Source organism: Amycolatopsis bullii (assembly GCF_014654205.1).
GTDB lineage: Bacteria > Actinomycetota > Actinomycetes > Mycobacteriales > Pseudonocardiaceae > Amycolatopsis > Amycolatopsis plumensis.
Genome location: NZ_BNAW01000053.1, coordinates 1 through 57209 on the forward strand (window position 1 = coordinate 1; position 57209 = coordinate 57209).

Consider the following 57209-nt stretch of genomic DNA (forward strand, 5'->3'; position numbering starts at 1 on the left):
GACGCCGTCGTCGGCCGCGCCACCGCCGTCCCCGCCGCCGCAGCGGCGGGGCACCGTCCGGCTGCCCGGCGGCGGCACGGCGACGCTGGTGCGCAAGGACCTCGGCCCGGGTGGCGAGCTGCCGGTGCCCACCGACCTGGGGCAGGCGACGTGGTGGGGCGCGTCACTCGAGGCGGCCGGCGGGGCGAGCGTGTTCGCCGGCCACGTGAACTGGCGGGGCGCGACCGGGCCGTTCGCCGAGCTGTGGACGGCCAGGATCGGCACCGAAGTGACCATTGTGGACAGCGCGGGAAAGACGTGGCGGTACCGGATATCGCAGCTGGTCACGGTACACAAGAGCGATCTGCCCGCCCGCGCCGACACCCTGTTCGGCCCGTCCGGCCCGCACCGCGTGGTGCTGGTGACGTGCGGCGGCCGCTGGGTCGGCGGCTCGGACGGCTACGAGGAGAACCGCGTCGTCATCGCGGACCCCGCCTAAGTTACTGGTGGGTAACATCACGTTTCGAAACGGTGGTCGCGGGCCAGGGGCATGCAGCAGAATGCCCAGGGTCAGGGCTACGGGAGCGAGAGGTGTGAAGACGATGGCGACGTTCTTGGTGACCGGGGCGACCGGACTGATCGGGCGTCACTTCACCCGGCTGCTGCTCTCCCGCCCCGACGACGACCGCGTCGCCCTCGTGGTGCGCGCCTCCTCGCGGGCCAAGCTGGCCGCGCTGGTCGACCAGTGGCCGCACGCCGACCGCGTCACCCTCGTCACCGGCGACCTCGGCGAGCCGCTGCTCGGTGTGTCCGAAGCGGACCGCGAGCAGCTGCGCGGGCACGTCGACCACATCGTCCACCTCGCCGCGCTTTACGACCTCACCGCCGACGACGAAGCCAGCATCAAGGCCAATGTGGACGGCACGCGGGCCGTCGTCGACCTCGCCGCGGACCTGCGCGCGGGCTGCCTGCACCACGTGTCGTCGGTGGCGGTCGCGGGCGACCACGAAGGCGTGTTCACCGAGGAGATGTTCGACGCCGGGCAGCGGCTCGTCACGCCGTACCACCGGACCAAGTTCGAGGCCGAGAAGATCGTCCGCGAGCAGGACCGGGTGCCGTGGCGGGTGTACCGGCCGGCCGTCGTCGTCGGGCACTCCGAGACCGGCGAAATGGACAAGATCGACGGCCCGTACTACCTCTTCCCCGCGATCAACCGGCTCGCCGGGCTGCCCGACGTGCTGCCGGTCGTCGGCCCCGACCTCGGCGACACCAACATCGTGCCGGTCGACTACGTCGCCGAGGCGCTGCTGGAGCTGGTGGTCAAGCCGGGGCTCGACGGTCACGCCTTCCACCTGGTCAACCCCGAGCCGCAGCCGGTCGTCTCGGTGTACAACGCCTTCGCGCGGGCCGCGGGCGCGCCGACGATCACCGTGCAGCTGCCCGAAGGGCTCTCGAAGCGGATCGTCGGGCTGGTCAAGCTGACCGAGCACATCCCGGGCGTCACCATCGCGCGCGACGCCGTCATGGAGCGCTTCGGCATCCCGCCGGTGCTGCTGGACACGATGGCCTTCCCGTCGGTGTTCTCCTCGGCCGAGACGCGCAAGGCGCTGGCCGGCACCGTCGAGGTCCCCCGGCTGGAGGAGTACGCGCCGACGCTGTGGCGCTACTGGCGCGAGCACCTCGACCCGTTCCGCGCCCGCAAGCACGGCCCGCGCGGCGAGCTCGACGGCCGCCGCGTGATCATCACCGGCGCGTCTTCGGGCATCGGGCGGGCGACGGCGCTCAAAGTCGCCGCGGCAGGCGGTGTCCCGCTGCTCGTCGCGCGCCGCCAGCACGAGCTGGAAGAGGTCCGCGACGAGATCGTCGCCGCCGGCGGCACCGCCTCGGTGTACCCGGCCGACCTGACCGACGAGGACTCGGTGCGCAAGGCCGTCGACGCGATGCTGGCCGAGCACGGCCGGATCGACATGCTGGTGAACAACGCCGGCCGGTCGATCCGCCGCTCGATCAAGCTGTCGTACGACCGGATGCACGACTACGAGCGCGCGATGGCCATCAACTACTTCGGCGCGGTGCGGCTGATCCTCGCGGTGCTGCCGCACATGTCGGAGCGCAAGTTCGGGCACATCGTGAACGTGTCCTCGATCGGCGTCCAGGGCATCGCGCCGCGCTTCTCGGCGTACGCGGCGTCGAAGGCGGCGCTGGACTACTTCTCGCGCATCGCGGCCACCGAGACGCACGGCGACGGGATCACCTTCACCACCATCCACATGCCGCTGGTGCGCACGCCGATGATCCGGCCGACGAAGATCTACGACGCGTTCCCGACGAAGTCGCCGGAGCAGGCCGCGGACATGGTGATGAAGGCGCTCGTCGAGCGGCCCAAGCACATCGGCACCCCGGCGGGGCAGGCGATCGGGCTGGCCTACACGCTCACGCCGGGCCTCACCGACGCGATCGCGTACCAGGGTTTCCGGATCTTCCCGGATTCGGCCGCGGCGGGCGGTTCGGGCGAACTCAAGATCGGACGTGGCGAGAAACACCTCTCGCGCGCGGCGATGGCGCTGGCCCGGCTTTCGCGCGGGTTCCACTGGTGACCGGGGCCGTTCCGGCCCGCTGGTCAGCACGGACATCCCGGCAGCGGCCTCACTCTGCGTTCGCGGGTGAGGCCATTCCGGCGACACGGCGACACGTGTCGGTGATTCGTCAAGCCGGAAGGCGGAGGCGGCGGGTGCCCGGGTACGGTCGGGCCCATGGTTCCTGAGCGCGACCCCGCCGCAACCGCCCTCAACGGCCTTCTCCCCCTCCGTCGTGAGTACACCCAGGCCTGGCACGGCTTCGACCGCAACGAGGTGCGCCAGTACCTCGACCACGTCGAAGCCCAGCTGCGCCGGGTGCTCAGCGAACGCGACGCCGCCGCCGCGCAGGCCGCCGCCGCGACCCGCGAGGTCGAAATGGTGCGGCAGCAGGTCGCGGCGCTCGAGGCGCGCGTCGAGGAGCTGAAGAAGCCGCCGGAGCGGCTCGAGGACCTCGACGAGCGGATGCAGCGCACGGTGACGCTCGCGCAGGCGCGCGCGGACGAGATCATCAAGCGCGCCGAGGTGGCCGCGGAGAAGACGTGGGCGTCCTCGACCGAAGCGTCGACGAAGCTGCGCGAGCGGTACACCAAGCTGGTCGCCGAGCTGGACAAGCAGGCCGACCTGCTGCACTCGGAGCACGAGAGCGCGCTGGCGGAGACGCGCGCCGAGGTCCAGCGGCTGACGGTCGAGGCGGCCCAGCGGCGCGAGCTGCTGGACAACGAGGCCGAGCGGAAGCGCCGGAAGCTCGAGCGCGAGTTCGAGGCCTCCCAGGCGGCGCAGAAGGCGGCGCTGGAGAAGCACATCGCGGACCAGCGCACGGCGAGCAAGAACCAGGCGGAGCGCCGCATCGCGGAGGCGACGGCGGAGGCGAAGCGGCGGCTCGACGAGGCGACGGCCGAAGCCAAGCGGCGCCTGGACGAGGCGACCACCCAGGCGGCCCAGCGCACCACGGCGGCGAACCGGAAGGTCGAGCGGCTGGCGGAGATCCGCGAGCAGGCGCGCAAGAGCCTGGCGCTGGCGGAGGACATCCTCAACCGGAGCGAGACGCAGCTGGCGACGCTGCCGGAGGAGGCGGTGATCCCGCAGGCGTCGAAGCTGGTCGGGGGCGACGCGGAGTCGGCGACCACGCCGGCGGCGCCGGTCGTGCCGGTGGTGCAGCCGTCGATCCCGAAGGCGGCAGCGCCCAAGCCGGCGCCGAAGCCCGCCCCGGCCCCGAAGCCGGCGCCCCAGGCGGCCAAGCCGGCGAACTCGAACGGCCCGGCGACGAAACCGGCGAACGGCAACGGTTCGAAGCCGCTTTCCCCGACCGGGAGCAAGCCGGGCAACTGAGCCACGCGAACACCTGTGAAGGCCGCGTTGCGGGACTCCTGGGTCCCCGGCGCGGCCTTCATCGCGTGAGCAGCCCCAGCCGAGCGCGCGGTGCGAAGCCCGCAACCCGCGCGCGTGGAGGGGCCCCCGGTTTTTACGCTACCGGCAGGCACCGACAGTTTCCGGCGCCCTGCGGCAGCGCGCTTTCAAGCGCCCCAAGGCGGCCTTGGTTGCGTTGAATGACGCAGCGGCGCGAAGCGCTTCCGCGCCGCAGTGCCGATTCAGCGCACCGAAAACCTCATTGGGGCGCTCTCAGTCGCGCGCTGTCCGGGGCCAGGGGTTCGCCGCCTCCAGCTGGGCCGCCAAGCCCAGCAGGAGCGACTCGCCGCCCGGGCGGGCCACCAGCTGCACCGACGTCGGCAACCCCGACACCACCGACCTCCCCACCGGGACCGTGATCGCCGGGTAGCCCGCGAAGTTCCACTGGCCCGTGAAGCCCGCCAAGCGCGTCGACGGCAGCACGTTCGCCAGCCACCCGCGCTCGTGCCAGCGGCCCGCCTTCACCGGCCAGTGCGACAGCGTGGGCGTCAGCAGCACCTCGTGCGAGGCGAAGAACTCCTCCGCCCGGGCGACCCACCGGTCACGCGTCCGCGAGCGGATCAGGCCCGCCCGCTCGACCAGGCGGCCCGCGCGGACGTGGGCCCGGGTCCGGCGCTGCAGCCGCGAGACGTCGAAGTCGCGGGCCTGGGCCGCCGGGCCCGCCAGCCAGCGGGCCGTCATGCCGAGGACCATCGTCGCCGGGTAGCGCGGTGCGGCCGGCTCGATCGCGTGCCCCGCCGCCGCCAGGTGGCCCGCCGCCGTCGAAACCGCCGCCACCAATTCGCGAGGGACCGGGGTGTGCAGCACCGGCACCGTCGTCGACATGCCGATCCGGACCGGAGACGGCGAAGGCACCGACGCCAGCTCAGGCGAATCCGCCAGCACCGACACCAGCAGCGCCGTGTCGGCGACCGTCGTGGCCAGCGGGCCGTGCACCGACATGCCGAACCAGCCGCCCTCCGCCAGCAGGTCCGCGCCCGGCTTCAAGCCCACCAGGCCGCACATCGCCGCCGGGAGGCGGACCGAGCCCATGCCGTCCGAACCGTGGGCCAGCGGGACCAGGCCGGCCGCCACCGCCGCCGCGCTGCCACCCGACGAGCCGCCCGCCGCGTACATCGGGTTCCAGGGGTTGCGGGCGATGCCGTCCGGGGTGTCGCTCATCGGCCAGATGCACAGCTCCGGCACCCGCGTCAGCCCGACGACCACCGCGCCCGCCGCGCGCAGCCGCGCCACGATCACGCCGTCCGCGTCCACCCGCGAGGACGACCCCGCCAGCGAACCGTGCGACGCGAATTCGCCGGTCATTTCCGTGACGTCCTTGACGGCGACGGGCACCCCGGCCAGCGGCAGCGACGCGAGGTCCGGCCGCGCGGCGACCTCCGCGGCTTCCTTCACCGCCTCCTCGGCGCGCACCCGGCGGAACGCGCCGACGACGCCGTCCGCCGCGGCGATCCGCTCCAAGGCCTCCTCGGTGACCTGCACCGGATCGAGCTGCCCGGCCCGGACGGAGGCCGCGATCTCCACTGCCGTGAGCACCATGATCGGACCCTAGCCCCGAAAAGGTGACAGCAGCAAAGAAAACGTCTCAGATTGCGCCCGCTCGCAGCGCGTAGGCGACGGCGTGGGCCCGGTTGTTCAGGCCGCACCGCGTCATCAGGCCGTACAGCACGTTCTTCACGGTCCGCTCCGAGTAGCACAGCTTCGCCGCGATCTCCTCGGTGCCGAACCCCTCGGCGACCAGCCGCAGCACGTCGCACTCGCGGGCCGCGAGCCCCGACAGCGTGAGCCCGTTCGGTTCCAGGACGTCCTTGCGCATCCGCTGCACCTGCGCGAGCAGCGCGCCCTGCAGCCGCGGCGGCAGGTTGGCCGTGCCGTCACCCGCGGCGAGCACCGCCGTCACCAGCTCGGCCCCGCCCGTCTCGCGGCGCGGCAGGATCGCCACCACGCCGCACTCCAGCGCCGCCATCAGGTCGCTTTCGCGGAAGTGCTCGACGACCAGCACGACGTGCGACGCCTTGGCCGCCCGGATCTCGCCCAGGACGGCCTCGGTGACGTGGTCCTCCATCACCAGCAGCACGTCCGGCACGAGGTCGGTCAGCCGGACGTCGGGATGGTTGTCCAGCAGGCTCACCGCGCCGGCGTGCGTGATCGGGTCCGAGGCGAGGACGCTCACTTCGACGGGCTTCATGGGGGCAGTGTGGACGGCGTGTCTTCACGCCTTCCCTATTCCGTCTTCACGCCCGTGAAGACAGCTCCCCGAACGCCGCCCGGGCCCGCTCCAGGCACCCCGGCATCCGCCCGGCCGCGCGGGTCCAGTCGCGCTGGGCGCGCCGGTACGCCTCCCGCGCCTCCGGGGTCCAGCCGGCCAGCTCCGGCTCGACCCGGGCCTCCAGGTCGGCCAGCAGTTCGCCGAGCTCGCCGGTGATCGCGCCCATCCGGTCCAGCACCAGATCGGCGAAGCTGAAGTCGAGCCGCGTCACGGCAGGCGCGGCCGCGGCATCGGGCCGCCGGTCGCCTCCAGCAGTTCGGCCAGCCGCGACAGGATCACGTCGAATTCCTGCTCCCAGTCGCTCATCGCCTGCCCGAACCGCACCGACGCCTCACCGCGCCAGGACGCCTGCACCATCGCCATCTCGCTGTTGACGTCGCGAAGGCGGGACCGGGCCCCGTCGAGGGCGGCCGCGAAGCAGGCGGCGGCCTGTTGCATGTCTTCGGTCGGCGCTGTCGCCATTCGGGGCTCCTCTCCGGCTCCCCGAGCGTGGCGCAGGCTCCCGCGCCGCGGAACCCCGCCCGGGGGCCGTTGCCCGAATGTCCGCCATCCTTGCCTGCCGGTTCACGGCGTCCGCGTATGCTCACGGCAGGCATCCGGCGCGTGACGATTCGTTCACGCACGAAGGGAGACCGATGTCGGCCGCGGACGGCTCGGCCTTGAGACTCCAGCTGCTGGGCCCGCTCAAGGCGTGGCAGGGCGAAGCAGAGCTGGACCTCGGCTCCGCGCACCGCCGCACGGTCCTCGCCGCGCTGGCGATGCACCCGGACCGCACGGTCTCGCGCGAGGAGCTGATCGACGCCGTCTGGGGCGAGACGCCGCCGCAGAGCGCGCAGGGCTCCATCTACACCTACGTCTCCGGCCTGCGGCGCGCGCTCGAACCCGGCCGGGCCAAGGGCGAGGGCCCGCAGCTGCTCGCCTCGATCGGCTCCGGCTATTCGCTGCGCCTGCCCGCCGAGGCGATCGACGTCCACCGGTTCGAAGCCCTGCGCGAGCAGGCACAACGCCGGCACGCGGCCGGTGACCTCCGCGGGGCGCGCGAGGCCTTCGACGAAGCTTTGGCGCTGTGGCACGGCGTCCCGCTGTCCGGCCTGCCCGGGCCGTTCGCCGCCGCCCAGCGCGCCCGGCTCACCGAGCTGCGGCTGGCGACCATCGAACGGCGCGCCGAAGTCCTGCTGGAGTCCGGCGGGCACACCGAACTCGTCGCCGAACTGACCGCGCTGACCCGCGAACACCCGTTTCGCGAAACGTTGCGCGGGTTGCTCATGCGCGCCCTGGTCCGCGCCGGGCGGCGGACCGAGGCGATCGCGGTCTACGCCGACGTCCGCGACCGGCTCGTCGAGTCCTCGGGCACCGAACCGGGCCCGGCCCTGCGGCGGCTGCACGACGAGCTGCTGGAGAAGCCCGCCCCGGCGCCGGAACCGACGCCGGTGGCGGCCGTTTCGCGGATGCCGGCCGCGTCACTGCCGGAACGGGCGGAGATCTTCGTCGGCCGGGAGGCGGAACTCGACCGGCTGCACGAAGCCGTCGTCGAGCTCGGCGCCGGGGCAGGGCGGTCGGTGTGGCTGGAAGGCGAGCCCGGCAGCGGCCGGACCGCGCTGCTCGCCGAAGTCCTCGCCGCGGCGCAGGATTTCCACCCGGCCTTCGCCGCCGCGGACGCGCTGGACCAGCGGTTCGCGCTGCGGCCGCTGCTCGACGCGCTCGGCGTGCACCCGCGCGCCACCGACCCGCGCCGGGCCGCACTGGCCGCGCGGCTCGCCGGACAGCCCGGCGAAGATCCCGTGGACGACGTCCTCGGGCTGGTCCGCGAGCTGTGCGCCGAGGCCCCGCTCGTACTCGTGCTCGACGACCTGCAGTGGGCCGACGACACGACCCTGCGCGTCTGGCGCTACCTGAGCCGGGAGACGCGGCAGCTGCCGCTGCTGCTCGTCGGCGCCTGCCGTCCGGTGCCCCGGCCCGCCGCGCTGGACGACCTGCTTGACAACGATGACATCGCCGTCCTGACCCTGCCGCCGCTCACCGAGGAGGCCACGCACGAGCTGGCCACCGAGCTGGCCGGCGCGCCACCCGGGCCCGGCTTGCAGCGGCTCGTGTCCTACGCGGCGGGAAATCCGCGGTACGTCCGGGAAATCGTCGAGACGCTGCTCGAACAGTCGATGATCGTGCTCGACGGCGTCCACGCGCACCTGGACGGCAACTCGTGCCAGACGATCCCGCCGCCGCTGGGCTCGCGGACCACGGCGTACCTGAGCTTCCTCTCCAGCGGAACCCGCGACACGCTGCGCTGGGCCGCGCTGCTGGGCCACGAGTTCTCGCCGGCGGACATCGCCGTCGCCACCGAGCGGCCGCCGACGGCGCTGGTGGGCGCGGTCGACGAGGCGATCACGTCCGGCGTGCTCGTCGAATCGGGCGACCGGCTGGCGTTCCGGCACCCGCTGGTGCGCCGCGTGCTCTACGAGAAGACGCCGGCCGCGATGCGGGTCGCGCTGCACCGGCAGCTGGCCGAGGCCTTCGCCGCCGCGGGCGCGCCCGCCGAACGCGTCGCCGAGCAGCTCGCCGCCGCGCCCGCGCAGGTGGACCCGTGGGTCACCGGGTGGCTGCTGGAGCACATCGGGACGGTCGCCACCGAGACCCCGCGAGTCGCGGTCGACCTGCTGCGCCACGCCGTCACCCAGGGCACGCTGCCGCCGGACGCGCGGGAGACGCTGACCGCGACCCTGGCCCGGCTGCTGTTCTGGCTCGGCCGGGAACCCGAAGCCGAGGCGCGCTCGGTCGTCGCGCGGACGTCCGACAGCAGGCGCGCGGCCGAGATGCGCTGGATCCTGGCCTACGTCTACTACCGCCGCGGCGACTTCTCCGAGGCGACCGCCGAGCTGAAGCGGACGCTCGACGACACCGACGTCCCGGAGATGTGGCGCGGGCGGCACGAAGCGCTGCTGGCCACGCTGGAGAAACTGGGCGAAGCGACGGCGCTGGCCCCGGCGGGGCTGCACCCCCTGGACGACGCGGCACTGGCCGTGCCGAACCTCGACAGCCTCGACGACGCCGCCGAGCCGCTCGACGCCGCCCGGCGGATCGCCGCGACCCGAGCGGTACCGGGCGAGATGCACCTGGCCGGCGCGGTGCACTACTACTGGCTGGGCCGCTGGCCGGCGGCACTGGCCGAGCTGGACGCGGTGATCCGCGACGGTGCCGAGACGGCGTCCTACGTCCTGCGCAGCCCGGGATCGGCCCTGCTGGTCCACGGGGTCGGCGCGCTGATCGCCGGGCACCGCGGAGAACCGGGCCAGGTCAGGACGCACCTGAACGCCGCCGACCGCAGGCAGTGGCCACCGGGCCTGGAGCCCGACGGCGGCGACTTCCTGCTTGCGGCCCGGGCGCTGCTGGCCGAGCAGGAGGGCCGTCCCGAGGCGGCGCTGACGGCGTTGCTGCCGCTGCTGGAGGACCACTACCCCCCGGCGGCGCGCTACCAGTGGCTCCCCGACCTGATCCGGCTCGCCCTGCTGCTCGGCGACCGGCCGCGGGTGCAGGAGGCCGTGCGCCTGCTCGAGCCCGAGGGAGAGATCCCGCCCGCGCACGCGGCGGCGGCCGCACACTGCCGCGGCCTGGCCGCCGGCGACCCCCGGCCGGTGTTGACGGCGGCCGGGCACTACCGCGCGGCCGGCCGGCTGCTGAAGCAGGCGAAGGCGACCGAGGACGCGGCGATCCTGCTGGCGGAGTCGGGCGAGCTGGCGGAGGCACGCACGGCGTTCCGCGGCGCGCTGACGGCGTACACGGAGATGGGCGCGGCGTGGGACGTACGGCGCACGGAGGCCCGGATGGGCCCGTTCGGCATCCGGCGCGCCCCCGCGGCCCGGTCCCGGGCGGCCGCCGAAAGCTGACCGCGCGCGCAACCTGGGGAGGGGTTGCCACGTCGGTAAGGTCAGCTGAGATGTCCCTGGGGGATGGGGTCTGGGGCGCAAGTCCCAGAGGGGACGGCAACGACATGCCAGGGGATGCGGATCCCGGCCTGCGGGTCGGCGTGCTCGGCCCGCTGCGGGCCTGGCGCGGGGCGGCCGAAATCGGCCTCGGCCCCGCCCGTCAGCGCGCCATCTTCGCGGTGCTCGCGGTCAACGCCGGCCGTCCCGTTCCGCGGGCCGAACTGATCGCCGGCGTCTGGGGCGACTCCGCGCCCGCGAGCGTCGAAGGCAGTGTCCACACCTACGTCTCCGGGTTGCGCCGGGCCCTCGAACCGGACCGGTCGCGCTGGTCGGCGGCCAGCGTCCTCGTCTCCGATCCCGCCGGGTACTCCCTGCTCCTCGGCGAGGACGCGCTCGACGCCGCCCTGTTCGAACGGCACCGCGACCGGGCGCAGCGGCACCTCGCGCAGGGCGATCCCCGCGCGGCGGTCGCCGAGCTGGACGACGCTCTCGCGCTCTGGCAGGGCGAGGCCCTCTCCGGGGTGCCCGGCGGGTTCGCCGAGCGGCACCGCGAATACCTCGCCGAACTCCGGCTGAACACCCTCGAACGGCGTGCCGAAGCCGTGCTCGCCCTCGGCGGCCACCTCGACCTCGCGCCGGAGCTGGCGGTCCTGGCCGGCGAACACCCGCTGCGGGAGTCGCTGCGGGAGTCGCTCATGCTCGCCCTCTACCGCAGCGGCCGGCCCGCCGACGCCCTCGACGTCTTCCGCGAAGCCCGCGCCACGCTCGTCGCGGAACTCGGCGTCGAACCCGGGCCGGCCCTGCAACGGCTCCAGCGGCAGATCCTCGCGCAGGACCCGGCCCTCGACGCGCCCGCGGCGCCGGTCGTGGTCACCGGGCACCGGCTGTTCGGCCGCGAAGCCGAACTGGCCACGCTGGCCGCGCTCGTCGCCGACGTCCGGGCCGGGCGCGGGCGGGCCGTCTGGATCGAAGGGGACGCCGGGATCGGCAAGTCCGAGCTGCTCACCACCTCCCTCCCGGACGGGCCCGGCTTCCAGCGGCTCTGGGCGGCCGCCGACGAGCTGAGCACCCGGTTCCCCCTGCAGGTCGTGCTGGAGTGCCTGGCGATCGACGCGCACTCGCCCGACCCGCGGCGCGCGCGGGTGGCGAAGGAACTCGCCGGCGAGGGCCCGGCGCGGCGCAGCTGGGGGCCGGCCGATCCCGTGCTCGGCGCCGTCGACCGGCTGCTCGCGCTGGTCGACGAGCTCTGCGCGCAGTCGCCGCAGGTGCTGGTGCTCGACGACCTGCAGTGGGCCGACGAAGCTTCCGTGCTCGTCTGGCACCGGCTCTGCGCGGCGACCCGGCAGCTGCCGCTGCTGCTGGTGGCCGCCACCCGGCCGGCGCCCGACCGCGCCGAACTCGCCCAGCTGCGCCGGGGCGTCCAGGCGCGGGACGGGGTCGTCCTCGACCTCGGGCCGCTGACCGGCGAAGACGTCGGCAGGATGATCGAGGACCAGCTCGGGGCGCCACCCGGGCCGGGCCTGCGCGAGCTGACCGCCCGTAGTGCCGGCAACCCCTTGTACGTCAAGGAGATGGTCGACGTCCTGCGGCGGGCCGGTGCGGTCGCGGTGAGCGACGGCCAAGCCGACGTCGACGACCCGGCGGAGTTCGAGGCACCGCGGTCGCTGGTGGCCGCGGTCGACCGGCGGCTGGACTTCCTCACGGCGCGGACGCAGGAAGTGCTGCGCTGGGGAGCGTTGCTGGGCATGGAGTTCGCCGTCGGCGACGTCGCCGCGGTGCTCGGCACCCGGCCGTCGGACCTGCTGGCGCCGCTCGAAGAAGCCGTCGCGGCGAACGTGCTCATCGACACCGGGACGCAGCTGGCGTTCCGGCACCCGTTGCTGCGCCAGGCGTTGTACGACCGGCTGCTGGCCGGGACGCGGGCGGCGCTGCACCGGCAGGCCGCCGAGGCGCTCGCCGGGATCGGCGCGCCGGTGAAGCGCGTCGCCGAACAGCTGGTCGCCGCACCGGCCACAGTGGACGAGTGGGTGCTGGACTGGCTCGCCGCGCACCACGCCGCCGTGTCGACCAGGGCCCCGCTGATCGCCGTCGAGCTGCTGGAACGCGCGCTGGCCGCGTGCGGCGGGAGCGACCCGCGCCGGGAGACGCTGCTGGTCGCACTGGTCAAGGTGCTCTTCCGGCTGGAACGCGCCCCGGAAACCCTGGCGCGGCAGGCACTCGACGTCGCCACCGAGCCGGACGCGGTCGAGGAGATGCGGCACGTCCTCGCGGCACTGCGGCACCGTCGCGGCGACACCGAAGGGGCCGTCGCGACGCTCGCCGCGTGGGTCGACGACCCGGCCGTGCCGGAGCTCTGGCGGGTCAAGCACCGCCAGCTGCTGGCGAACTTCCGCCGCGGCAGTCTGTCCGATTTGGACGCCGCGGAGCAGACGGCGCACGAGACCAAGGCGCTCGCCGGTGGTGACCGCTACCTGACCGCCCACGCGCTGCAGTCGTTGTGGCTGGTGGATTCGGTGCGCCGCGAGCACGACCGCGCGCTCGCCCACATCGACGCGGCGATCGAAGCCGTCGGCGACGAGCACGAGCTGGCCGACCTGCACCTCGACCTGCTGGACAACCGCGTGTTCACGCTGCAGAACCTCGACCGGCTGGCCGAGGCGGGCGATGCCCTGCGCGCGGCGGGTGAAGTCGCGGCGCGGCACGCGCTGCCGGTCGGGCTGCAGGTGTCCGCCGCGGTGCACCGGTACTGGGAAGGCCGCTGGGACGAGGCACTGGTCGAGCTGGACACGGTCATCGAGGACGGCCCGGCCATCACGTTCTACGGCCTGCGCGAGCCCGGTCCGGCGGCGCTGCTGCTGCACGGCGTCGCGGCGCTGATCGCGGGCCGCCGCGACGACCGGGCCCAGGCGGCGGCCCACCTCGACGCGGCGGAGGAGTACGCCCCGGCGACCGGCGCCGAGCGGGAGAGCTTCGACTTCCTGCTGGTCGCCGACGCCCTGGCGGCCGAGCAGCGCGGCGACCGGGTCCGCGCGCTGACCGTACTCGAGCCGATCCTGAACCCGACGTACGCGGCGATGATGCTGCGGCACCAGTGGCTGCCGGCGTTCGTACGGCTGGCGATGGAGCAGGACGACGTCGGCCGCGCGCGCCGGGCGCTGGCGGTGTGCGAGGAGGAAGCGGCGAAGGAGCGGCGTCCGGCGCGGGCGCACGCGGCGGTGTCGTGGTGCCGCGGCCTGATCGAGGAGGACCCGGCCCCGGTGCTGGCCACGGCCGAGCACTTCCGCGCGGTCGGCCGTCGCCCGGAACTGGCCTCGGCGCTGGAAGACGCGGCCGTGCTGCTGGCCCGCGCGGGGCGGCTGGACGCGGCGCACGCGGCCTTCGAGGAGGCCGCCGAGCTGTACACGGCCCTGGCGGCCCGCTGGGACCTGCGGCGCGCGGAGACCCGGCTGCGCCGCCTCGGCGTCCGCCGGGGCGCGCTGTTCTCCCCGATCCGGCCGGGCCACGGCTGGGAGTCGCTGACGCCGATCGAGGTCCGCATCGCCGGCCTGGTCGCGGAGGGCCGGTCCAACCCGGAGATCGCGGCCGAGCTGTCGCTGCCGCGGCGCACGGTCCAGGCGCACGTGGCCCGCCTGCTGGGCAAGCTGGAGACGCCGTCACGCTCGGGTGTCGCCGACGCCGTCCGCCGGCGCACCTAGCGCGTTGGCCCTGGCGACCCGGCCGAGGAAGCGGCCCGATTCCTTGACCGTCCGCCGCTGCGTCTCGAAGTCGACGTGCACCAGGCCGAACCGTTGCGTGTAGCCCATCGCCCACTCGAAGTTGTCCAGCAGCGACCAGGCGAAGTACCCGCGGACGTCGACGCCGGCCCGGAGGGCGTCGTGGACCGCCCGCAGGTGCTCCATGAAGTAGTTCACCCGCGCCGCGTCGTACACCCGGCCGTCCACCACCGTGTCTGCAAAGGACGCTCCGTTCTCGGCCACCACCAGCGGCAGGCCACCGGACCGGGCGGAAATCCACTCCAGCAGCGAAGTGAGCGTCGACGGTGACTGCTCCCAGCCGAACGCCGTCAACGGCGGCCGGGCCGGCAGCACGTCCATCCCCCGCAGCGTCGGCAGCGGGCAGTTGCTCGGCGCCTGCGGGTCCTCGAGCGGTGTGACGCGGGCCGGTGCGTAGTAGTTCACGCCCAGCCAGTCGATCGGCGCCGCGATGGTGTCCGTGTCGCCGTCGCGGACGCACTCCGGGAACCGGCCCGCGGCCGCCACCACGTCTTCGGGGTAGCCCCGGCCGAGCACCGGGTCGAGGAAGAACCGGTTGTGGATGCCGTCGAACTTCCGGGCCGCTTCGAGGTGGGCCGGGGTGTCGCCGTCCGGGATCGCCGGGGCGAAGTTCAGCGCCAGCGAGAACTCCTGACCCGGCCCGGCCAGCGCGCGGGCCGCCAGCCCGTGGGCCAGCAGGAGGTGGTGGGCCGCGATCAGCGCCGTGTCGTGGTCCTGGACACCCGGCGCGTGCACCCCGCTGCCGTAGCCGAGGAAGGCCGCGCAGAACGGTTCGTTGACCGTCGTCCACTGGTGCACGCGGTCGCCGAGCGCCGCGTGCACCACCGCGGCGTAGTCGGCGAACCGCGAAGCCGTGTCACGCGAGGGCCAGCCGCCCGCGTCTTCGAGCGCCTGCGGGAGGTCCCAGTGGTAGAGCGTCAGCACCGGGACGACGTCACGGCCGAGGAGTTCGTCGACCAGCCGGTCGTAGAAGGCGAGCCCGGCCGCGGACGTCGTCACGCCGTCGGGCATCACGCGCGGCCAGGCGACCGAGAACCGGTAGGCGTTGAGGCCCAGGTCGGCCAGCAGGCCGATGTCCTCGGGGTAGCGGTGGTAGTGGTCGCAGGCGACGGCGCCGGTCGCGCCGCCGAGCACCTTGCCTTCGGTGGCCGCGAACGTGTCCCAGACGGACGGTCCGCGGCCGCCTTCGGTGACGCCGCCCTCGACCTGGTAGGACGCGGTCGCCGCGCCCCACAGGAAGCCCGTCGGGAAGGTCATGCCGGTACCCCTTTCAGAATGCCCCGCACGAGGTGGCGGCCCAGCAGCAGGAACAACGCGATGACGGGCACGACGGCGACGGTCGCGCCGGTGAGCATCAGCGCGTAGTCGGTGTAGTAGCCGCTGGCCAGCTGCGACAGCGCGACCTGCACGGTGGGTGTCTCGGTGGGGTCGAGGACGACCAGCGGCCAGAAGTAGTCGTTCCACGTGGCCATGAACGTCAGCATCGCGAGCACCGCGACCGGCGCGCGCAGCGCGGGCACGGCCACGTGCCAGTAGGTGCGCAGGATCGAGCAGCCGTCGACGGTCGCGGCGTCGACGAGGTCCGGGCTGATGGCGTTTTCGCAGGCCTGGCGCATCCAGAACACGCTGAAGGCGCTGACCAGCGCCGGCACGATCACCGCTTCGAGCCGCCCGTACCAGCCGAGGTCGCCGACGACGAGGTAGAGCGGGATGACGCCGAGCTGCGCCGGCACCATCGCCGAGCCGACGACCAGCAGGAACAACGTGTTGCGGCCGCGGAACTCCAGCCGCGCGAAGGCGAACCCGGCGAGGCTCGCCAGCACGACGTTGGACACCATGACGGTGCTCGCGACGATCAGCGAGTTCCCGATGGCCAGCCAAAAGTCGACGGTGTCGAAGACACGCCGCACGTTCCCGGCCAGGTTCCCGCCCGGCAGCAGCAGCGGCGACGTCTCCCCGATCGCCGCGTTGTCGCGCGTGGCCACGACGAACGACCAGTACAGCGGGAAGATCGACGCGCCGAGCACCCCGGTCAGCACGGCGTACACCCAGCCGCCCGGCCGCCGCCGCGCTGTCACGCCGACCTCACGAACCGGCGCACCAGCCGGTGGTTGACCAGCGCGAACACCGCGCAGATCACGAACATCACCCAGGTCAACGCGGCCGCGTAACCGGCGTCGAGGTGCGTGAAGCCCTTCTCGTACAGGTACATGACCAGCGTCTGGAACTGGCGGTCGTTGCCGCCGGTGCCGGCCGAGCCACCGGCGTCGAACAGCTGCGGCTCGGCGAACAGCTGCAGGCCGTTGACCGTGCCGGCGATCGCGGTGAAGGCCAGCGCGGGCCGGATGCCGGGCACGGTGATCGACCAGAACGTCCGCCACCGCGAGGCCCCGTCGAGCTCGGCGGCCTCGTACAGGTCGTCGGGGACGGCCTGCATGGCGGCCAGGTAGATCAGGGCGTTGTAGCCGGTCCAGCGCCAGAGCACCATGCTCGCCACGGCCAAGTGCGAGGTCCAGGTGGTCGCCCGCCAGTTGACCGGGGCGATGCCGAACCAGCCGAGGACCTCGTTGACGACGCCGTAGTCGCGGCTGAACAGCTGCCCGAAGACCAGCCCGACGGCGACGACGGACACGACGTTCGGCAGCAGCACCCCGGTGCGCCACCAGGTCGCGGCCCGCAGCGGCCGGTCGAGCAGGGCCGCGATGCCCAGGGCCAGCAGGAATTCCGGCACGGCGGCGAGCAGGAAGATGGAGACCGTGTTGGCGAGCGCGTTGTAGAAGTGCGGATCGGTGAGCAGGTCGCCGTAGTTGGCGAGGCCGAAGCCGCCCTGGTCGCCTTCGAGCAGGTTCCAGTCGTGCAGCGAAACCCAGGCCGTGTAGAGCAGCGGGAAGGCGCCGAAGACGACGAACAGGACGAAGAAGGGCGCGATGAACAGCAGCGGCGTGACCTTGCGGTCGAGGCGGTGCTGCACGCGCGGCTACTTCAGGGCGGCTTGGGCCTGCTGGACGGCTTTCGCCCAGGCCTGTTCGACGGTGTCGGTCCGTTCCTCGATCCGCCCGAGGGCCCGGCCGAACTCCGGCCGGACGTCGGCGTCGCGCAGGCCGCGGTAGTTCGGGCGCAGCTGGTCGGCCGAAGCGGCGAAGATCCGCCCGGTCGGCGCGTCGCCGAAGTACGGGTCGGTGTGCGCGACGACCTCCGGATCCTCGTACACGACGGGCTCGCTGGGCAGGATGCCGTCGGAGAGGAAGAGCTTCTTCTGCTGCTCCGGGGCGGTCAGCCAGCGGGCGAGCTCGTACGCCTCCTTCTGGTGCGCGCCCTGCTTCGGCACGGTGAGGAACGACCCGCCCTGGTTGCCGCTGCGGCCGGGAACGGTGGTGACGTCCCACTTGCCGCGGTTGGCGTCGCCACCGGCTTCCTTGATCTGGCTGAGCATCCACGCGGGACAGGCGACGGTGGCGAAGGAGCCCTGCTTGATCGCCACGTTCCACGCCTGGGTGAACGTGGTCGCCGCCGCGGTCTGCCCCTTCGCGGCGAGGCCGCCGGAGAGGAAGAAAGCGGTGCGCACGCTCGGGTTGCGGTCGGCGATGAAGGAGTCGTCGCGCTGGGAGAAGTAGTTCTCCGGCGACTGGTTGAGCATCGCCGTGTAGACGGTGCCGGCGGAGTCGGCGAACTTGACGTTCGGCGTCTTGCTCGTGAACCGTTCGGCGGTGGCCGCGTAGGCGTCCCAGTCGGGCATCAGCTTCGCGACCTCGTCGCGGTCGGCCGGCAGGCCCGCGGCCTGGAACAGGTCGCGCCGGTAGCAGAGGGCGAGGCTGCCCATGTCCGTGCCGAGGCCCAGCACGAAGGTGCCGTCGGTGCCCTGTGCCCACTTCCACGGCACCCACTGCTTTTCGAGCTCGCGGGCGCCGTAGCCGGCCAGGTCGGCGAACTTGTCCTTCGCCTTCCGGTACTGCGGCATGTACTGCTCTTCGATCGCGACGACGTCGGCGGCGCCGTGCCCGGTGGCGAGCTGCGTCGCGAGGCCCTTGTGGTGGGTGTCGAAGTCGGTGACGCGGTTCTGCACCGTGATGTCCGGGTGCAGCTTCTCGTACTCGGCGATCAGGGGCGCGTAACCGAACTCGCCGAAGGTCGCGATGGTGAGCTTGGTCTTGCCGTCGGCGTCACCCGGAGTGCAGGCGGCGAGCGGGATCAACGCGGCGACCACAAGGGCGGTCCGGCGGACGATCGTTCGCAACAGGCTTCCTCAGATCACACCGGCCCGCACGGCGTAGGCGACCGCGTGCGGCCGGTTGCGCAGGTTGAGCCGGTTGGTCATGGCGTAGATGACGTTCTTCACGGTCCGCTCCGAGTAGCAGAGCTTGCCCGCGATCTCGGCAGTGTCCCAGCCTTCGGCCATCAGGCGAAGCACATCCACCTCGCGCGGCGTGAGTGCCGTCCCGGAAGTTTCGCCGGCGAGGGCCTCGACCTGCTCGCGCAGCGAGGAGGAGCGGCCCCGCGCCGCGGCGAGCACGTTCGCGGTGAGCCGGTCCAGCCCGGTCCGCGGCAGCACGGCCGAGACGTGACAGTCGGCGAGCAGGCCGACGTGCGCCGGATCGACGTGCCCGGCGACCAGCACGATCGCGGCCGGCGACTCGGCGGCCGCGGCCCGCAGCGCGGCCACGGCCTCCCGGTCGACCTCTCCGACGGCGAACACCAGCACCGCCGCCTCACCCCGGCGGGCACGCGGCAGGACCAGCAGCTCGGGGCGGGACTTCAGGTGGTTGATCAGCCCGGTCAGGGCAATCGGGTCCGACGCCCACGCCGCCACTCGCACCTGGTCCATCGAACCCTCCTCCGCCCACGACGAAACCTGACTCCGGCCAGTCTGCTGAGGGCGCCTTCACGAATTCTCTAGCGGCGGCCGGACCCTTCTTCACGCCGTGAAGTTCGGGCGTCGACTACGGTCGGGGGCAGACACGAACGAGTGAAGGGACCGATGAACCGCCGATTTCTCGCCGCCTTCGGGGTGGTGTTCGCCGTCGTAGCCGGATGTTCGCTGGTCGCGGGGCTGCCACCGCGGACCGTGGCCGGGCTGGCGGTCCCCCGGACATCCGATCGGCCGGTTCCCGTTCCGGTGACTCCCCCGCCCGCCGCTCCGGCGCCGACGTCCCGGCTCGCGCGACCGGGCGACTGCGCTTCCCTGGCGGCCGGGCTGGACGTCCGCGCGCAGGTCGCGCAGCTGGTCGTCGTGGGCGTTTCCGGCGACAACCCGGCCGCCACGGTGTCCTTGGTGCGCGACCACCAGGTGGGCGGGATCTTCGTCGGGGGCAACGCGACGGCGTTGTTGAAGGACCGCTCGCTGGCCGCCGTCCAGGCCGTGGCCAAGGTGCCGGTGGCGGTGTCGGTCGACGAAGAGGGCGGCCGCGTCCAGCGCATCGACGACCTCGACGGCGACCTGCCCTCGGCTCGGACGATGGCCGCGACGAAGTCGCCGGACGAGGTCCGCGCGCTGGCCGCCGAGCGGGGGCGCCAGCTGCGCGCCCGCGGGGTGACCGTGGACTTCGCCCCGGACACCGACGTCACCGGCGCCCCGGACGACGACGTGATCGGCGACCGGTCGTTCAGCTCCGACCCGGCCCGGGTGAAGACGTACGCGAAAGCGTTTGCGGCGGGCCTGCGCGACGCGGGGATCCAGCCGGTGCTGAAGCACTTCCCCGGCCACGGCCACGGCTCGGGCGACTCCCACAAGGGCACCGTCGTGACGCCGCCGCTCGGCGAGCTGCGCGCGGTCGACCTGGTTCCGTACCAGGGCATCGCCGACTACGGCCCGGTCGCGGTCATGGTCGGCCACCTCGACGTCCCCGGCCTGACCGACGGCGTCCCGGCGTCCCTCTCGCCGGCCGCCTACCGGCTGCTGCGCGGCGAGTTCGCGTTCGGCGGGCCGGTGCTGACCGACGACCTCGGCGCGATGAAGGCGATCACCGCCCAGTACCCGCTGCCGGAAGCGGTGCTGAAGGCGCTGCAGGCCGGCGCGGACCAGGCGCTGTGGTCGTCCGGTGGCCGGGTCGACGAGGTGCTGGACCGGCTGGTCGAGGCCGTGCGGAGCGGGGAGCTGCCCCCGGCACGGGTGCAGGAGTCGGTCAAGCGAGTGCTGGGCGGCAAGGGGCTCTGCTGATTTCCGCGGCCGGACCTAGACTTTTCGTGACGGCACCCGGAGCGAGGAGCGGCATGGCGGATCTCGGCGGCACCTTCACCCTCGGCGGCGAACTTCCCGTCACGCGCATGGGTTACGGCGCCATGCAACTGGCCGGGCCCGGTGTCTGGGGGCCGCCGAAGGACCACGACACCGCCGTCGCGGTGCTGCGGGAAGCCGTCGAACGCGGGGTCACCCACCTCGACACCAGCGACTACTACGGGCCGCACACCGTCAACGCGCTGATCAAGGAAGCCCTGCACCCGTACCCCGAATCACTCGTCATCGTGACGAAGGTCGGGGCGCGGCGGAGCGCGGACAAGGGCTGGCCGCCCGCGCTGTCGGCCGCGGACCTCACCGAGGCCGTGCACGACAACCTGCGGAACCTCGGCGTCGACGCGCTCGACGTGGTCAACCTGCGGCTCAGCAACGCCGCCGGCGACTACCCCGTGCCGATGTCGCTCGCCGAACCGTTCGGGGTGCTGGCCGAGCTGCGGGAGCAGGGGCTGATCCGGCACCTCGGCGTCAGCCACGTCAGCGCCGAGCAGCTCGACGAAGCGAGGGCGATCGCGCCCGTCGTCTGCGTGCAGAACCAGTACAACCTGGCCCACCGCGAGAACGATCCCCTCGTCGACAAGTGCGCCGCCGAGGGGATCGCCTTCGTGCCCTACTTCCCGCTGGGCGGGTTCAGCCCGCTGCAGTCGGGTCTGCTCGACGACTGCGCCGCCCGGGTCGGGGCCACGCCGATGCAGGTCGCGCTCGCCTGGCTGCTGCAGCGGTCGCCGTCGATGCTGCTGATCCCCGGGACGTCGTCGCCCGGGCACCTGCGGGAGAACCTGGCCGCCGCCGATCTCGAACTGCCCGCGGACGTTCTCGCCGATCTGGACCGGATCGGCACCGCCTGATCGCTACGCTGAGCGTCCGGACAGGCACGAGAACGGAGCAACCGTGGCGGAGTGGGGCGATCTGGTCGCGTACATCAGGCAGTCGTACCGGGTGGTGCGCGACGAGCCCGACGAGCTGCGCATCCGCCTGGTGTTCGGCGACGACCCCGACACCGAACAGCGGGCCCAGATCGTCGTGATCGCCCGCGAGATCCTCGACCAGCGCGAGGACTGGGTGCAGATCGCCACGCCGTTCGCCCGGCACGAGGAGGTCGACCTCCTCGAGGTGCTCACCGAGGTCGGCGACGCGATCGTGGTGGGCGGCCTGGCGGTGATGGGCGAGCACATCGTCCTCCGCCATTCGCTGCCGCTGATCAACCTCGACATCAACGAGTTCACCGACCCGCTCGAGCTGGTCGCCGGCGCGGCCGAGCTGCTGGAACAGCAGTTCACCGGCCGCGACGACTACTGACCGAGCTCGTCAGGGGGAGCACCGCCACCGCGGCGGCCACCGCGAGCGCGGCCGCCAGGGCCAGGGCCGCGGTCGCCGTGCCGGTGCCGAGGTAGAGGCCGCCGAGGAGGGCGACGCCGAGGGTGCCGCCGAGCTGCTGGACCGCGTTGAGCAGCCCGGCCGCCGAGCCCGTCTCGTGCGGCCGGACCCGCTCCAGCGCCGCGGTGAAGAACGGGACTGTGAACGTTCCCATCCCGAGCCCGCACAGGGCCAGGGCCCACGGGTACGCGCCCGGACCGAGGCCGAGCGCGGCGAGAATGCCCGCCGTCAGCAACGCCAGCCCGCCGAACATGACGCGGGAGCCGAACTTCGGCACCAGCCGGGCACCGGCGAGAGACGACGACACCGCGAGCCCGGCCGAGAGCGGCAGCAGCGTCAGGCCGGCGGTGCGGACGTCGGCGCCCAGCCCGAGCTGGAGCTGCATCGGCACGACCTGCATCAGGCCCGTCATCACCGCGAAGAACAGCAGCGAGCCGGCGAGCGCCGCCGGGAACCCGCGGTGGGTGAACAGGCTCCGCTCGACCAGTGGCGCGGCCGCGCGGCGCTGCTGGAAGCCGAACACGACCAGCAGCGCGGCCCCGGCCGCGAGCAGGGCCGGGTTCGGCCCCGCGGGATCGATCAGCGGGTGGACGAGCAGCCCGGCGCCGGCGACGACGAGCAGCGTCCCGGTGACGTCGAGCCGGGGCCGAGTGGCGGCGCGGTCCTCCCGCAGCAGCCGCGCGCCGAAGAACACCGCCAGCCCCAGCGGCACGTTCACCAGGAACACCGCCCGCCACGACACGGCCTGCGTCAGCAGCCCGCCGAGCAGCGGCCCGGTGACCGCGGACAGGCCCATCACCGGCCCGATGCTGCCCAGCGCCTTCGCGAGTTCGCCGCCGTCGAAGAGGGCGCGGATGAGGCCGATGGTCTGCGGGACGATCAGCGCGGCCGCCGCGCCCTGCACCGCCCGGGCTCCGATCAGCAGGGCGGCGTGCGGAGCGGTCGCGCAGGCCAGCGACGCGAGCACGAAGCCCGCCACGCCGAGCTTGAACACCCTGGCCCGGCCGAAGACGTCGCCGAGACGGCCGCCGGTGACGAGGAAGGCGGCGAACGGCAGCGTGTAGGCCGCGCTGAACCACGGGACGTCGGCGGCCGGGCCGGGCAGGCCCGCGTGGATGGCCGGGCCGGCGACCTGCACGATGGTGGCGTCGAGCAGGTTCATCGCCTCGGCGGCGAGCAGCACGGCCAGTGCGGCCCACCGCCGGCGGGAGTGCGTCATGGTCGGCACGGGGTGCCTCCTTTCGTTCGGCGCCCACCCTGACGACCCGGCCACTCCTTGTTCCAGCTATCGACGATCTTTAGCGAATTTCTTCCGTTAGTTGCGGTTCAATGAGGGATATGACCACCCTGGACGCCGTGGACCGCGCGTTGATCCACGCACTCCACGTCGACGGCCGGGCGCCGTTCACGAAGATCGGCGATGTCCTCGGGGTCTCGACGCAGACGGTGGCGCGGCGCTACCGACGCCTGCGGAGCGAGGCGTCGCTGCGCGTCGTCGGCCTGCCGGATCCGCAGCGGGCCGGGCAGGCCGAGTGGATGGTCCGCCTGACCGCGACGCCGCACACCGCCCAAGACCTCGCCCAGGCGCTCGCGCGCCGCGCCGACACGGCGTGGATCAAGCTGATGTCCGGCGGTACGGAGATCTGCGTGAACGTGCACACGCCGGCCGCGAGCGACCACGCGCTGCTGCTGCGGGACATCCCGCGCACGGCGAGCATCACGGCGGTCTCGGCGCACCAGCTGCTGCACCGCTACTTCGGCGGCCCGACGGCGTGGCTCGGCCGGGCGAACGCCCTCGACGCAGCGCAGATCGCGGCCCTCACCCCGGTGCACACCGGCCCGGGCAAGCCGCTGACCGGCGACGACGACGCCCTGATGGCCGCCCTGCAGCGTGACGGCCGCGCGAGCCTGGCCGAACTGGCGGCGGCCACCGGCTGGTCGGCCGCGACGGTCGCGCGCCGCCTGGCTGACCTGCAGGCGGGCGGCACCGTGTTCTTCGACCTGGAAATCGACCCGGAACCGCTGGGCGCGACGACGCAGGCGCTGCTCTGGATGGCGGTGGCCCCGGCCCGGCTGGACCGGGTGGCCCGGACGCTGGCGACCCACCCGGAACTCGCGCTCGTCGCCGCGACGACGGGGCCCGCGAACCTGGTCGCGCAGGCGCTGTGCCCGGACGCGGCCGCGCTGCACCACTACCTGACGCACCGGCTCGGGGCGCTGGACGCCATCCGGACGCTGGAGACGGCGCCCGTGCTGCGGACCGTCAAGGCCGCCGCGTCTCGCTGAAGGACGCCGAGCGGCCGGGTCCGCCGAGGTCAGGGCAGGACGGCAGGGGGTTGCCGGGGCGCTGGTCTGTCCTCAGTGGACTTGGCTGGACCAGGTGGTCGAGCATGCCGCGGACGGCTTCGAACCCCCGGACCTCCTCGCGGCAGTCCGGGCACGCCGCAAGGTGCCGCTCGACCCGCGCCGCCTCGGCGGCCTCGAGCAACCCCAGGCTGTACGCCCCGAGGTCGGTCCGGTCGTACCGGCCCATGGATCGCGTCTCCGTTCCGCGTTCCGCGAGGAACGCCCGCACTGTCCGACGTCTCCAGGGTCCTGAGGCGGACGCGCTGCCGGCGGAGTTCCGCGGATTTCTACCCGAACGGCCGACAACTTCGGAAGGCGAACAGCCCATGTGAGTGACGGCAATGGTCACGCACCTCACCCGTCCGAACACGGAAAGCTTTTGTGCCACCAAGTTCGCCGATTCGGCGTCATGGCTCCCGGACTCGCTCGTCGGACTGGCGTCGGACCGGGATTTACCGGCTTCGACCTGGGCAAGAAGGCGATCCGAAACGAGGAGAGCGATGACCGTACGGAGCCACCGGGCGGACGACGTCGTGGACGAGGTCGGGGTGTGGCTGGCCGGGGAGTTCGCGGGGCGTCTCCCCGCATCGGAGATCGACCGCGTCGTCCGGACGACGCGGCTCGACCTCGAGGGCAGCATCGCGCCGGAGGAGCTCGGGGAGATGCTCCACCGGCTGGGCCGGGCCAGGCTGCAGCGCATCCTGCACGCCGCCCCGGCCGCGCAGGTGAGGATTCCGCAGGCGCGGTGACGTGCCGGGCGGGCCACGCGGCTTTCGGTGCCGCGTCGCCCGCCCGCGGCACGGCCGCCCCTTCGCCGCACGCCGTCCCCTGTGAACGTACCGGGAGGCGCCGGCGGTTCACCGGAAGGGAACGTTCGCGCACACCCTCTGCCCGCGACGCCGGGCATTCTTGACTGGACTAGACCAATCTGCTCTAGTGACCGGTGTCCCCCTCGTCTCGGCCGGATGAGCACACCCACCTGCGACGCCGGGCGCCTGCGCGCCCGCGTTCCGTCGTGGCCGAAGGAGTGAGCGAGTCTTGAGAAGACGTCTTGTCGCGATCCTGTCCGCTGTCGCCGCCGTTGCCGGGCTCGTCTTCGGCGTGCCCGCCGTCACCGGGCACGCCTCGCAGGCGGCCGCCGCCGCGTGCAGTGCACCGAACTGGGTCGCCGGGCAGTGGTACGACGTCGGCGCCGTCGTGCGGTACGCCAACGGCGGCTACTACCGCGCCAAGAACGCCAACCCGGGCTACGACCCGGTCATCAGCACCTGGTACTGGGAGCCCTACAGCTGTGACGGCGGCGGCGGGACCACCTGCAGCTACTCGAACTGGGTCGCGGGCCAGTGGTACGACGTCGGCGCGATCGTCCGCTACACCAACGGCGGCTACTACCGCGCCAAGAACGCCAACCCGGGCTACGACCCCGTGATCAGCACCTGGTACTGGGAGCCCTTCAACTGCGGCGGCGGCACGGACCCCGGCAACCCGGGCAACCCCGGTGCGTTCGTGGTCAGCGAAGCGCAGTTCAACCAGATCTTCCCCGGCCGCAACTCCTTCTACACCTACAGCGGCCTGACCGCGGCCCTGTCGGCCTACCCCGGCTTCGCGAACACCGGCAGCGACACGGTCAAGAAGCAGGAAGCCGCGGCCTTCCTGGCCAACGTCAACCACGAAACCGGCGGGCTCGTCTACATCGTCGAGCAGAACACCGCCAACTACCCGCACTACTGCGACTGGAACCAGCCCTACGGCTGCCCCGCCGGCCAGTCCGCCTACTACGGCCGCGGCCCGATCCAGCTCAGCTGGAACTTCAACTACAAGGCCGCCGGTGACGCGCTCGGCATCGACCTGCTCGGCAACCCCTGGCAGGTCGAGCAGAACGCGGCGGTCGCCTGGAAGACCGGGCTTTGGTACTGGAACACCCAGAGCGGCCCCGGCACCATGACCCCGCACAACGCCATGGTCAACGGCCGCGGGTTCGGCGAGACCATCCGCAGCATCAACGGCTCGATCGAATGCAACGGCGGCAACCCCGCCCAGGTCGAGAGCCGCGTCTCGAAGTACCGCCAGATCACGTCGATCCTGGGTGTCGACCCGGGCGCCAACCTGTACTGCTGAACCGGCGGGGCGGGCGGGGGTGCGCCCGCCCGCCCCGCTCAGCCGGCGAGCCGTCCGGCGATCAGCCGGACGATCGCCGGAACGTGGTCGGTCAGGTAGAAGTGGCCGCCCGGGTACGTCTTCAGCTCGAAGTCACCGGACGTCCGCTCCGCCCACAACCGCGCGTCGGCCTCGGTGACCTTGGGGTCCCGGTCGCCGATCAGCGCCACGACCGGGCAGCCGACGTCCGGGCCCGGGCGGTAGTGGTAGAGCTCGGCGGCCTTGTAGTCGCTGCGCAGCGCGGGCAGCACGAGGGTGCGGATGTCTTCGTCGTCCAGCACCGCCGCGTCGGTGCCGCCGAGCCGCTTGACCTCGGCCAGCAGCTCCTCGTCGCCCTTGTCGTGGACCCGCTCGCCGTGGTCCGCCGTCGGCCCGCGGCGGCCGGAGACGAACAGGGTGAGCAGTTTCGTGCCCCGGGCTTCGAGCCGCCGCGCGACCTCGAAGGCCAGGCTGGCGCCCATGCTGTGGCCGAAGAACGCCACCGGCCCGGTGGTCTCCGGGGCGAGCACGTCCGCCAGCCGGTCGGCGAGCACGAACAGGTCGTCCACCGGGGCTTCGGCGTACCGGTCCTGCCGCCCCGGGTACTGCACGGCCAGCACCTCCACGGCGGGCGCCAGCGCCGCCGACACGGGGTGGTAGTAGCTCGCCGCTCCCCCGGCGTGCGGGAAGCACACGAGCCGGGCCGAGGCCGACGGCGCCGGGTGGAAGCGCCGGACCCACGCCGCGGCGTCGAGGGAAATCGTCATGGGCCCAATCTGGCAGGCCACCCGGACGGCGTCGACCCCTGAAGTGCGCGGGCCGGTCAGCGGGGTGTCACTCCGCCCGCCACAGCGCCGGGACGGCCGGGGGTTCCCAGCCCGGCTGCGCGGTGTGGGCCTGCAGGCAGACGTATCCGCGGCCGCCGTAGGTGACCCGGATGCCCGCCGTGTACGCGGTCCCCACCGCCCAGGAAGTGCCCCCGGGTGGTGTGGAGGAGGTCGGCGTGGGCCGCGTCGACGTCGGCGTCTGGGCGACGTCGAGCACGAAGTCGAAGGCGGCCTCCTTCGCGGAGCCGTTGTCGCGCACGGTCATCAGCAGCCGCGCGTCGAAGATCGTGTCGGTGTTGTTGCGGGGTTCGCCGGGGAAGTAGAGCTGCGTGGTCAGCACCGGACGGCCGGGTGCCTGCACCTTCACGTGGATGTGCCGGGTCCGGCCGGGGTAGAGGCCCGGCACGATCGTGGACAGCGTGAACGCGCCCTGGGCGTCGGTGTACTGGTGCCCGCGGAAGGTGTAGCCGGTGTTGTCGTAGGCGCCGTTGACGTCGGCCTGCCAGAAGTCCAGCAGCGCGCGGCCGATCGGCAGGCAGGCCCGCCCGAAGACGTACCCGGTCACGGTCAGCCGGGTGCCCGGGGTGCCGGGCGTGACGAGGTTGGTCCGTTCCGGTGAGTTCGGCTTGAAGTACGGGCCCTCGGTCTGCTCGATCGTCGGATCGTCGTCGTCGTGGCACGCCGGGGTCAGCTCCGGTGCGGTGCCGCCGACGGCGTTCGCGCGGGCCAGCGCCGGGCCGCCGATCAGCGCGACCGGCGCCGCGACACCCGCGGCGAGCGCGGCCTTGAGCACCGTCTTGCGGCTGAGCTTGGTTTCGTCGTCCATGGCTGCTCCTCGTGGGGGCTCGGGGATCCCCTCGAACGTAGGCAGCGCACCGGGCGGGCGGCGATGGACTGGATCGGTCAGTCGTGGTGCTTCTCCCCGCCGCGCCGGAAGGCGCCGGGACTCATCCCGGTCTCGCGGCGGAAGAACCGGCAGAAGTAGGCGGGGTCGGCGAACCCGACCCGGCTCGCGACCTGCCGGACGGTGAGGTCCGTCCGGAGCAGGAACCGTTGCGCCTCCCGGGTCCTGGCCTCGCGCAGCAGCTGCGCGGCGGTGCGGCCGGTCGCGGCCTTGACCGCCTCGGTGAGGTGGCCGGCGGTGACGCCGAGGCGTTCCGCGTGCGCTCGCACCGACCACAGCCCCGGCTCGGCGCGGCCGGCGAGCCGGACGAACTCCGCCGCCACCGCGCCGGCGGGGGCGGGCGGCGGGGTGCCCAGCAGCCGTCCCGCCCGCACGATCAGGACGTGCACCAGCGCGCGCAGCACCGACTCCGTGCCGGCACCGCCGCGGCGGTACTCGTCCTCCAGATCGGCGATCAGCCGCGCGACCCGCGCGTCGGCGTGGTCGTCCAGGTGCAGCCACGGCCGTTCGCTCAGCCGCCGCAGGAGCTCGCGGTCGGCCGGGTGGTCGAGGAGGAAGTCGTCGGTGAACAGCACGACGTGCCCGGTGAGGCCGCGGACGCCGGCCCACTGGTGCACCTGCCCGGGCGCGATCACGCCGAAGTGCGGCGGCCGCAGCGGCCAGCGGGCGGTGTCGACGACGTGCGCGCCGGTGCCGCCGGTGACGTGCACGAGCTCGTGGAAGGTGTGCCGGTGCGGGAAGTCCGCGCGCGACAGCGGCCCGAGCGCGTCGAACGTGCCGACGGCGAACGGGGGTGCGTGCGGAGCGGGGACCTCCAGCCGGTGCATCGGCAGCTCACCCGGCCGCGGGGTCCTGCAGGGCGTCCCCGGCGGAACGGTCGTACCGCGCATGGCCGAGAAGTCTAGACCAATTTATCGGCGATTCGCCGGTTTCGCCCCGATGATCGCAATCCGATCGTCGGGTGCCGGACAGCAGAACGAGGCCGGTCCACAGTGGACCGGCCCCGTCCGGAGCTACTGCGTCACGCGCGGCTGCGGCGCCGGTTCACCAGCAGCATCAGCGCGCCGCCGCCGAGCAGCAGGCCGCCGATGCCGAACGGAACCGCGGCGTCGACACCGGTGTTGGCCAGCTCGCCGCCACCGGAGGGAGCGCCGCCGGGCGTGCTCGGCGCCGTGGTCGGGGTGGGGGTCGCGGGCGTCTCGGACCAGCTCGCGGTCGCCTTCGCGGCCACCTCGGCCTTCTCCGAGTCGGCGACGATCAGCGACTGCGACGGCCGCTTCGCGTAGTTCTCCGCGACGAACAGCCGGCCGGTGTCCACCTCGCCGGTGGCCTTCAGCGAAAACGAACCGTTGCCCGGCTTGGTGCCGGCCGGGACGTCGACGAACAGCTTGCTGCCGTCCTTGACGTCGGCGGCCTTCAGCTCCTTGCCGTCGGCGTCGGTGACCTTGACGCCGTCGGGCAGCTGGCTGGTCAGCGACGTGACCGTGCCGTTCGTGGCGACCTGGAACGGGCCGATCTTGGTGCCGGCCTTGCCCTCGGTCTTCGGGCCCGCGATGTCGAGAGCCGGCTTCGGCTGCGCGCCGATGCCGGTGTTCTGGTCGCCGATCAGGTAGCTGTACAGCGCGGCGACGTCGGCGTTGGTCTCGGCCGGGTTGTCCTCGGCCAGCGGCTTCTGCAGGTTGAGGTTCACGCCGTCGCTGAAGTGCCACACCGCGGCCTGCGTCCCGGTGATCGCCTCGGCCTCGGTCAGGCCGTCGTGGACCTTGACACCCTGCTTGGCGAGCTCCGCCGCCACCGCGTCGAGGTCGAGGGCCGGGTAGCCGTGGTGCAGCACCCAGTTGAGCTTGGCGCTGTTCTTGACGAACGGTGAGCCGGCGTCCGGGTACTTGTTCCAGGCCGTCTCGACCATGTCGACGTCGTCGTAGGCGTGGGTGCTGAACTCCACGCAGTAGAGCTTGAGCGACTTGCCGTCCGACAGCTTGAAGCCGAACAGCTTGGCGTAGGGGTCACCTTGGTCGGTGTTCACCCGGTAGACGCGCTTGGACGTGGCTTCGTCGATCCGGCCACGCGCGGCGCCGTCCGCGAGGGCGGACGGGGCGCTGACCATGACCGCGGCGGCCGCGGCGAGCACCGCGATCCCGCCACGCGCGAAAGCTGACCTGACCTGCATAACTCTCCTATCCGAGCCCGAACCACGCCGTTAGGGGCCGCGTGGGATCACGATCCCCGACCACGTCGGCCACTGATTCGGGTGAGTGATCACCCGGTCAAGCGAATGGCAGCATACACAAACCTCACAGTGGGCTACACCGGTGCCCCCATAAGCACGAATCTGCGCGGAAATCCCCTGAAAGAGGCCCAGATTTCAGGCGCCGAAATACCCGCCGAACAGGATTTCGGCGATCTTCGTGGTGGTCTCCTTGCCGACCTCGTCGCCGCCGGAGATCACCCGGGTGTCGTTCATCAGGGCGAGGGTGTACCGCTCGTCCGGGCCCGCGAAACCGACGGAGTTCATGATCCAGGAGCCGTCGTCGTTGTCGTCCGACCAGCCGTTCTTGTTCCCGGGCCGGGCGGCGGGCCCGGCGCCCCAGACGCCCCACTGCTGGTTGGCGTCCACGGTGCGCAGTTCCCCGACGAGGTAGTCCCGGTGCCGGGCAGGCAGGCGGGTCAGGACGTATTCGATCAACCGGTCCAGGTCGTCGGCCGTGGTGAGGATCCAGCCCCAGTGGTGCGGGTGGTGATCACTGAACCGCATGTCGGTCATTCCGTATGCCGGAAAACGGCGACCGAATTCCGCTTCGCCTCCATAACGGGTCCACAACGCGTGGGCCGCCCCGTCGTCACTCGAATGGAGCATCCGGTGCATCAGATCGCGATCTTGGGCGGTCAACGTGATCGCGCCGGCGTCCTCGCGCAGCAGCAGGTCGACGGCCATGGCCAGCTTGGGAGTCGAGCAGGCCCAGATCAGCGTGCCGGCGGCGGCGCTGCGGTGGACGGCACCGGTCCACCGGTCCCGCAGGACGATCCCGGTCACCCCCGGCCGGCTGTCGGCGTAGGCCTGCGCCCGCGCGATCCGCGCCCGCAGCTCCGGGCCGAACGGATCACCGCCTCGGGGCGCGCCCCCACCGGCGGACGGCGACGGCGCCAACGCGAAGGCCGCCAGCAGCGCGGTGAGCAGGAACTTGCCCATGGAGTCTCCCGGTGCAGGCGAGCGGACGGGTCCGCCCAAGAGACTCGCACGGACGAGCGGGGGCCGCGAGCGCCGCACCCGGTCCCTGTCTCAGCACACCGCGGGACCGAACGCAGTGAATGACTCATTCCCGGCGTTCGACGCCAGGAATGAGTCATTCACTGCACCGGGACCCGCCAAGGCAGCCCCTGGCGTGCCTCAGGGGTGGACGGCGAGCAAGTGGGCCCGGAAGCCCTCGCCGTAGGTCTTGGTCGGCGTGCCGCTGTAGTCCTCGATCAGCACGTTGCCGCCGCTGCAGCCCCACGGGTTCCACGTCCAGGCCGTGTAGCCGAGGTTGTGCGCGTCGAGCCAGGCCATCACCTGGTCGATGTAGTCGTGGGCACAGCTGTTCTGCCCGATCTCGCCCGCCTGCACCGGGACCTGGGCCGCGACCGTCCCGATCTGACTGTCCCAGCAGGACACCGTGATGCAGGCGTTGAAGTTGTACGAGTGCCAGGACGCCACCAGGTTGCCCGCCGGGTCCACCGGCTTGTAGGTCAGCCACTGCGTGAGGTCGTTGGTCCACGTCAGGCCGCCGGTCATCACCACGTTCCCGGCACCGGTGGCCCGGACCGCGTCGACCAGCTCCTGCATCCCCGCGACCGCATAGCCGATCCCGGTGCAGGTGCCGCCGTCGCGCAGGCACCGCCACGCCGCGGCCGCGTCGGACCAGTTGGCCGCCGCGTCCGGGTAGGGCTCGTTGAACAAGTCGAACACCACGGCGTTGTCGCCCTTGAACGCGGTCGCGACCTGGCTCCAGAACGTCGGCGTGTACTGCCGGTCGGGCATCGGCTTCTGGCAGGTGGCGTTGACGTCGGTGCACGCCGACGAGGTCCCCGTGTACTGGCCGTGCGTCCAGTGCAGGTCGAGGATCGGGTTGATCCCGTTGGCCACCAGCAGGTTCGCGTAGTCCTTGACCGCCTGCTGGTACGGCGCGCCGCTGGGCGAGCCGGACAGGCCGAGCCAGCAGTCCTCGTTCAGCGGGATCCGCACCGCGTGGATGTTCCACGCCTTCATCGCGTCGACCGAAGCCTGGTCGACCGGGCCGCTGTCCCACATCCCCTTGCCCTGCACGCAGGCGAACTCGCCGCTGGCCCGGTTGACGCCGAGCAGCCGGTAGGTCTTCCCGTCGGCGGTGAGCAGCTTGTTGCCCGAGACGTGCAACGCCGGTGCCGGGCCCGGCGGGGGTGGCGTGGTGGTGGTCGTGGCCGGTGTCGTGCTCGTCGGCTTGGTGATGGGGGTGGTCGCCGTGGTCGGCGGGGTTCCGGTGCACGCGGCGCCGTTGACCGCGAAGTCCGTGGGCGTGGTGTTGGTGCCGCTGTAGGAGAAGTTCGCGCCGGTGCTGACCGAGCCGCCGGCCGGGATGGTGCCGTTCCAGCTCGCGTTGGTCACGGTGACCTGCTTGCCGGACTGCGTCCACGTGCCCATCCAGCCCTGCTGGAGGGTCTGGTTCCCGGCGTAGGAGTAGGTCAGCGTCCAGCCGTCGGCCGCCGCGGAGCCGACGTTGGCGATCCCGACCGTGGCGCTGAAACCGCTTCCCCAGTCGTTGGCCGAGTAGGTGACGCGGCAGGCGAACGCGGCGCTCGTCTCACGCGCGGACGACACCGCCGTCGTCGACGTGACGACTCCGGCAGCGACCGCGAGACCCGCCACGGCCAGCGCGGCAGGACGTTTTCCGGCTCTTCCCCACATCGGCACTCCCTTGTGCACACTGACGGCGGACCCCTCTGGGAGCGTTCCCAGAGGGCCGTCACACCGTCGCTGCCGGGCCCCGGGTTGTCAATCACCAACGCTGACAAAGGGGCCGAACAGCGTCGGGCGCGTTCCCCCATCGAACGCAGGCGTCTCCTCCGGGCGGAGGCCCTACGGCCGCCACGGCCGGTAGCCGCCGGGCTCGGCCGCGAAGACCGCTTCGCCCTGCCCGAGGGCCGGCAACCGGCGCCGGAAAGCCGCTGTCGCGGCCGCCGGCAGCGTCCCGCTCAGCCGGGCGAGCCCGCCATCGACCACCGGTGGCTCGCACACGGCCTCGAGCTGGGCCAGCACGACCACCGCGGCACCGACGACGTGTTCGGGCACTTCGAGGTCGAACCGGTCCACCGGCTCGTACACGCGGGTCCGCGCCCGCGCGAACGCCAGCGAAAGCAGGCGCGCGGTGGCTTCGCGAAAATCACCGGCCGTGCTGACCGGCGGCTGGAACCCCGAGTGGGTCAGCGTGACGACGCAGTCGGTGACCTCCCAGCCGTGCGGGCCGCACCCCGCCGTGCGGTACACCGTTTGCTCGATGGCGGTGTGGAAGGCCCGCGGGAGCGAGCCGCGTTCGACGGCCAGCTCGTAGCGGACGCCGCTGCCGGTCTCGCCCGGCGCGACCCGCAGCCCGACCGTGGCGACCGGGTCGGCCGGGCCGAGCCGGTCCAGGAACTGGACCGCTTCCCCGACGCCGACGGGCCTTTCGATGTGGACCGGTGCCGGCGGCGCGAACCGGGCGACGAGCCCGAAGTCCTCGCGCAGCCGCTCGAGGAGGACCTCGATCTGGACTTCGCCGTACGTCCGCACCGACAACGCACCGCGGTCGGTCCGCAGGCCCAGCAACGGGTCCTGGTCGCACAGCTCCCGCAACGCCTGGTGCAGCCGGATTTCCTCGCCGCTCCGCGCGGTGACGACCGAAACGAGCCCGGGTGGCGGGAACAACCCGGCGTCCGCCAGGCCGTCCGGAGACCCGAGCCGATCGTCGACGCGGACGTCACCGAGGCCCGAGAGCCGGACCAGATCGCCCGCGCCCGCGCAAGTGACTTTGGCGCCCGCGAGCGTCATCGCCGTGACCCGTCGCCGGCTTCGCTCGACCGAGCCGTCTGCGTTCCGCCGGAAGAGGTCCACGCGGTCACGCACCCGCAGCGTCCCGCCGTGCAGGCGGGCGTAGGCGATCCGGTCGCCGCCGCGGCCGCGTTCGATCTTGAAGACGGTCGCGCGGAGCTCGGAGCCCGGCTCGGGTGCGGGCAGGAAGTCCACGATCCCGCTGACGAGTTCGGGCACCCCCGCGCCGGTCATGGCCGAGCCGAAGAACACCGGGTACGCCTCGCCGGCGGCCACCTGGCTACGGGCGGCCTCACCGGCGGGCACCATCGCGGGGGACAGCTTCTTCCGCAGGTCGTCGAGCACCCCGGCCGGATCGACGCCGGGCTGGTCGAGCTTGTTGACGAACACCAGTGTGGGCACGCGCAGCCGGCGCAGGATGCGCCACAGGATCCGGGTGCTCGCCTGGACGCCGGCGGGCCCGGAGACCACCAGCACGACGCCGTCGAGCACGCCGAGCGCCCGTTCGACCTCGGCGACGAAATCGGCGTGTCCCGGCGTGTCGATGACGTTGACCGTGCGGCCACCGGCCCGGAAGGAGACCACGCCGGTGCTGATCGTGATGCCGCGACGCCGTTCGATGTCGAGGGTGTCGGTCTGGGTGTTGCCGTCGTCGACGCGGCCGAGCGCACCGACCGCGCCGGTGTCGAACAGCAGCCGCTCGGTCAGGCTGGTCTTACCGGCGTCGACGTGGGCGAGAATCCCGATGTTGAGGGAGGTTTCGGGCAAGAAGGGCTCCAGGTGCCGCAACGTTGGCTGGGAATCCGGCGGTGTTGCGGAACTGGCGCATGCTGCCCCCTTCGCGAATCGATCCGAGGGGCCCGACCGTAGCCGAGGACGCGGTCGGCGACCAAAGGATTAACGGCCGGTGCGGTATTCGGCGAAGATTCCGCCGAGGACGCGATGCGCGTCTTCGTCATCGGTCTGGGCCGCGGACACGAGCGTTTTCCAGAGCGCCCAGCCACGGCCGCGCGCCCAGGTGCCGTCGTCGACGGCCAGGCGTTCGCGGAACGCCCGCCGTCCGTCGGCGGTCAGCAGCGTCCAGGCGATGGCCGTGTCGCAGGACGGGTCGCCGACACCGCAGGTCCCGAAGTCGATGACGGCGGTCAGCTCGCCGTCGTCAAGCAGCAGGTTCCCGGCGGCCACGTCGCCGTGGAACCAGGCGTCCCGGCCGTCCCAGCGCGCGGCCAGGGCGGTCGCCCAGATGTCGCGGGCCAACCCGGCGTCGATCCGGCCGTCCAGCGCCGCGAGCGCGCGCTCGGCCGACGGCTCGTAGGTGCGCAGGGTGGCGCCCCGGAACCAGTTGTGCTTTCCCGGCTGCGGCCCGTCGGCGGCCTCGACCTCCTGCAGGGCGGCCAGGAACCCGGCCAGGTCGACGGCGAAGCGGACGGGATCGGCGATCTCGTCCCGGCTCGCGGGCCGGCCGTCGAGCCACGGCTGGATCGACCACGGAAAGGGATAGCCCGCACCCGGTTTCCCGGCGGCCAGCGGGACCGGAACGGGCAGCGGCAGCCGGGGAGCGAGCACCGGGAGCCAGCGCTGTTCCTTGGCGACCGCCAACGCGTATTCGGCCGCGCTGGGCAGCCGCGCCACCAGTTCGCCGCCGACGTGGAAGGTGAAGTTGTCCCAGCCACCGTGCGCCACGGGCCGGACCGGAAGCCCGGCCCACTGCGGGAACTGCTCGCCGACCATCCGGCACACGGTTTCGGCGTCGACGGTGATCCGCTGCGGCGCGGGGCCGAGATCGGGGACGGGGCTGTTCTCCGGGGTGATCACGGCGAACGAGCATATGCCCGCGATAACCCGCGCTGCCTACGCTTTTCGGCGTGAACAGGCGCCCCGGGCTCAGCGCCCGGCTGAAACTGACCATCAGCTACGCCGCGTTCCTCCTGCTCGCCGGCGCTGTCCTGCTCGCCGTCGTGCAGATGTCCCTGCTGCGGTACGTGCCCGACAACGACCAGGGCCTGCTCGGGATCGCCCCGAACCGCTACCTCCTCACCCGCATGTTCGCTCCCTCCGCGGCCACTGCACTCGGTTTCCTGCTGGTGTTCGGCATGCTGGGCGGCTGGCTCCTGGCCGGCCGGATGCTCGCCCCGCTCACCCGGATCACGGACGCCGCCCGGCTCGCCGCGCACGGCTCGCTCTCCCACCGCATCCGCCTGACCGGCCCCTCCGACGAGTTCCGCGAGCTCGCCGACGTCTTCGACACGATGCTCGAACGCCTCGAATCCCAGGTCGGCGAGCAGCAGCGGTTCGCCGCGAACGCCTCGCACGAACTGCGGACCCCGCTGGCGATTTCGCAGGCCATCCTCGACGTCGCCGGCCAGGACCCGGCCTACCCCCGCGACGAGCTCGTCGAACGGCTCCGCACGGTGAACACGCGGGCGATCGACCTCACCGAAGCCCTCCTCCTGCTCAGCCGCAGCGACCGGCGGCACTTCACCCGCGAGCCCGTGGACCTCTCCCTCGTGGCCGAAGAAGCCGCCGAAACGCTGCTGCCGCTGGCCGAAGAGCGCCGGATCACGCTCGACGTCACCGGGGAGCCGGTGCACGCGACCGGCTCCGCCGCACTGCTCCTGCGCATGGTGACGAACCTCGTCCAGAACGCGATCGTGCACAACCTCCCGGGCGGCACGGTCACCGTCCACACCGAACGGCGGCGCTACGCGAGCGCGCTGCGGGTCGAGAACACCGGACGGCCGCTGCCGCCGGAGCTGCTGCCGATCCTGACCGAGCCGTTCCAGCGCGGGACCGGGCGCACCCGCACCGACGGGCACGACGGCGTCGGCCTCGGGCTGGCGATCGTGCACAGCATCGTCCGGGCCCACGACGGGATGCTGGAGCTGGAGCCCCGCGCGGCCGGCGGCCTGGTCGTCACGGTCCGGCTCCCCGGCCGCCGATAGGTGGGCCGCCGGCCAGGGTTCGCGGAGGTGGTTGCGCCGGGCTTTCGGCAGAGCACGTGCGCGCGGCCGACTCACCGATCCGGCCGGCGAACACCGCTGCGAAGGAAGAGGAAATCGCGTTGTTGGTCATACCTCGAGGTTACCGGGATTCGAACACGCGTCATCACTCGATCAGGTATGTCCACATGCGACTGTTCGTACGGGCTCAAGAGACACCGGGAACATGCCGCACCACCACGCCGACCACCCGCTCCCGCGGCACGAACCCGTAATGCCGCGAATCCCAGCTGCTCGGCCGGTTGTCGCCCAGGACCACGGTGCAGCCGCCGGGCACCACTTCGCCGCCGAGGCCGTGCGCGTCCGGGTCGGCCCAGTCCGGCGGGATGCGGTCGCCCGCCACCGCCACCACGCGTTTGAGCAGCAGCTGGTCCCCCGTCGGCGCGCCGCTCGGCAGCGGCGGGAAGCGCAGCAGGGCCACCTGGCCGCGGCGCGCGCGGCGGGTCCGGCGCACCAGGACCCGGTCGCCGGAGGACAACGCCGGCTCCATGCTGTGACCGTCCACTGTGGTCATGATCAGCCGGCGGCGGAGGACGGCGAAGCCCACGGCCAGCAGCCCGAAGAACACCGTTCCCTTCACGGCACCGCCTGGTATCCGTCGGCCTGCAGGCGGAACAGGCGCGCGTAACCGCCGTCGGCGGCGAGCAGGCTTTCGTGCGTGCCCAGCTCGGTGACCCGGCCGCCCTCGAGGACGGCGATGTGGTCGGCGTCGCGCACCGCGCTCAGCCGGTGCGAGATGAGCAGGCTCGTCCGGCCCTGCCGGTGCTCGCGGATGCGCGCGTGCACCTCCTGCTCGGCCTCCGGGTCGAGTCCGGAGCTCGGCTCGTCGAGGATCATCAGGTCCCGGCCCTCCCGGACGAGCGAACGAGCCAGCGCCAGCCGCTGCCACTGGCCGCCGGACAGCACCACGCCCGCCGAGGTGCCGATCTCGAAGATGCGGGTGAGCGGCGTGTCGTACCCCTCGGGCAGGGCGGCGATCCGCTCGTGCGCACCCGCGCGTTTCGCCGCTTCCACCAGCCGGTCGCGGTCGGCCATGGCGGACAGCTCGCCGAGCCCGATGTTCTCGGCCGCGGTCATGTCGTAGTTCATGTGGTCCTGGAAGACCGCGCTGATCCGGTTGCGCAGCACAGCGGGCGGCAGGTCACGCAGGTCGACGCCGTCCCAGAGGATCCGGCCGCGCGTCGGGTCGTACATGCGGCACAACAGCTTCACGAGCGTGCTCTTGCCCGCGCCGTTGAGACCGACCAAGGCGACCGCCGTGCCGTGCGGGATGGTGAGGTCGACCCCGCGCAGCACCCACGGGTGGTCGTCGCTGTACCGGAACCAGACGTCCCGCAGCTCGAGCCCCTGCCGCAGCGGGGGAACCGTGTCGCGGGTCCCGCTCGGCAGGTCGGGTTCGGCGTCGACCACGGCGACGTAGTGCGCGAACGACAGCAGCCGGGCCTGGCCGTTGGCGATCGACGACGCCAGCGTGCCCAGCGCCGCCTGGACCCCGGCGACGGCGGCCACGAACATCGAGACGTCGCCGGCGCTGAGCGATCCGTCGCGCGCCGACGTGATGGCCCACCACAGACCCACCCCGGCGACGGCGGCGCTCAGCGCCGTCAGCCCGCCCATGGTCCACAGCTCGCGTTCGTCCATCCGGCGCTGGGCTTCGTTGGCGCTCCGGCGCTCGTCCATCAGCCGGGCGCGCAGGAACGCCCCGATGCCGAACAACCGGATCTCGGTGGCGGCGGGGATGCCGGTGAGCAGCTGGCTGTAGAAGAACTCCCGCCGGGCGAACCGCTCGATGCGCCATTCCACCGCGGCGCGGCGCCGGGCCAGCAGCAGTTCGGCCAGCAGCGCGGGGATCGCGGCGGCCAGCACGACCCCGGTCATCGCCGGGCTCAGCACGAGCAGCGAGCCGAGGAACCCGACGAGCGAAAGCGTTCCGCTGAGCGTGCCGCCGACGCCGTCGACGATCTCCGGCATCCGGCCGCAGCTTTCCTGGGCCAGCCGCAGCCGGTCCTGGTAGGCGGGGTTTTCGAAGGTGCGCAACCCGATCTGGCGGCCCAGCGCCTCGAACAGCCCGTCGGTGGCGACCGTGCTCGCCGCGCGGCCGATCTGCGCGCGGACGTAGTGGGCGACCACGGGCAGCGCGGCGACGGCGAGCCCGGTCAGCACCAGCGCCACGGCGAGGCCGCCGACCGCGCCGGTGCGCTCGACGAGGCGGTCGAGGACGAGCTTGGTCAGCCAGGCGGTGGCGATCGGCGCCGTCGCCGCGGCCGCGGTCATGACCAGCAGGCCCAGCAGCCGCGCCGGGCCGGACCGCCACAGCAGCCGGGCGGCGGCCGCGGCCGCCGCCCGCACCTGGTTCGCGCCGATCCGCCGGTCGGTCTGGCGCACGGTCACCGGGCGGCGGGCACGGGCAGCTCGTGCACCCGCCCGGCGGTCGCGACCACCCGCCCGCCGTCGACGACGTACAGCGCGGGCGTCCAGGTGTTGCGGAACGCGGCGGCGACCGGGCCGCCGTCGAGCTCCGCCGTCACCACGTGGGCCACTTCGGCGAGCGCGCGCACGGTGTCCGGCTCGTCGCCCCCGAAGACGGCGAAGACGTTGTCACGGCCCTGCGCGCGGGCGTAGGCGAGGAAGTCCGGCAGGGTTTCGTGGCAGGCGTCGCAGCCGGCGGAGAAGAACGCCACCGTGCCGTTCAGGGCGGCCAGGGTGAGCGGCTCGCCGTCGATCGTGGTGACGGCGAACTCGCCGACGGCCGAACCGGGCCGCAGCGCGAAGGGCGGTTCGGGCCTCGCGGCGGGCTGGTCCCGCATCCGGCGGAGGATCCCGATGGTCAAGAGCAGGTTCAGCAGGCACATCAGGCCCAGCAGCACCAGGGTGGCGACGACGTAGGGCATCAGGAACTCCTTGCGAACACGACGGCGATGTCGTCCATGGCGACGACCAGCACGGCCACCACGACCCCGGCCGCGAAGGCCACGGCGGCCCCGGCGACGGGCGGCAGCTGCTCCGGCGCGAGCGCGCCGAGGACGGCGAAGCAGATCAGCAGGGTGTTGCGGACCAGGTGACGCGGGCCGATCGGGGTTTCGGCCGCGCCGAAGCAACGGCAGGGGGCACGCCGCCCGCGTCGCAGCGAAGCGGCGATGGCGGCGGTGAAGGCCAGCAGCAACGCCGAGGCGAGGACGAACCCGGCGATCGCGGTGACCAGGACGAGGACGGCGGAGGCGAGTTCGGTGACCACGACGGCCACCGACACCGGCACGACCCACTTCGCGGGCATCGGCACCAGAGCGGGCACCGAACGCGCGAACCCGCGGAAGTCCCGCAGCTTCGAAAGGGACGAGGCGGCGAACACCACGGCGATCAGCGCCGCGCCGAAGGCCCGGAGGTACTCCATGTCACTCCCTCCACACCGGGTGGTGTCCGCGGGGAGGGAAGCGGACACCACCCGGCACGCTCACCGGGGTGGCTCAGCAGCTGCTGCGGACCTTGGACCACTCGCACCCGGTCTGCGGGCAGCAGAAGCGGTACCAGTAGCCGGGGTGGCCCTGTGCGTTGCAGAAGTAGCCGCCACTGCAGGCGGAGGCCTTGGCGGTGGGCACGATCCGGTTGAGCACGCGGTCGATCAGGCGCCCCATGATTTCTCCCTTCGACGGTGGATGTGTCCGAGGAGCGGGAGCGTTTCCGCCATCCCGCGCCGGCTGCGAGCATTGCGGTCGGCGGCGTCTCCGGGCAGCAATCCCGGACGAACCCGGACGCCGCCCCGCCGAGCCGCCCCTCGCCGCGGAATCACCTGCCGCCGGGGTGATCCGCTCCGATTTCGGCAGATCGTCGTCAGCCACCCGCCGCCAGCGACCACCCCAGGCCCGCGGTGATCTCCGGCGACTCCGGCAGGCCCAGCTCCCGGTGGTGCTCCCGGGCCGCGAGCCAGTGGTGGCGGGCGCCTTCGAGGTCTCCCGACGCGGTCAGCGCCCGGGCCAGGCCCGTGTGCGCCCGCGCGGCCGCGTGCAAGCTCCCCAGCTCCACCGCGATGGCCAGCGCGCACTCGTGCGTCGTCCGCGCGTGGTCGGTCCGGCCGAGCTCCAGCGACGCGTCCGCGAGGCACAGCAGCGCCTCCACGTGCAGATCGCGGTCGCCCGCCTGCTCGGCGATCGCCGTCGCGCGGCGGAAGTAGCCGCACGCCTCCGCGTGGCTGCCCGACCGCAGGTGCGTGTCGCCGATGTTGAGCAGGCTGCGGCCGGTGTCGCACAGGTCGCCGGTCTCCTGGTCGATGGCCAGCGCCTTCATGTGGATCTCCAGTGCCTCGGCGTACCAGCCGAGCCGTCCGTGGACGAAGCCGAGGTTGGTCAGCGCGGTGCGCTCGCCCGCCCGGTCGCCCAGCTCGCGCGCCAGCGCCAGCGCCTCCCGCAGGAATCCCGCCGACCGCGCGAAATCGGCGTTCCAGGAGGCGATCGCGCCCAGCGTGCCGAGCGCCCGGCACTCGCCGGAGCGGTCGCCCGCGCCGCGGAAGCACTCCAGCGCCGCCTCGACGTGCCGCGTCGCCACGTCGTAGCGGCCGACCTGGCTGTGGGTGGCCCCGAGGCTCACCAGTGCGTGCCCGCGGACGGCCGGGTCCGCCGTCTCCGCCGCGCTCGTGTGCAGGACCAGCGCCTCGCTGATGTAGCCGCCGGTCTGCAGGTACCGGAACAGCAGCCGGGACAGCAGACCCGCGTGACCGGACGGGACGCCCTGGACGCCGGCGCCGACCAGGTTGGCCCGTTCGGCGTCCAGCCAGGCGGTCGCCGGCTCGCGGTCGGTCAGCGGCGGGATCGGCAGGCCGGGGTCGGGGACGCGCGGCCGGTAGGCACGCATCCGTGGCGCGTACTGGTCCATCGCGGCGGCGGTGGCGAACGTGTAGTAGTCGAGCAGCCGGGTCAGCGCCGCCTTGCGGCCGGCGGGCGCGTCCTCGTCCTGCGCCCGTGCCATCCCGAACGCGCGGATGAGGTCGTGCAGCTCGAACCGGCCCGCCTCTCCGCGCCGCACCAGGCTGGTCGCGACGAGCCGGTCCGCGGTCCGGGTCGCCTCGGCCAGGCCGGTGCCGGCGAGCGCGGCGATGCCGTAGGCGTCCAGATCCGCGCCGGGGTGCAGGGCGAGCAGCCGCAGCACCCGCCGCTGCGGCTCGGCGAGCTGGTCGTAGGAGAGGCTGATCGACGCGTCCACGGCGTTGTCGAGCCGCAGGTGCGCGCGCCGCTGCTCGAGCCGCTCCAGGTGGTCGGCCAGCAGCCACGACCGGTGGGCGGGCGCGGTCATCCACAACGCGGCGAGGCTCAGCGCGAGCGGCAGCCGCCCCAGTTCCGCGGTGATCCGCCGGGCCACGCCGGGCGCCTGGTCGATGCGGTCCGCGCCGACGGTGTGCCGCAGGTACGCGAGCGCGTCGTCCGGGCTCAGCACGTCCAGCGGCACGTGCGTGGCCCCGGGCAGGCCGGGCAGCGCCAGCCTGCTGGTGACGAGCACCGGCCCGCCCCGCTCGTCGGGCAGCAGGGGCCGGACCTGGTCCTCGCTGCCCGCGTTGTCGAGGACGACCAGCAGGCGCCGCCCGGCCGAGCGCTCCTGGTAGACGCGGGTCTTGCCCGCCAGGTCGGCGGGGACGACGTGCCCGGGGACGCCGAGCAGCCGCAGGAACGAGTCGAGCACCGCGGCCGGGTCCACCGGCGGGCGGCCGGGATCGGGGTGGAACCCGCGCAGGTTCACGAAGAGCGCGTTGTCGCACCGGCCGGTGCGCAGGAGCTCGTGGCCGGCCTGGACGGCCAGCCCGGTCTTGCCGACCCCGGCCATGCCCGCGATCGCCGCCACCCGCCCGCCCGCGCCGTCGCCGAGGACGGTGGCCAGCCGCGCGAGTTCCGCCCGGCGCCCGGTGAAGTGCGCGACCGCCTCCGGCAGGCCGAGCTGGGCCTGCACGAAGGTGGCCGCCTCCGCGCGGCCGCGGACCGCCCGCAGCACGTCCTGCCAGCCGGCGACGTAACCCGGGTCCGGGTGCAGCACCTCGACCACGGCCAGCAGCAGATCGGTGTTGGGCCGGGCCCGGCCGGCCTTGAAGCAGTCGGCGACGGTCGTGCGGGCGGTCCGCTCCCCGGGCGGCCGTCCGGCGGCCGTCCAGAGCCGGTTGACCCGCTCGGCGATCTGCGCGTACGACGGGCCGCCCGCCCACGCCTTGAGCAGCCGCAGCTGCGCGATGAGCTCGGCCAGCGTGCGTGCCTGACCGGGATCCGGGGGTTCGGTGAACGCCATCCCGCCATGGTGACCGGGTTCCCCCGCCCGCGGTCCGGTTTTCCGGAGTTGGCCGCCGGTTCGAGGTCAGTCGAAAAGCGACAAGTCGACAGAGTCGGCCAATGCCCGGTAACCCGCGTCGCTGCCGTGCAGGTGGTCGCCGGAGTGGAACTCCGCCCGGATCCGGCTGGGGTGCCGGGGGTCGCGCCAGACGGCGTCGAAGTCCAGCACCGCGTCGAACGCGCCGGCGGTGCGGATCCACTCGTTCACCACCTGACGGGCGAGTTCGGCTTCGGGCGTGTAGGCCTCCGAGCCTTCGAAGGGCGCGATCGTGGTGGCGCAGACCCGCACCCCGCGTTCGCGGGCCCGCGCCACCAGCTGCCGGTAGCCGGCGATGACGTCGTCCGTCGTCATCGGTCCGCCGGGGAACATCTTCAGGAAGTCGGCCAGCGGGCCGTCGTCGCGCGGGGCGCAGGAGATCGCGATGTCGTTGCCGCCCACCGAAACCACGACCCAGCCGAGACCCGGCGTCGCCAGCACGTCCCGGTCGAAGCGGGCCAGCACCGAGGTCCCGACGCCGTCGTTGAGCATCCGGTTGCCGCTGATGCCCTGGTTGACGACGAAGCCGGCGCCGCGCGCGGCCAGCAGTTCCGGCCAGCTGTGGTGGGTGTCCGGAGTGGACCCGGCGCCGTCGGTGCGCGAGTCGCCGACCACGACGACGGCCGAGCCGGGCTCGTCGGGGAGCACGTCGACCGCGGAGAGCAGCGCCCGCACCGGAAGGATCGACGCGTCGCCCGGCAGCGCGGGAGCGGCGACGGCGTCACCCGGGATCGTCCAGCCGGTGTCGAGCACGGGGTCGTGGCACGTCACGGTTTCCACGCGCTCCGGCAGGTAGAGGCTGATGGACAGCTCGCTCAACGCCGCCGCGGGCAGCTCCACCGGATCACTCGGCACCGGTGCACCGGCGGGAACGGTGACGGACGGGGCACCGGAGAACGTCAGCACCCGTGCGTCCCGCACCCCGCCGCCGGGCACGGCGAAGCCCACCCGCGCCGCGCCGATGGTGACGGGCGCGGTCCCGAACTCGTTGGTGAAACGGACGCGCACCCGGTGCCCGCCGCCGCTGAGCCGCACCACCTGGCGGAGCGTCACGCCGGCGAGCGGCGGGTGGTCGTCGAGCGAGCCCAGCCCGTCGTGCGCGGATTGGGGCGAGGCGCCCCAGCTGCGAACCCAGCCGATGTTCATCTGTTGCCTCCATGGGTAGAACCGACCTCCGAAGGCTGCGGGGGACCGCTCACACGCGACGCACACGGCGCTGACACGATCGACGCATGGACGGGCTGCACATCACGCTGCTGGGCACGTTCCGGGTGTCCCGCGGTGACGTGGTCCTGCCCGTGCCGGGCGCGCGGTTGCAGGCCCTGCTCGTCCGGCTGGCGCTCGCCGGGGGACGCGCGGTCGAGCCGGGCGTGCTGGTCGACGCCGTGTGGGGCGATGCGCCGCCGTCCGGCACCACCTCGGCCTTGCAGACCCTCGTCTCCCGGTTGCGCCGCGCCCTGACCGCGGCCGACGGCGTGCTCGTGCAGGCCGACGGGGGCTACCGGCTGGCGGTGGACACCGTGGACGCGGTGCGCTTCGAAGAGCTCGCCGCGGCGGGCCGGGAGCGGTTGCGGGCCGGGGACGCGCACGCCGCGAGCGCCGCCCTCACCGAGGCCGTGGCGTTGTGGGGCGAGCCCGCCCCGATCGCCGCCGTCGCCCCGGCGGTGGCGACCCGGCTCACCCGGCTGTCGATCGAGGCCGCCGCCGACCTCGCCGACGCGGAATTGTCGCTGGGACGCGCCGAAGCGGCCGCCGGACGGCTGAGCGCGTTACTGGCCGAACACCCGGCGCACGAACGCGCGGCGGCCCTGCTGATGGACGCGCTCGCCGCGCAAGGACGTCAGGCCGAAGCGCTGACCGTGTACGAGCGGGTCCGGCAGCACCTGGCCGAGACGCTCGGCGCCGACCCCGGCACCGCCTTGCGGGAACGTCACCTGCGCCTGCTGCAACCGGCGCCCGCACCGGACCGGCCTCGGCCCGCGCCCCTGCCCGCGCCGCTGACCAGCTTCATCGGCCGTGACGACGACCTCGCGCGCGTCGCCGCCCTGCTCACGACGGGCCGCCTGGTCACCGTCCTCGGCCCCGGCGGCGCCGGCAAGACCCGGCTCGCGCTGGAGGCGGCCCGCCGCCACGGCCACGACGTCCGGCTCGTCGACCTCGCGTCCGTCACCGAACCGGCGAAGGTCGGGCCGGCCGTGCTCGCCGGGATCGGCCTGCGCGGCAACGCGCTGTTCGACGCCCGCAGGCGCGCCGGGAGCGACGCGCTGGACGTGCTCGCCGTCGAACTCGGCGGCCGGGACTGCCTGCTGCTGCTCGACAACTGCGAGCACCTGATCGACGCCGTGGCCCGGCTGGTCGCGACGCTGCTGCCCCGCTGCCCGGGCCTGCGGGTGCTCGCCACCAGCCGCGAACCCCTGGCCGTGGACGGGGAAGCGCTCGTGCCGCTGGGACCGCTCGCTTTGCCCGGCCCGGACGACGACGTCCGCGAGGTGGCGTCGGTGCGCCTGTTCACCGAGCGGGCCGCCGCCGTGCGTCCCGGGTTCGCCGTCGACGAGACCACGCGGGCCGACATCGTGCGCGTGGTGCGCGGCCTGGACGGCCTGCCGCTGGCGCTCGAGCTGGCCGCCGCCCGGTTGCGGACGCTGTCGCTGCCCGACCTGGCCGACGGGCTCGCCGACCGGTTCCGGCTGCTCACCACCGGCAGCCGCACCGCGCCGCCGCGGCACCGCACCCTGCGTGCGGTCATCGCGTGGAGCTGGGAGCTGCTCGACGAACGCGAACGCACGGTCGCGGACCGAATTTCCGTCCTGCCCGGCGGCGTCACGCCCGCCTCGGCCGCCGCCGTCTGCGCGGGCACCGGCGTGCGGGCCGACGAGCTTCCCGAGCTGCTCGCCGCCCTGGTCGACCGGTCGCTGCTGCAGCTGGCGCCCGGCAGCCGTTACCGCATGCTCGAAACCATCCGCGAGTACGGCATCGACCGCCTGACCGGCACCGGCGAGCTCGGCCGGGTCCGCGACCTGGCCGCCGCGCACTTCGCCGCGCTGGTGACCCGCCACGACGCCGAGCTGCGCGGGCCCGGCCAGCCGGCGGCGATGGAAGTCATCGCCGCGGAGTACGACAACACGCTCGCCGCCCTGCGTCACCGGTGCGCCACCCGCGACTCCTCCGCCGCGATCGCGCTGGCACTGGGACTGACCTGGTACTGGCAGATGTTCGGCCGCGACGCCGACGCCGGCCACTGGCTGGGCGAGGCCTTGGCGGTGCCCGGCGGCGAGCCGACGCCCGAGCGGGACTGCGCCCGGGCCGCCCACCTGCTCAACCGGGCCGACATCCTGTCCGGGATCACCCCCGGGGAAGCCGCGGAAGACCGCGCCGGGATGCGCGAGCTGGCCGCCCGCCTGTCGGCGCATCCCGGGCTGCCGAGCCACCACCGCGTGTTCGGCCCGATGCTGCTTTTCCTGCTGGGCGACGAAACCGCGCTCCCGAAGTTCCGGCAGCTGGCCGACGGCGACGACGCGTGGCTGTCCGGGCTGGCCCACCGGTTCCAGGCCGAGATCGCCGAGAACGCGGGCGAACTCGAGCGGGTGCGCGTGCACGTGGAGGCGGCGCTGGCCGGTTTCCGGCGGGCCGGCGACCGGTGGGGCCGGGCGGCGACCCTGCCGATGCGCGCCCAGCTGCGGCGTTACGACGATCTCGACGGCGCGCTGGCCGATCTGCGCGAAGCCCGGGCGCTGGCGGGCGAGTTCGGCTCGCTCAGCCTCGGCGACCAGCTCTACACCGACCTGCGCTGGATCGACCTGCACATCCGGCGCGGCGAAACCGGCCGGGCGCTGGCGATGATCGGCGCCACCCGGGAGCGGGTGCGGCGCTCGTCGACGGCGGACATGCCGGTCCTGATCGACGGCTGGGAGGCCGGCCTGCGGGTGCGCCTCGGCGATCTGCGGGAGGCCGGCGCCCTGCTCGACGACGCCGAACGCCGTCTGCTCGGCGACACCGGCTTCCCTTCCGACCACGCCCGGACGCTGCTCGCCGGCGCGCGATCCGCGCTCTGCCTGGCCCGGGGCGACCGGGCCGGCGCGGCGGAGGCCGTGCGCGAGGCGTACGCCGCCGCGCTGGCGGCCCGGGACCTGCCGATCCTGTCGCTGGTGACGGTCCACACGGCCGCCCTCGCCGGAGCGCTCGGGCGGCCGCGCGAGTCGGCCGTGCTGCTCGGCGCCGCCGCCCGGCTGCGTGGCGCGCACGACCACACCGATCCGCAGGTCCGCGAGCTCACCGGCCGGGGCCGGACCGAGCTGGGCGAGGACGGGTTCGCCGTGGCGTACGCGGAAGGCTGGGCGTTGGACGCCCAGTCGGCGCTCGCCGCGGCCGACCCGGCCCGGCTCGCGCTGTGAGCGCGGTGTGCGCGCCGTGTGAGTGACGGCGGTCAGGCTCGAGGTCACCTTCAGGACCTCGAGAAAGCGGGTTTGTCGTGCATGACGTGGTGATCGTGGGGGCAGGCCCGGTCGGGCTGTTCCTCGCCTGCGAACTCGGCCTCGCCGGCCGGTCGGTGCTGGTGCTCGAACGGGAGCCGGAGCCGCATTCGCCGTGGCGGAGCTTCCCGCTCGGCATGCGGGGCCTGTCGGGCGGGTCGGCCGAGGCGTTCCACCGCCGCGGGCTGCTGCCCGCGCTGCTGGCCGCGTCCGATGTGGACGAACGGCCCGAGGCGACCGCGCCGCGCTCGGTCGGCCACTTCGCCGGAACGCCCCTCGATCCGGCCGACGTCGACCTGGCCCGGCTGCCCTACCGGCTGCCGAGCCCGGCGCTCGACGGGTTCATGACCAGCCTCGAGGCGGTGGAGTCGGTGCTGGCCGGATGGGCGGGCGAACTCGGCGTCGAGATCCGCCGCGGCGTCGCGGTCACGGACGTCGACCAGGACGGCTCGACCGTGGTCGCCCGGGCCGGTGCGCAGGAGTTCCGGGCCCGCTGGCTCGTCGGCTGCGACGGCGGCCGCAGCACGGTCCGGCGGCTGGCGGGCTTCGACTTCGCAGGCACCGAGCCGCAGCTGACCGGCTACCTCGCGCTGGCCACGCTCGCCGATCCCGGGCTCCTCCGGCGGGGCTTCACCGTGACGTCGCAGGGCATGTACGTGACGATGTCCGAGCCGGGCCACCTCGGCGTGCTGGACTTCGACGGCGGGGCGTACGACCGATCCCGGCCGCCGAGCCGCGAGCACCTCGAGGCGGTGCTGCGCCGCGTGTCCGGCACCGACGTGACGCTCACCGGCGTCCGCCTGGCCTCCAGCTTCACCGATCGGGCGAAGCAGGCGACGACGTACCGCCGCCGCCGGGTCCTACTGGCCGGGGACGCAGCGCACATCCACTCCCCGCTGGGCGGCCAGGGCTTGAACCTCGGCCTCGGCGACGCGATGAACCTGGGCTGGAAGCTGGCGGCGACGGCGGCCGGAACCGCACCTCCCGGCCTCCTCGACACGTACACGGCCGAACGCCACCCGGTCGCGGAACGGGTGCTCGACTGGTCCCGGGCCCAGGTCGCGGTGATGCGGCCGGACCCGCATTCCCGCGCCGCCCGGTCGGTGCTCGGTGACCTCCTCGCCACCCGCGACGGGACGACGTACGTGTTCGAACGCACCTCGGGGACGTCGCTGCGCTACTTCGGCGAACACCACCTGGCGGGGCACAACGCGCCGGATTTCGTGCTGGCGGACGGCACCCGCCTCGCCGACCTGCTGCACGACGGTCGCGGTGTCGCGCTGGACTTCGGCGGTCGGCTGCCCGCAGCCGGCGACCGGATCCGGTACGTCGCCGGCCCGGCCCGGGACGACCTGGGGTTCGGCGCGGTGCTGGTCCGGCCAGACGGAATCGTCGCGTGGGCCGACGAGCCGGACGCGGGTTCCTTCGAAGAAGCCGTGCGCCGCTGGTTCTGAGTCCCGGGCCTTCGATAACGAAAAGGTAACGCCGCCACGGCGGTTTGAACCCGCCGTCCGAATTGCCCGTTTCAGCCTACGTCGGGACCAGTGGCCGGAGGGCCGAACCTCCGGCCGCTCCCCCGGGTCCCGCACGTCCGGACCGGACGTGTCGCTGGTCGCTGCCCGGGCCGCGCGTCACCTTGCCGCGCCCGGGAAACCGAACGAGGTGAACCACTCCATGCCCCGAAAACCCGCCACGGGACGGCACCGCATCACCCGCCGCACCAAGCTCGCCACCCTCGGACTGGGCTTGGCGCTGGCCGCCTGCGCCTTGGTCGTCGCCACCACCACCGGCGGCACCGGCACCGCCGGAGCGTCCGAAGTGGACAAGTCGTTCTTCGTCGACATCACGAAGGTGCCGAAGGGGACGAACGTCAACCAGGCGCTGCAGCGCCAAGGCGCCCGCGGAACCTTCACCGTGGACTGCGGCCGCAACGAGAACCAGCACTTCAACCCCGACAACTTCATCGCCCAGCCCGGCGTCCGCAACGGCGCCGAGCACCTGCACGACTACGTCGGCAACCTCTCGACCAACGCCGACTCCACCAACGAAAGCCTCGCGAAGGCCGGCACCACCTGCAAGAACGGCGACAAGTCGACGTACTTCTGGCCGGTCGTGCGCATCGACACCGAGGAAGACGAAGAGAACCCGCCGGCCAAGGACGTCTCCGCCGATCGCGAGCGGGCGAAGCAGGAGGAGGCCGGGACGCAGGTCGACTGCCCCGACGTGGCCAGCAAGCTCGCCGACGTCCCCGACCCGGCCGCCGCCGAGGTCGAGCGCAACCTCGACCTGCTCGACAACCAGGTCGAGGAGGCGAACACCCGGATCGCGGGCGGGGACCTGAAGTCGGAGCAGGACGTCCGCAACGCCGTCCTGAACCCGCTGGGCGACAAGCGCAAGGCGACCATCGACCGCATCGCCATCGCCATCGGCCGGACGGGCGCGAAACCGGAGGACCTCGGCGGCCTGGCGTCGTGTGTCTTGAAGAAGAACGGCCAGGGCGGCCTCGACAACGGCGGCGGCAACAGCAACGGCAAGCCGGCCGAGCTGCCGGGCGTCAACGAGGACAACGAGATCGGCAATAACGAGGGGGAAATCCAGCGCGTCGAGCGGGCCGACCTGACGTTCACCAGCGGCGGCGCCCGCCGGGTCGTGGCGATGCCGCAGTTCCTCCGGATCCTGTACGGCGACGCCAAGCAGACCACGAACGGCCCGGCCAACGTCCGGCCGAGCTGGACGTGCAGCGGGTTCGAGGACCGGCTCACCGACAAGTACCCGATCTGCCCCGAGGGCAGCAAGGTGAAGCGCATCCACAGTTTCCCGAACTGCTGGGACGGCAAGAACATCGACAGCGCCAACCACCGCACGCACATCGTGTTCGCCGACCAGCAGGGCAGGTGCCCGCAGGGCTTCAAGAACGTCCCGCAGCTGCGGATCACGCTGACCTACGACATTCCGCGGGACGTCCAGGTCAACGGCCAGTACAAAGTGGACGCTTTCGAGCAGGAGAACCACAACCCGCGTTCGGACCACGACGACTTCGCCAACGTCATGGGCCAGCGCCTGATGAACCAGGTGGTCCGCTGCATCAACAGCGGCAAACGGTGCTCGCAGTGACTTGTGCGGGGTAGCCGCGGCTCAGGGCCGAAGAGCGTCGGTGCTGTTCGGCCCTGAGCGCGCGTGCTGCTTCGGCCGGGCAAGACGAGCTGCTGGTGCCCCCGACGGGACTCGAACCCGCACTGAATCGATTTTAAGTCGACTGCCTCTGCCGATTGGGCTACGGGGGCACCGCACACTCTAGGTGATTGCGCCGGGCGTGCGTCCGGCGCCGCGCTAGTGGCCGTCCAAGAGGCCTGGGCCGTGCTCGGCTCGGCGCCAGTCCTCCGATCGGTGGCGGCGGCGCTCCTGCTCCCGCACGATCCAGTCGCGGCCCTCCGCCGAGACCGCCTCCAGCACGTGCAGTGCTCCCGCGATCCGGGGTCGACGGATTCCTGATCCCCACCGGCGAGCGCGTCTCGCGACAGCCCGGCCGGCCCGCCGCGCTCTACCGGCGCGGTCCCGCCACCCTGCTCCACCCGGCCATGCTCCGGACCCGTTCCTGAACCGGCCCGGAACGCCGAGAGCCCCCGGCCGCGGGGCCGGGGGCTCTCGGATTCACGACACTCAGGACTTCGAGACGCGCGCGAACTCGTCCTTCGGGTTGTTGATCTGCCCGAGCGAGATCACCTCGCGCCGGAACAGCCCGCCCAGAATCCAGTCGAACAGGATCCGGATGCGGCGGTTCCACGTCGGCATCGCCTTGAGGTGGTAGGCGCGGTGGAACAGCCACGCCGGGAAGCCCTTGATCTTCAGGTTCAGCGCGTCCGCGACACCCTTGTGCAGGCCGAGGCTCGCCACCGCGCCGAGGTTCTTGTGGTAGTAGTCCTTCGGCTTGCCGCCGCGCAGCACCTTGATGATGTTCTTCGCCAGCAGGCGGGCCTGGCGGACGGCGTGCTGGGCGTTCGGCGGGCAGGTCGCCGTCGGGTCCTCTTCCGTGCGGGAGAGGTCCGGGATCGCCGCGTTGTCGCCCGCGGTCCACACGTCCGGGTGGCCGACGACCTGCATCGCGGCGGTCGCCTCGAGGCGGCCGCGCTTGTCGACCGGCAGGTCCGACTGGCCCACCACCGGGTTGGCCTTCACACCCGCGGTCCAGATGATCGTGTCCGTGTCGAACTCGGTGCCGTCCGAGAGCACGACGTGGCCGTTTTCGAACGACTTCGCCGCCGTCGACAGGTAGACCTCGATGCCGCGCTTCTCCAGCTGCTCGACCGTGTACACGCCGAGCGTCTCGCGGACCTCGGGGAGGATGCGGCCGGCCGCCTCGACGAGCACCCAGCGGATGTCGGAGGTCTTGATGTTCGGGTAGTAGTTCTCCACCGCGAACCGGGTCATGTCCTCGAGCTCGGCCAGCGCCTCGATGCCGGCGAAGCCGCCGCCGACGACGGTGAACGTCAGGAGGCGCTTGCGCAGCTCGGGGTCGAGCGTGCTGGCCGCCTCGTCGAGCTTGGTCATGATGTGGTTGCGCAGGTAGATCGCCTCGCCGATGGTCTTGAAGGCGATGCCCTCCTCGACCAGGCCCGGGATCGGCAGGATGCGCGCGACGGCGCCGAGCGCGACGACGAGGATGTCGTAGCCCAGCTGCTCGATGTGGCCGTCGGCCGCCTCGACCGTGACGGACTTCTTCTCGTTCTCGATCTTGGTGACGCGCGCGGTCAGCACGTGGCAGCGCTTGAGCACCCGCCGCAGCGGCACGACCACGTGCCGGGGCTCGATCGCGCCGGCCGCGGCCTCCGGGAGGAACGGCGCGTAGGTCATGTGGGGCTGCGGGTCAACGACGGTCACGGAGGCCTCGTTGGCCCGGAGCATCTTCTGGAGGCCGTACGCCGTGTAGAGCCCGACGTACCCACCACCGAGGACGAGGATCCGAGTCGGTTCCGACTTCGACTTCGCAGCAGCCATGTCCTCATGGTGACACCTTCGCCGCGCTCCCGCTCGGGGGCCCCATCCGGCTGTGACCAGCGTCGCTGCGGTTTCCGTAACGATTCAGTCGTGCCCTGTCACCGAGGTCGCGGCGCGGAAGACGTCCGCCACCATGGCGTGGGTCACGCGGTGTGTCTGGACATTGCGCGGCGAGACGTGATAACAGCCGAAAACCCGCAGGTCGCCGAGTTCGAGCACGGCACCGTGCGCGAAGGCCGGACGCGGCTGCGGCACCGGCCAGCCGGCCGCCTCCAGCACGGGCAGCAACGCCTGCCAGCCGAACGCCCCCAGGACCACGATCGCCCGCAGTGTCGGACGTAACAGTGTCAGTTCCTCGGCCAGCCACGGGCGGCAGGTGTCGCGCTCGGCCGGCGTCGGCTTGTTCTCCGGCGGCGCGCACCGCACGGGCGAAACGAGCCGGGTGCCGTACAGCTGGAGGCCGTCGCCGATCGCCGTCGACGTCGGCTGGGAAGCGAGCCCGACCTCGTGCAGGACGCGGAAGAGGAAATCACCCGATGGGTCGCCGGTGAACATCCGGCCGGTGCGGTTCGCGCCGTGCGCCGAGGGCGCCAGGCCGACGACCGCGAGCGACGCGTCCGGCGGCCCGAAGCCCGGCACCGGGCGCGCCCAGTACTGCTCGCCGCGGAACGCCGCCTTGGTGCCCGCGACGCCCTCGCGCCAGGCCACCAGCCGCGGGCAGGCGCGGCAGCCGGCGACGGCGGCGTCCAGCTCTTCGAGGGACCTCATCGCAGCGCCGCCCGGGACAACCGGTCGGCGTGCCGCGTGGTTTCGGGCAGCCGGTAGCGCGGAGTCAGGGCCAGCGTCAGCCGGCACGCGTGGGCCAGGTCGATCCGGTGCCCGGCGGAGACGTACACGGGCTTGACGCCATCGCGGGTCCGGAGCACCGCGCCGACGACCTCACCTCCGTCGACCAGCGGCTCCGCCGCGCCGCGGGCGAACGCGGGGGCGGCGTGCGTGCCGACGAGCCGGGTCTTGCCGACGCCGAAGGCGGGCAACCCGGTCAGGACGCCGAGGTGGCAGGCCAGGCCGAAGCGCCGCGGGTGCGCGAGGCCGTGGCCGTCGCAGACCAGGACGTCGGGGGTGCGCTCCAGCCGGTCCAGCGCGGCGAGCAGCGGCGGCAGCTCGCGGAAGGCGAACAGCCCCGGCTCGTACGGGAAGACGGCCTTCGCCCGGTGCGTCCGTTGCTCCACCACGGTGAGCCCGGCGGTCTCGAGGGTGACGACGGCCGCGGCGATGCCGTCGTTGTCGTCGTAAGCGACGTCGAGGCCGGTGACCGTCGGCGGCAGCTCCGGGCAGTCGTCGGCGAGCTCGACCCGGTCGCGAAGCCGCTCCTGCACGGCGAGCGCCTCCTCGGCCGTCGACGGCCAGTCCTCGGTGTGCACCGGGTCACCCTGCCACAGGTGGCCGGACCCGCCGACTAGGTTGGGTCCATGGCGGACAAGACCCCCGAAGAGGCCCCCGAGCCGAAGGCCGCGGAGACCACCGAAATCGCGGCCGAGCCGACCGACGACATCGTCACGACCCAGCACACGCTGACCGTGAAGCGGAAGAAGCTCGCGTACACGGCGAAGGCGGGGCGGATCGTCCTCCGTAAGGAGATCGTGAAGGACGGCAAGTCCGAGGGGTTCAAGGCGAAGGCCGAGGTGTTCCTCACCTCCTACACCCTCGACGACGCCGACCCGGGCTCGCGGCCGGTGACGTTCGCCTTCAACGGCGGTCCCGGCTCGTCGAGCATCTGGCTGCACATGGGCCTGATGGGGCCGCGCCGGGTGCTCTCGGGCGACGTCGACGACCTGGTGCCGCCGCCGTACGGGCTGGCCGACAACCCCGAGACGCTGCTGGCGCACAGCGACCTCGTGTTCATCGACCCGGTGTCGACCGGCTACTCGCGCGCGTCCGACGGCGGCGAGACGAAGGACTTCCACGGATTCAAGGGCGACATCGAGTCGGTCGGCGAGATCATCCGGCTGTGGGTGTCGCGCCACGAGCGCTGGCTGTCGCCGAAGTTCCTGGCCGGCGAGTCGTACGGCACGCTGCGCGCCGCCGGGCTGGCCGCGCACCTGCAGGACCGGCACGGGCTCTACCTGAACGGCCTGCTGCTCATCTCCTCGGTGCTCGACCTGGGCACACTCCAGTTCACGGAGGGCAACGACCTCCCGTACTCGCTGTACGTGCCGACGTACGCGGCGATCGCGCACTACCACGGCCTGCACGGCGAGCGCCCGCTCGACGACGTCCTCGCCGACGCCGAGGACTTCGCGGCGAAGGACCTGCCGTGGGCGCTGGCCCGCGGCGCCCGGCTGTCCACTCAGGACCGGACGGAGGCGGTGGCCACGCTGGCGTCGCTGACCGGGCTTTCGGAGTCCTATGTGGACCGGGTGAACCTCCGGATCGAGCACGTCCGGTTCTTCACGGAACTGCTGCGCGACCGCGGCCTGACGGTCGGCCGGATGGACGGCCGGTTCACGACGTGGGAACCGGACGGCGGTCGCGAGCGCATGAGCGACGACCCGTCGATCTCCCGGGTGGTCGGCGCCTACGCGGCGGCGTTCAACCACTACGTGCGGGCCGAGCTCGGGTACGCCAACGACCTGCCGTACGAGCTGATCAGCGAGGACACGTTCAAGGCGTGGTCGTACGCGGACTTCGAGGGCCGCTCGGTCTCGGTCGTGGACTCGCTGAGCGCGGCGATGCGCGCGAACCCGCACCTGCGCGTGCACGTGGCGTTCGGCCACTACGACGGCGCGACGGCGTACTACGCGGCCGAGCACGTGCTGGCCCACTTGCAGATCCCGGAGGAACTGCGCGAGAACATCGACACGGCGTACTACCCGGCGGGCCACATGATGTACGTCCACGAGCCGACCCGGGTGCAGCAGTCGAAGGACCTGGCGAAGTTCGTCAAGAAGGCGTCGAACCGCTGAACCCCCGCGCCGGAGTGGCGGCTCATGGCGCCCTCGGCTTCGCTGCTCACCGGACCTCCCCGTAGTGGCCGTCCGCGGGCAGCGCGGGACGGCGACGCCGCTGGGTGAACCACCCGGCGGCGTGCGTGGCCACCGCGAGCGCGACGTAGCCGGCGAGCCACGGATCGCCCTGGCGGTCGCCGTACGTCAGGTCGGCGATCAAGGGCAGCGCGAACACCGACGGCATCAGGAGGTGGACGTCCTCGAGCCGCGTCACGACGTCGACCGCCAGCGAGCCCTCGTCCTCGGCGAGGACCGGCCGGGTGAGGATGCCGGTGAGGACCACGGCGTCCGCCGCCGCACCGACGGCGAGATGGCCGAGCCAGAACTCCGCCCAGAGCGAGCCACCGGCCGCCATCGTGGCGGCGAGCGCCGCGCCGCCACCGAAGGTGACCAGCAGCGAGGTCAGGTACCAGCCGTTCAGCACGTCGGCGCCGGACGGACGAGGCCGGTGCAGCCGCCGATCGCCCAGCCAGGCCGCCGCCCGCCGGTCGCCCGCCCGGACGTGCAGCCACACCGTGAGCTGCACCGCGGCCACGGTGAAGAAGATGTACCCGCCCACGGGCAGGTCGGTGCCCTCCACCCCGGGCAGGAGCCGCAGGAACACGTAGCTGAAAGCGCAGGCGGAAACGACCAGGGTGAGGACGAAGACCGGGGAGAAGGCGTCCGGCGACCGCCGTCCGGCGCGGACGCTCAACCGGAAGGTGAGCAGCGTGGCCGGCTCGGCGACCCGGACACCGTGCTTCTCGAGCCACTTGACCGCCGCCTGCTCGTCCTTCGTCAACCCGATCACCGGGGCGCCTCCGGTGACCAGCCGGCCCCGGCCTGGGCCGGCAGCGGGACCCCGTAGTCGCCGTCCGGGAGCGCCGGGCGCCGCCACCGGCCGGCGATCTGCAGGGCGATCGCGAGCGCCGCGTAACCGAGGAGCCATGGCGCGAAGCCGGGCGGCTGGCGTTGGGTGGTGACCAGGTCGAAGAGCACCGGCAGCGAATAGGCCGAGGGCAGCGCGATGACCAGGTCGTCGAGCCGCAGCACGGCGTCGACCGCGGCGGACGGCTCGTCTTCGGCGATCACCGGGCGGCGGACGACTCGGGTCACGATCACCGCGCACACGACCGCGCCGATGGCCAGCAGGCCGAGCCAGCTCCAGGCGTAGGTCCGGTACGGCGTGGCCACGAACATGGTGACCCCGAGCGCCGCGCCCCCGGCGAACGTGACCGCGGCCGACGCGAGGTACCAGCCTCCCAGCGTCGCCCGCCAGGACGGCCGCGGCCGGGCGAGCGCGCGGTCGCCGAGCTGCTCCAGGGCCTGCCGGTCCCGCCGCCGGACCGCGAACCAGAAGGCCAGCTGGCTCCCGATGAGCAGGAAGTACGGGACCTTGCTTTCGGTCATCTCCACCCCGCGGACGCCGGGCAGGTACTGCAGGCACTGGTAGGCGACAGCGACGGCGAGAGTCGCCAGCACGATCCCGGCCTGCCGGATCACCAGCGGCCGGGGCCGCGCGGTGTTGCGGACCCCCAGCCGCGTGGCGAGCAGCCGCGTCGGAATGCCCACGCGCACCCCGCGGCGCCCCAGCCAGACCGCCGCCTGCACGTACTCGCCGCGGCTCGGTACCT

General features: G+C 73.0%; 47 protein-coding genes and 1 tRNA gene (1 of these 48 running past the window's edge). 16 read left to right on the forward strand and 32 right to left on the reverse strand.

The features are described 5' to 3' along the window. From IE317_RS37265 to IE317_RS37275, 3 genes are all read left to right on the forward strand, one after another. Positions 1–478 (forward strand): class F sortase (locus tag IE317_RS37265; protein ID WP_191316069.1); only part of this gene is annotated, 478 nt, incomplete at its 5' end. Between the two features lie 103 nt (positions 479–581). Next, entirely contained in the window at positions 582–2576 is a 1995-nt protein-coding gene (locus tag IE317_RS37270; RefSeq protein ID WP_191316070.1) for an SDR family oxidoreductase, read from the forward strand. A gap of 156 nt (positions 2577–2732) precedes the next feature. Continuing rightward, the gene (locus tag IE317_RS37275; RefSeq protein WP_191316071.1) at positions 2733–3887 is read left to right on the forward strand and encodes a cell division protein DivIVA; all 1155 of its coding nucleotides are present in this window, start codon (positions 2733–2735) and stop codon (positions 3885–3887) included. 291 nt (positions 3888–4178) lie between these two features. On the opposite strand, the gene IE317_RS37280 is transcribed toward IE317_RS37275, so the two are convergent. The 4 genes from IE317_RS37280 to IE317_RS37295 are packed head-to-tail and all read right to left on the reverse strand — an operon-like array spanning position 4179 to position 6696. Next, a complete protein-coding gene (locus IE317_RS37280; protein ID WP_191316072.1) occupies positions 4179–5504 on the reverse strand; it encodes an amidase family protein in 1326 nt (441 codons plus the stop codon). A gap of 46 nt (positions 5505–5550) precedes the next feature. Beyond that, positions 5551–6153, reverse strand: a complete 603-nt coding sequence (locus IE317_RS37285) for a helix-turn-helix transcriptional regulator (protein ID WP_091317867.1) — start codon at positions 6151–6153, stop codon at positions 5551–5553. A gap of 46 nt (positions 6154–6199) precedes the next feature. Continuing rightward, a complete protein-coding gene (locus IE317_RS37290) occupies positions 6200–6445 on the reverse strand; it encodes a WXG100 family type VII secretion target (protein WP_191316073.1) in 246 nt (81 codons plus the stop codon). After that, a complete protein-coding gene (locus tag IE317_RS37295) occupies positions 6442–6696 on the reverse strand; it encodes a WXG100 family type VII secretion target (protein ID WP_191316074.1) in 255 nt (84 codons plus the stop codon). The genes IE317_RS37290 and IE317_RS37295 overlap by 4 nt, the downstream gene beginning before the upstream one ends. A gap of 173 nt (positions 6697–6869) precedes the next feature. Here IE317_RS37295 and IE317_RS37300 point away from each other — a divergent pair, with 173 nt between their 5' ends. After that, complete coding sequence (locus tag IE317_RS37300) at positions 6870–10115, forward strand: BTAD domain-containing putative transcriptional regulator (protein WP_191316075.1); 3246 nt, start codon at positions 6870–6872, stop codon at positions 10113–10115. A gap of 104 nt (positions 10116–10219) precedes the next feature. Then, on the forward strand, positions 10220–13849 hold the full coding sequence (locus IE317_RS37305) for a BTAD domain-containing putative transcriptional regulator (protein WP_191316076.1): 3630 nt from the start codon (positions 10220–10222) through the stop codon (positions 13847–13849). Here the strand turns inward: IE317_RS37305 and IE317_RS37310 are convergent. The 5 genes from IE317_RS37310 to IE317_RS37330 are packed head-to-tail and all read right to left on the reverse strand — an operon-like array spanning position 13808 to position 18749. After that, positions 13808–15184 carry a GH1 family beta-glucosidase gene (locus IE317_RS37310; RefSeq protein WP_191316077.1) on the reverse strand — a complete coding sequence of 459 codons (1377 nt, stop codon included), beginning with the start codon at positions 15182–15184 and terminating at the stop codon, positions 13808–13810. The genes IE317_RS37305 and IE317_RS37310 overlap by 42 nt on opposite strands. Further along, complete coding sequence (locus tag IE317_RS37315; RefSeq protein ID WP_191316078.1) at positions 15181–16005, reverse strand: carbohydrate ABC transporter permease; 825 nt, start codon at positions 16003–16005, stop codon at positions 15181–15183. Before IE317_RS37315 ends, IE317_RS37310 begins: the two co-directional genes overlap by 4 nt. Continuing rightward, a complete protein-coding gene (locus IE317_RS37320) occupies positions 16002–16898 on the reverse strand; it encodes a carbohydrate ABC transporter permease (protein WP_191316079.1) in 897 nt (298 codons plus the stop codon). The genes IE317_RS37315 and IE317_RS37320 overlap by 4 nt, the downstream gene beginning before the upstream one ends. Before the next feature lie 6 nt (positions 16899–16904). Beyond that, positions 16905–18161 (reverse strand): ABC transporter substrate-binding protein, encoded by a 1257-nt coding sequence (locus IE317_RS37325; RefSeq protein WP_191316080.1) that lies wholly within the window; start codon positions 18159–18161, stop codon positions 16905–16907. A 9-nt stretch (positions 18162–18170) separates the two neighbouring features. Beyond that, positions 18171–18749 carry a helix-turn-helix transcriptional regulator gene (locus IE317_RS37330; protein ID WP_191316081.1) on the reverse strand — a complete coding sequence of 193 codons (579 nt, stop codon included), beginning with the start codon at positions 18747–18749 and terminating at the stop codon, positions 18171–18173. A gap of 153 nt (positions 18750–18902) precedes the next feature. On the opposite strand from IE317_RS37330, the gene IE317_RS37335 reads away from it, so the two are divergent. The 3 genes from IE317_RS37335 to IE317_RS37345 are packed head-to-tail and all read left to right on the forward strand — an operon-like array spanning position 18903 to position 21455. Beyond that, the gene (locus tag IE317_RS37335) at positions 18903–20081 is read left to right on the forward strand and encodes a glycoside hydrolase family 3 N-terminal domain-containing protein (RefSeq protein WP_229903118.1); all 1179 of its coding nucleotides are present in this window, start codon (positions 18903–18905) and stop codon (positions 20079–20081) included. Between the two features lie 53 nt (positions 20082–20134). Next, positions 20135–21004 carry an oxidoreductase gene (locus IE317_RS37340; RefSeq protein WP_191316082.1) on the forward strand — a complete coding sequence of 290 codons (870 nt, stop codon included), beginning with the start codon at positions 20135–20137 and terminating at the stop codon, positions 21002–21004. A 43-nt stretch (positions 21005–21047) separates the two neighbouring features. Beyond that, on the forward strand, positions 21048–21455 hold the full coding sequence (locus IE317_RS37345; RefSeq protein ID WP_191316083.1) for a hypothetical protein: 408 nt from the start codon (positions 21048–21050) through the stop codon (positions 21453–21455). Here the strand turns inward: IE317_RS37345 and IE317_RS37350 are convergent. Next, positions 21433–22752 (reverse strand): MFS transporter, encoded by a 1320-nt coding sequence (locus IE317_RS37350; protein ID WP_444859553.1) that lies wholly within the window; start codon positions 22750–22752, stop codon positions 21433–21435. The genes IE317_RS37345 and IE317_RS37350 overlap by 23 nt on opposite strands. Positions 22753–22871: 119 nt before the next feature. On the opposite strand from IE317_RS37350, the gene IE317_RS37355 reads away from it, so the two are divergent. Then, complete coding sequence (locus IE317_RS37355) at positions 22872–23819, forward strand: Lrp/AsnC family transcriptional regulator (protein WP_191316085.1); 948 nt, start codon at positions 22872–22874, stop codon at positions 23817–23819. Here the strand turns inward: IE317_RS37355 and IE317_RS44870 are convergent. Next, positions 23797–24066: a zf-HC2 domain-containing protein gene (locus IE317_RS44870; RefSeq protein ID WP_229903119.1), complete on the reverse strand. Its 270-nt coding sequence runs from the start codon at positions 24064–24066 to the stop codon at positions 23797–23799. The genes IE317_RS37355 and IE317_RS44870 overlap by 23 nt on opposite strands. Positions 24067–24379: 313 nt before the next feature. Here IE317_RS44870 and IE317_RS37365 point away from each other — a divergent pair, with 313 nt between their 5' ends. Beyond that, the gene (locus IE317_RS37365) at positions 24380–24628 is read left to right on the forward strand and encodes a hypothetical protein (RefSeq protein WP_191316086.1); all 249 of its coding nucleotides are present in this window, start codon (positions 24380–24382) and stop codon (positions 24626–24628) included. Positions 24629–24917: 289 nt separating this feature from the next. Next, on the forward strand, positions 24918–25997 hold the full coding sequence (locus IE317_RS37370) for a glycoside hydrolase family 19 protein (protein ID WP_191316087.1): 1080 nt from the start codon (positions 24918–24920) through the stop codon (positions 25995–25997). A gap of 38 nt (positions 25998–26035) precedes the next feature. Here IE317_RS37370 and IE317_RS37375 read toward each other — a convergent pair whose 3' ends face one another. The 8 genes from IE317_RS37375 to IE317_RS37410 all read right to left on the reverse strand — a co-directional run bounded on the left by IE317_RS37375 (position 26036) and on the right by IE317_RS37410 (position 35517). After that, the gene (locus tag IE317_RS37375) at positions 26036–26782 is read right to left on the reverse strand and encodes a thioesterase II family protein (protein WP_191316088.1); all 747 of its coding nucleotides are present in this window, start codon (positions 26780–26782) and stop codon (positions 26036–26038) included. Between the two features lie 67 nt (positions 26783–26849). Next, positions 26850–27668 (reverse strand): dioxygenase family protein, encoded by an 819-nt coding sequence (locus IE317_RS37380; RefSeq protein ID WP_191316089.1) that lies wholly within the window; start codon positions 27666–27668, stop codon positions 26850–26852. Between the two features lie 77 nt (positions 27669–27745). Continuing rightward, the gene (locus tag IE317_RS37385) at positions 27746–28573 is read right to left on the reverse strand and encodes an AraC family transcriptional regulator (protein ID WP_308443419.1); all 828 of its coding nucleotides are present in this window, start codon (positions 28571–28573) and stop codon (positions 27746–27748) included. Between the two features lie 194 nt (positions 28574–28767). Next, on the reverse strand, positions 28768–29916 hold the full coding sequence (locus IE317_RS37390) for a thioester domain-containing protein (RefSeq protein ID WP_191316091.1): 1149 nt from the start codon (positions 29914–29916) through the stop codon (positions 28768–28770). A gap of 195 nt (positions 29917–30111) precedes the next feature. Then, positions 30112–30936 (reverse strand): serine hydrolase, encoded by an 825-nt coding sequence (locus IE317_RS37395; RefSeq protein WP_191316092.1) that lies wholly within the window; start codon positions 30934–30936, stop codon positions 30112–30114. A gap of 198 nt (positions 30937–31134) precedes the next feature. Then, positions 31135–32667: a cellulase family glycosylhydrolase gene (locus IE317_RS37400; RefSeq protein WP_191316093.1), complete on the reverse strand. Its 1533-nt coding sequence runs from the start codon at positions 32665–32667 to the stop codon at positions 31135–31137. A gap of 171 nt (positions 32668–32838) precedes the next feature. Then, positions 32839–34554, reverse strand: a complete 1716-nt coding sequence (locus tag IE317_RS37405; RefSeq protein WP_191316094.1) for a GTP-binding protein — start codon at positions 34552–34554, stop codon at positions 32839–32841. Positions 34555–34683: 129 nt separating this feature from the next. Continuing rightward, positions 34684–35517, reverse strand: a complete 834-nt coding sequence (locus IE317_RS37410; protein WP_191316122.1) for an aminoglycoside phosphotransferase family protein — start codon at positions 35515–35517, stop codon at positions 34684–34686. 134 nt (positions 35518–35651) lie between these two features. On the opposite strand from IE317_RS37410, the gene IE317_RS37415 reads away from it, so the two are divergent. Beyond that, positions 35652–36728 (forward strand): sensor histidine kinase, encoded by a 1077-nt coding sequence (locus tag IE317_RS37415; RefSeq protein WP_191316095.1) that lies wholly within the window; start codon positions 35652–35654, stop codon positions 36726–36728. 205 nt (positions 36729–36933) lie between these two features. On the opposite strand, the gene IE317_RS37420 is transcribed toward IE317_RS37415, so the two are convergent. The 7 genes from IE317_RS37420 to IE317_RS37450 all read right to left on the reverse strand — a co-directional run bounded on the left by IE317_RS37420 (position 36934) and on the right by IE317_RS37450 (position 44270). After that, on the reverse strand, positions 36934–37365 hold the full coding sequence (locus tag IE317_RS37420) for a S26 family signal peptidase (protein ID WP_191316096.1): 432 nt from the start codon (positions 37363–37365) through the stop codon (positions 36934–36936). Next, entirely contained in the window at positions 37362–39176 is a 1815-nt protein-coding gene (locus IE317_RS37425; protein ID WP_191316097.1) for an ABC transporter ATP-binding protein, read from the reverse strand. Before IE317_RS37425 ends, IE317_RS37420 begins: the two co-directional genes overlap by 4 nt. Beyond that, positions 39173–39676, reverse strand: coding sequence for a TlpA disulfide reductase family protein (locus IE317_RS37430; protein ID WP_191316098.1), 504 nt, complete (start codon positions 39674–39676; stop codon positions 39173–39175). Before IE317_RS37430 ends, IE317_RS37425 begins: the two co-directional genes overlap by 4 nt. Further along, positions 39676–40176, reverse strand: coding sequence for a MauE/DoxX family redox-associated membrane protein (locus IE317_RS37435; protein WP_191316099.1), 501 nt, complete (start codon positions 40174–40176; stop codon positions 39676–39678). The genes IE317_RS37430 and IE317_RS37435 overlap by 1 nt, the downstream gene beginning before the upstream one ends. Positions 40177–40249: 73 nt before the next feature. Further along, the gene (locus tag IE317_RS37440; protein ID WP_191316100.1) at positions 40250–40417 is read right to left on the reverse strand and encodes a hypothetical protein; all 168 of its coding nucleotides are present in this window, start codon (positions 40415–40417) and stop codon (positions 40250–40252) included. A gap of 196 nt (positions 40418–40613) precedes the next feature. Next, complete coding sequence (locus IE317_RS37445; protein WP_191316101.1) at positions 40614–43046, reverse strand: tetratricopeptide repeat protein; 2433 nt, start codon at positions 43044–43046, stop codon at positions 40614–40616. Positions 43047–43112: 66 nt separating this feature from the next. Beyond that, complete coding sequence (locus IE317_RS37450) at positions 43113–44270, reverse strand: SGNH/GDSL hydrolase family protein (protein WP_191316102.1); 1158 nt, start codon at positions 44268–44270, stop codon at positions 43113–43115. Between the two features lie 86 nt (positions 44271–44356). On the opposite strand from IE317_RS37450, the gene IE317_RS37455 reads away from it, so the two are divergent. From IE317_RS37455 to IE317_RS37465, 3 genes are all read left to right on the forward strand, one after another. Continuing rightward, the gene (locus tag IE317_RS37455; protein ID WP_191316103.1) at positions 44357–47515 is read left to right on the forward strand and encodes a BTAD domain-containing putative transcriptional regulator; all 3159 of its coding nucleotides are present in this window, start codon (positions 44357–44359) and stop codon (positions 47513–47515) included. Between the two features lie 77 nt (positions 47516–47592). After that, entirely contained in the window at positions 47593–49047 is a 1455-nt protein-coding gene (locus IE317_RS37460) for an FAD-dependent oxidoreductase (protein WP_191316104.1), read from the forward strand. Positions 49048–49267: 220 nt separating this feature from the next. Next, on the forward strand, positions 49268–50707 hold the full coding sequence (locus IE317_RS37465; RefSeq protein ID WP_191316105.1) for a DUF1996 domain-containing protein: 1440 nt from the start codon (positions 49268–49270) through the stop codon (positions 50705–50707). A 93-nt stretch (positions 50708–50800) separates the two neighbouring features. On the opposite strand, the gene IE317_RS37470 is transcribed toward IE317_RS37465, so the two are convergent. The 4 genes from IE317_RS37470 to nfi form a co-directional block, all read right to left on the reverse strand. After that, positions 50801–50877, reverse strand: a tRNA-Leu gene (locus IE317_RS37470). Positions 50878–51253: 376 nt separating this feature from the next. Continuing rightward, positions 51254–52588, reverse strand: a complete 1335-nt coding sequence (locus tag IE317_RS37475) for an NAD(P)/FAD-dependent oxidoreductase (RefSeq protein ID WP_191316106.1) — start codon at positions 52586–52588, stop codon at positions 51254–51256. Between the two features lie 84 nt (positions 52589–52672). Beyond that, complete coding sequence (locus IE317_RS37480; RefSeq protein WP_191316107.1) at positions 52673–53356, reverse strand: uracil-DNA glycosylase; 684 nt, start codon at positions 53354–53356, stop codon at positions 52673–52675. Further along, positions 53353–54012, reverse strand: coding sequence for a deoxyribonuclease V (gene nfi, locus IE317_RS37485; protein ID WP_191316108.1), 660 nt, complete (start codon positions 54010–54012; stop codon positions 53353–53355). Before nfi ends, IE317_RS37480 begins: the two co-directional genes overlap by 4 nt. 48 nt (positions 54013–54060) lie before the next feature. Here nfi and IE317_RS37490 point away from each other — a divergent pair, with 48 nt between their 5' ends. After that, positions 54061–55554, forward strand: coding sequence for a S10 family peptidase (locus IE317_RS37490; RefSeq protein ID WP_191316109.1), 1494 nt, complete (start codon positions 54061–54063; stop codon positions 55552–55554). A 46-nt stretch (positions 55555–55600) separates the two neighbouring features. Here IE317_RS37490 and IE317_RS37495 read toward each other — a convergent pair whose 3' ends face one another. Continuing rightward, on the reverse strand, positions 55601–56386 hold the full coding sequence (locus IE317_RS37495) for a hypothetical protein (RefSeq protein WP_191316110.1): 786 nt from the start codon (positions 56384–56386) through the stop codon (positions 55601–55603). Beyond that, positions 56383–57209, reverse strand: the 3' portion of a protein-coding gene (locus IE317_RS37500) for a hypothetical protein (RefSeq protein ID WP_191316111.1). It continues 10 nt past the right edge of the window; 827 of the gene's 837 nt are visible here — the last part of the coding sequence; its start codon lies beyond the right edge, outside the window — the gene reads right to left on this strand; its stop codon occupies positions 56383–56385. Before IE317_RS37500 ends, IE317_RS37495 begins: the two co-directional genes overlap by 4 nt.

What these genes read in the sequence shown, in the direction of transcription:
- IE317_RS37270 (WP_191316070.1), top strand. Translation starts at nt 582, where the DNA reads ATGGCGACGTTCTTGGTGACCGGGGCGACCGGACTGATCGGGCGTCAC.
- IE317_RS37275 (WP_191316071.1), top strand. Translation starts at nt 2,733, where the DNA reads ATGGTTCCTGAGCGCGACCCCGCCGCAACCGCCCTCAACGGCCTTCTC.
- IE317_RS37280 (WP_191316072.1), bottom strand. Translation starts at nt 5,504, where the DNA reads ATGGTGCTCACGGCAGTGGAGATCGCGGCCTCCGTCCGGGCCGGGCAG.
- IE317_RS37285 (WP_091317867.1), bottom strand. Translation starts at nt 6,153, where the DNA reads ATGAAGCCCGTCGAAGTGAGCGTCCTCGCCTCGGACCCGATCACGCAC.
- IE317_RS37295 (WP_191316074.1), bottom strand. Translation starts at nt 6,696, where the DNA reads ATGGCGACAGCGCCGACCGAAGACATGCAACAGGCCGCCGCCTGCTTC.
- IE317_RS37300 (WP_191316075.1), top strand. Translation starts at nt 6,870, where the DNA reads ATGTCGGCCGCGGACGGCTCGGCCTTGAGACTCCAGCTGCTGGGCCCG.
- IE317_RS37305 (WP_191316076.1), top strand. Translation starts at nt 10,220, where the DNA reads ATGCCAGGGGATGCGGATCCCGGCCTGCGGGTCGGCGTGCTCGGCCCG.
- IE317_RS37310 (WP_191316077.1), bottom strand. Translation starts at nt 15,184, where the DNA reads ATGACCTTCCCGACGGGCTTCCTGTGGGGCGCGGCGACCGCGTCCTAC.
- IE317_RS37330 (WP_191316081.1), bottom strand. Translation starts at nt 18,749, where the DNA reads ATGGACCAGGTGCGAGTGGCGGCGTGGGCGTCGGACCCGATTGCCCTG.
- IE317_RS37335 (WP_229903118.1), top strand. Translation starts at nt 18,903, where the DNA reads ATGAACCGCCGATTTCTCGCCGCCTTCGGGGTGGTGTTCGCCGTCGTA.
- IE317_RS37340 (WP_191316082.1), top strand. Translation starts at nt 20,135, where the DNA reads ATGGCGGATCTCGGCGGCACCTTCACCCTCGGCGGCGAACTTCCCGTC.
- IE317_RS37350 (WP_444859553.1), bottom strand. Translation starts at nt 22,752, where the DNA reads ATGACGCACTCCCGCCGGCGGTGGGCCGCACTGGCCGTGCTGCTCGCC.
- IE317_RS37355 (WP_191316085.1), top strand. Translation starts at nt 22,872, where the DNA reads ATGACCACCCTGGACGCCGTGGACCGCGCGTTGATCCACGCACTCCAC.
- IE317_RS44870 (WP_229903119.1), bottom strand. Translation starts at nt 24,066, where the DNA reads ATGGGCCGGTACGACCGGACCGACCTCGGGGCGTACAGCCTGGGGTTG.
- IE317_RS37365 (WP_191316086.1), top strand. Translation starts at nt 24,380, where the DNA reads ATGACCGTACGGAGCCACCGGGCGGACGACGTCGTGGACGAGGTCGGG.
- IE317_RS37375 (WP_191316088.1), bottom strand. Translation starts at nt 26,782, where the DNA reads ATGACGATTTCCCTCGACGCCGCGGCGTGGGTCCGGCGCTTCCACCCG.
- IE317_RS37380 (WP_191316089.1), bottom strand. Translation starts at nt 27,668, where the DNA reads ATGGACGACGAAACCAAGCTCAGCCGCAAGACGGTGCTCAAGGCCGCG.
- IE317_RS37385 (WP_308443419.1), bottom strand. Translation starts at nt 28,573, where the DNA reads ATGCACCGGCTGGAGGTCCCCGCTCCGCACGCACCCCCGTTCGCCGTC.
- IE317_RS37390 (WP_191316091.1), bottom strand. Translation starts at nt 29,916, where the DNA reads ATGCAGGTCAGGTCAGCTTTCGCGCGTGGCGGGATCGCGGTGCTCGCC.
- IE317_RS37395 (WP_191316092.1), bottom strand. Translation starts at nt 30,936, where the DNA reads ATGGGCAAGTTCCTGCTCACCGCGCTGCTGGCGGCCTTCGCGTTGGCG.
- IE317_RS37400 (WP_191316093.1), bottom strand. Translation starts at nt 32,667, where the DNA reads ATGTGGGGAAGAGCCGGAAAACGTCCTGCCGCGCTGGCCGTGGCGGGT.
- IE317_RS37410 (WP_191316122.1), bottom strand. Translation starts at nt 35,517, where the DNA reads ATGGTCGGCGAGCAGTTCCCGCAGTGGGCCGGGCTTCCGGTCCGGCCC.
- IE317_RS37430 (WP_191316098.1), bottom strand. Translation starts at nt 39,676, where the DNA reads ATGCCCTACGTCGTCGCCACCCTGGTGCTGCTGGGCCTGATGTGCCTG.
- IE317_RS37435 (WP_191316099.1), bottom strand. Translation starts at nt 40,176, where the DNA reads ATGGAGTACCTCCGGGCCTTCGGCGCGGCGCTGATCGCCGTGGTGTTC.
- IE317_RS37440 (WP_191316100.1), bottom strand. Translation starts at nt 40,417, where the DNA reads ATGGGGCGCCTGATCGACCGCGTGCTCAACCGGATCGTGCCCACCGCC.
- IE317_RS37445 (WP_191316101.1), bottom strand. Translation starts at nt 43,046, where the DNA reads ATGGCGTTCACCGAACCCCCGGATCCCGGTCAGGCACGCACGCTGGCC.
- IE317_RS37450 (WP_191316102.1), bottom strand. Translation starts at nt 44,270, where the DNA reads ATGAACATCGGCTGGGTTCGCAGCTGGGGCGCCTCGCCCCAATCCGCG.
- IE317_RS37455 (WP_191316103.1), top strand. Translation starts at nt 44,357, where the DNA reads ATGGACGGGCTGCACATCACGCTGCTGGGCACGTTCCGGGTGTCCCGC.
- IE317_RS37465 (WP_191316105.1), top strand. Translation starts at nt 49,268, where the DNA reads ATGCCCCGAAAACCCGCCACGGGACGGCACCGCATCACCCGCCGCACC.
- IE317_RS37475 (WP_191316106.1), bottom strand. Translation starts at nt 52,588, where the DNA reads ATGGCTGCTGCGAAGTCGAAGTCGGAACCGACTCGGATCCTCGTCCTC.
- IE317_RS37480 (WP_191316107.1), bottom strand. Translation starts at nt 53,356, where the DNA reads ATGAGGTCCCTCGAAGAGCTGGACGCCGCCGTCGCCGGCTGCCGCGCC.
- IE317_RS37490 (WP_191316109.1), top strand. Translation starts at nt 54,061, where the DNA reads ATGGCGGACAAGACCCCCGAAGAGGCCCCCGAGCCGAAGGCCGCGGAG.